A 56,304-nucleotide genomic window follows, 5' to 3' on the forward strand; every position below is an offset into this window, starting at 1 on the left:
CGCTCCCAGCACAAGAACCGCGCCAAGGCGTGGGACATGCTGCGCGCCCGTCTCTATGAGGTGGAACTGCAAAAGCGGGAAGAGGCGGCAAATGCGCAGGCCGCATCCAAGACCGATATCGGCTGGGGCCACCAGATCCGCTCCTACGTTCTGCAGCCTTATCAGCTGGTCAAGGATCTGCGCACCGGCGTGGAAAGCACTGCGCCAGGCAACGTGCTGGACGGTGACCTGAACGAGTTCATGGAAGCCGCACTCGCCCATCGCATCAGCGGCGGCGCGGATGTGGAAGTCTCGGATATCGATTAAGACGCCCCGGCGCGTCGATTTGAAAATTACCCCTCGCAAACCGATTGCGAGGGGTTTTTCGTTGGAGGACAAGCATGAAACAGGCGCTTTATATCGTTGATGTCCAGCCGAGCTTCAATCCGCCGGCCTCGCTGGTGGCGGAGATATCCGCGCTTGCCAGAACCATGCCCAGCATCGCCACCGTCGAACGCCATGATGAAAGCGTAACACCCTTTGAACGGCAACTGGGATGGAAACCGGGCAGGGATGATGTGTCGCTAGTGCCGGCAGACCGCGTATTCATCAAACACGGTTACGGACCACCCCGGGAGGTGATCGATCACCTCCTGTCCCTGAAACTCGACCGGGTGCTGGTCTGCGGCATTCAGGCCGATACCTGCGTGCTGGCGGCCGGTTTTGCCCTGTTCGATGCGGGGCTGCATCCCACGCTTCTGCCGTGGCTGACGGTGGGCTCCAGCCTCGACCGCAGCGGTGAACTCGGCGCGAGATTATGGAAGCATCATTTCGGAGCGGTTATCACCGGGCCGCATGGGCTGTACGACTAGAGTATTCCGGCACACCTGTTAGGGGTGTCCAGAGGCCGCTTTGGACTGGCATTTTCCTCTCCCGTCATACCGGCCTTGAGCCGGTATCCAGTCGACGCGCGTCGGCGCGGCGGGAAAAATTCCTTCAGCCCAAGGACTTGGGCTGGCTAGATTCCGGCTCAGGGCCGGAATGACGGAAGAGAATGAACCCGCAATACCGGGTTAGTTCGACGCTTTCTCGACCTTCATCTCACCCAGTTCGTCGATCAGGATCGTCCAGCTTTCCGCTTCCTTGGCCATCGGGTCCGTTTTCAGATAAACGGTCACGAACAGGCCGGGTGAGGCGGGGGCGCCATTTGAGCTTTCGGGACGGATATCCGTGACATAGGACTTCATCTGGCTGAATTCTTCCAGCTCAATATTTTCGAGAAGGTTCGGTCCGTCGGCGGTAAAGACGATACGCTGCAGGTAGATTTTCGCCGTACCGTCGTCCTGGCGGATTGCAATGACCTTGTAATAGCCCCGTGTGGGCGAGGCAGGCGGCGGCCGCAATTGTCCGTCAGTGCCTTTTACCGGCTCAAGGCTCCGGTCTTCCCACATGCCGCTGCTGACGACGAATATGGCGGAAACGGGCAGCGTGTCGATCGCCTGCGTCTGCGCCCGCGCGGGCAAGACGGCCGTGGCGAAAAGCAGAGCAGCGAGGAGCGATTTTTTGACGTGCATGGCAATCGTGGTGGTTGGTTTAATTGTTGAACTGTTCGGCCAGAACCCGGTCCGACCATGAACGATCCGGATCCGAGAGAATTTTCGCCGTCCTGTCCTGCGATTGTGCGATCCTGACGTGACGAACGGATTTCACCTCGGTGTGATCGGCCACCGCATTCACAGGACGCTTGTCGCGCTCCAGGACATGAATATCGACGGTTACCTTATTCGGCAAAAGCGCGCCGCGCCAGCGTCGTGGCCGGAAAGCGCTGACCGGGGTCAGCGCCAGAAGCGGTGATTCAAGCGGCAGGATCGGCCCATGGGCGGAGAAATTGTAAGCCGTCGATCCCGCAGGGGTCGCCACCATCATGCCATCGCAGATCAGCTCCTCCAGCCGCACCTTGCCATCCACCTCGACACGCAGCTTGGCTGCCTGATGCGACTGACGAAACAGGCTGACTTCGTTCATTGCGAGCGCGGTAAACTCGTCGCCGTCGGAATCCGTCGTCGTCATGCGCAAAGGATGGAAATCATTGCCACTCGCCACCGCGATGCGCTGGGTGAGGCCTTCCACCCGGTAGTCATTCATCAGGAAACCGACGGACCCCCGGTTCATGCCATAGACACGCTTGCCGGAATTCATCGTTTCGTTGAGGATTTGCAGCATGAAACCGTCGCCGCCGAGTGCAACGATCACATCAGCCTCTTCGAACGGCGTATCATCATAGACGGCTTTCAGCTCGTTCAGCGCCGTCTGAGCCTCCTCGGTTGGGGAGGCAACGAAGGACAGTGAATAGGTAGAATGCGACATTCGCTTCCCTCGACAGCGGCACAAACCGGAACCGGCCCGCGCAGGACGCTGTAAACCGTTGAAGCGGCTCGAAATCTTCAAACCTCGCCCAAGAGGTAGACGACAAACCGCCAGACGCATCCTTGGTACATGAAGACGGCGGCAGGCGACAAGGCCTTTCGCACCGCCAGGCGTTCCGTTGCGACGGGCCTTGCTGTTCCGGTCCACAGCTTCTTGATTTGCGCCCGCCGACAAGGGTTGCGATGCGGGGCGACGTGATGCAGTTTGCCAAAGCAGCCGGAATGACGAGTGGCAGGAGACGGATGTGGCGCTGAACTACGATATCTATGATGTCTTTACCGAGACGAAAATGGCGGGAAATCCGTTGGCGGTCATGTATGACGCCGATGATCTTTCCCAGGATACGATGCAGGCGATTGCGCGGGAAATGAACCTCTCCGAGACGGTTTTCATCAACCGCTCCAGCAATCCGTCACATGCGGCTTCGCTGCGCATCTTCACGCCGTCAGGCGAATTGCCCTTCGCCGGCCATCCGACCGTTGGTGCGGCAGTCGCCATTGCCGAGCGCAATCGCGGCGAGGGTGATGACGATATCGATATGGTCTGCGTGCTGGAAGAGAAGGTGGGTCCGGTGCGCTGCGCGGTGAAGATGCGCGCCGGCGCCGTCAGCTTCGCGGAATTCGACCTGCCGCGCAAATCCTCCCGTGTCGAGTTGCCGCTCAATCACGCCGCACTCGCCGATGCGCTTGGCGTCAGTGAGGGGCATCTAGGCTTCGAGAATCATGTGCCCTCGATCTGGACCGCCGGCGTGCCTTTCCTGCTGGTGCCGATGCACAATATCGCCGCCGTGCGCGACATGGATTTCGACGCCAATCTGTGGCTGCGCACCGCGCCGCTGGTCGAGGGGCGCCTGACGGCGGCCTATATCTACTGTCGCGGTGGCGTCAATCACGCGGCGAAGTTCCATGCCCGCATGTTCTCCCCGGAAATGGGGATTGCGGAAGACCCGGCCACCGGTTCCGCGGTCGCCGCCCTTTCCGGCGCCATCCACCATTTCGACGGGCTGCCGGACGGCCACCATCCGCTCCTGATAGAGCAGGGCGTGGAGATGGAAAGACCATCCCACATCCACTTGCGCATGGACATCAAGGACAACGAAATCGCCCGCGCCCGCATTGGCGGTCATGCGGTGCGGGTTGCGTCGGGCACGTTCGAGATTTGATTTAAACGTAACAGGATAAGTTCGCCTCGTTGAAGCGCGACGAAATTGCCAGCAAGCTCAAAGAAAAACCCCGGTCAAGACCGGGGTTTTGTCATTTCAGCACGATTTATTTCAATTAAACCGGCCCGCCGCATGGGCAAGCATCGTATAGACCTTGCCGGTATCCGAGGTGAGATAGGACTGGGTGACGCTCCGGTCGCGGTCGGTGCGGGCCACGTCGGCGAGCAGCTTCTCGAAATCGGTGATGTAGCGGTCCACGGCGGTGCGGAACTCGGCTTCCCGTTCATATTTGCGCTTGATCTCGTCAAACGTCGTCTGGCCCTTCAGCGTGTAGAGGCGGCGGGTGAAGACGTCTCGCTCGCCGCGCTGGTAGCGCCGCCACAGTTCCACGGAGGCATCGTGATCGATGGCGCGGGCGATATCCACCGAAAGTGAATTCAGCGATTCCACCATGTGGCGGGGATTGCGGGTGTCGGCCGCACGGGTGGGCTGCTGCTCGGTGCTGGCGCGCGGTGTGGATGCTGCTGGCGTCTCCTGGGATGCGCCGCGCAGGAGATCGCTGATCCAGCCGCCACCTTCTTCCCGGCGTCCGGCCGGGTTGGTTGCGACCGGCTGTGCCGGGGCGGGCGCCTGACGGTTTTCGACCTGGCGGTTCTCAAGCGGCAGTGTGCCACGCAATGCGGGGGCAGGCTGCGGCTGCGCCGGGCGCTGCTGCACCGGAGCTGTTGCCGCCGGCCGCGGACGCGGTTCGACGCGGCGTTCTGCGGCTGGCTGGGTTGCAGCGATGGCGCGGGCCACGGGTTCGGACACTTCCATCTGGTGGGTCGAACGACCGACGAGCTGCGAAATATCCTGCAGGGCCTTAATCTGTTCGGAAACGGCGCGGCGCATGGCGGCCGCACTTTCCTTGGCTTCTTCCGGCAGGTCAAATGCACCACGCTTCAGTTCGGCGCGGGTTGCATCCAGTTCGCGGCGGATATCGTGGCTGGAGCGGCGGATTTCGTCCGTCGCACCGGCAAAGCGGCTGACGGCCTCCTCAACGGCCTGACGCAGTGTCTCCTTGAGGTTGGCTGCGGCCGCATTGGACTTTTCGGAAGCACTGCCCAGAAGGTTGTCGACTTCAGAGAGCGAGGATTCGACACCGCCGCGCAGGCGGTTGACCAGTTCGTCGGAATATTTCTGGGCATCGGAGAGCGTGCTTTCGATCGAGCGGCTGGCATCCTGACCGGCGGAGAGCAGGGCGCCCCGCATTGTCTGTGCCGCCGAGCGGGCGCGCTGCTCCGTCTCGTCGAGCGAGCGGCCGATATCGGAGAAGGAGGCCTGCAGATTGTCACGCAGATTACCCGCGACATTCTGCGAACGCTCTTCGGCCTCGTTAAGGGTGTTCTCCACCACGCCAACGACGTTGCGCATGGCGCTTTCGATTTCTTCGGAGCGCTTGACGAGGCCGACCGACAGGCTGCGCAGCGCATCCTGACGCTCTTCCAGCGTGCCGACGAGGCTCGACTGCGCGGCGTTGAGCAGCTCGGACGCCTGGCTCAGCACCTTCGAATGTTCCTCGAAGCGGCCGACGATACCGGCGACCTGCGCCAGCGTCTGGCCGGAAATATTCGACAGGCGGTCGATCTTTCCTTCCAGCAGACGGCTGGAGCTGGAGACCATGTCCGCCGCCTGCGAGGCAGATTCGGAGAAGCGGGTCGCAGAGGCGTTCAGTGCTTCATCGGCCGCGCCGAAGCCCTGAGCGGCACGTTCCACGGCGGAGTTGAAGTTGGTTGCCGACTGCTCGACGATCTCGGCCATGCTGTTATGGGTCTGCGACAGCATATCCGTGCTCTGGCGGGTGGCGGCAACAAGCTTGTTGGCCGCATCGCTGCTCGAGCGGGCATATTTCTCGATACCCTCTTCGACGGCATCCGCCATGGCGGTATGGGTCTGCGATAACATGTCGGTGCTCTGGCGGGTGGCCGCAACGAGCTTGCTTGCCGCATCCGTGCCGGCGTTGGCGTAATCGCTGATCGCCTGTTCCACCATGCCGACCATGCCGCTGTTGCTCTGCGACAGAAGTTCTGCGCTCTGCTGGGCGGCGGAAACGATCTTTTCGGCGGCCTCGCGGCCGATGGTGGCATATTCGTCGACGACGGGCTTCGCCTTCTCCTCGATCAGGCGCGACAGTTCGGCAGAACGGCTGGCCAGCATTGAGTTGAGTTCGCGGGTCCGGTTGTCCAGTGCCGAGCGGATGGATTCGCCGCGTGCGTCGAGGGCGGATTCGACGCCCGTCAGCGTTTCGGAGATGACGCCGACCTGTGAGCGGACGACGGCTTCAGCTTCGGCCACCTTGTTGACGATGATGTTGCCCGCTTCGGAGAAGGTTTGGGCGACGGCGGCGGCTTGGCCGGAGAGGCGTGTCTGCGCATCGGAAATGCGATTGACGATCTCGCCGGAACGTTCCTCGATGGCCTTGGTGAAGGCTTCGTTCTGCGCCTGCACCTGTTCGGCGAATTCCGAACCGGATTTCGACAGCAGGGCAGAGGAGCGAGCCGCTTCATCGCCGATGTTCTGGGTGGCGGAGACAACGGCGCCGCGCAGGCTGACTGCGAGATCGCTCGCCTTGCCTTCAATGGTGCGGTTGACGTTTTCGAGGCCGATCGTCAGCGCCCGGTCCATGGTGCCGAGGCGTTCGTCGATACGGGCCGTGCCGGCATCGAAGGTTTCGGCCAGACGGCTGGTGCGGTTTTCGAACGTGTCTGCGACGCGTGTCGTCTGCTCGTCCAGAATGCCGGTGATGCGCTCGGCGGCCTCGTCGCTGGTACGGGCGAACACGGCCGTCTTGTCTTCCAGCGCGTCGGCGAAGCGGCGTCCGGCATCTTCGATCGAACTGTTGACGTTGGCCAGATCGCCGCCGACGCGGATCTGCAGGGCGTCGAGCGAGGTCTCGATGCGGGCGCCGGTCTCATCGAGGCGGGTGGTGACATTGCCGATCGAGGTTTCGATACGGGAGGAGAGGGCGTCGGTCGCCCCGCCGATTTCGCGGGCGGCTTCGCCGATCTTGACGGCGATATCGCCGGCGCTGTTGCGAAGACGCTCTTCCAGCGTTGCAGCGCTTCCGTCGATTGCCTTCTGCAGCGTGTCCTGCTGGGTTTCGAGCGATAGTTCCAGCATGCTGGCGCTGGAGGCGACAGTGGTGCCGATCATCATCGCCTGCTCGGAGAGCATGTCGCCCATCTGGGTGGTGGCGGAGCTAAGCGTCGCGGCAAGGTCTGCCTGGCGCTGGTCGAGCGCGGTGCGGATATCCTCGTGCGATTGCGACAGATTGCTTTCGAGGCGCGAGACGCCTTCTTCCACCGTCTGCGCAAAACGGCTGCTGCCGTCTTCCACGACGCTTTCGATGCGGTTGGCGGCACCCGAAACGCTCTGCTCGATCAGGCCGCTATTGCGCTCCAGCGAACCGGCAATGCGTTCCGCCTGCGAACCGAGCATGGTTTCCAGCCGCTCGTGGCCGCTGGCAAGGGCATTCTCAAGCGTGAAGGCCGTGGCTTCAAGTCGCTGGCCGACGCCGGCAGCGGCGAGCGAAAGCGACGAGGCTCTCGCATCCATTGCCTCGGCGATCCGCTCTTCGACACCCGAAATCGTCATGTCGAGCGCCAGAGTGCGGCTATCAAGCGCATCGGCGATGCGTTCTTCCGCGCCTGACACGATGCCGGAAAGGGCAGCGGTACGGCTGTCCAACGCACCGGCAATGCGGTCCTCGACACCGGCAACGGCGCTGTGCAGGGCGGCGGTGCGGCCGTCGAGAATATCGGTGATCTTTTCCTCGACACCGGAGAAGCTCATGTCGAGCGCCATGGTTCGGCTGTCGAGCACATCGGTGATCCGCTCTTCCGCGCCGGAAACAACGGTTTTCAGCGAATCCGTGCGACTGTCGAGCGCACCGGCAATGCGGGTCTCCGCGCTTGCCACCAGCTCGCCAAGGGCTGCGGTGCGTGTGTCGAGCGATTCTGCGATCTTTTCCTCGGCGCCGGAGAACGCCATGTCGAGTGCCATCGTGCGGCTGTCGAGAGCATCCGCTATGCGCTCTTCGGCACCGGAAACCACGGCATTGAGGGCTGCGGTGCGGCCATCAAGCGTTTCGGCGATACGGGTCTCAGCGCCGGCGACGACGTCGCCGAAGGTTGCCGTGCGGCTGTCTAGCGCGCCGGCGATTTTTTCTTCGGCGCTTGCAACAATGCCCGTCAGAGCGGAGGTGCGGTTGTCGAGGGTCTCGGAAAGCCGTTCTTCGACATTGGCGAAGGTCATGTCAAGAGACAGCGTGCGGCTGTCCATCGTGTCGGCAATGCGTTCCTCGACGCCGGAAATCGCGCTGGAGAGGGCGGCGGTGCGGCCGTCAAGCGTATCGGCGATACGGCTTTCCGCGCCGGAGACGACATCATGCAGGGCGGCCGTGCGGCTTTCCAGTGTGTCGGAGATGCGGTCCTCGATGCCGGAGACGGCGCCGGTGATGGCTGCGGCGCGGGTTTCGAGTGTTTCCGTCAGGCGGCGTTCGACATCGGCAACGACGCTGTTGATCGCGGCGGCGCGTTCGTCCAGCATCGCGGCAAGGTGTTCGGCCGTGCCGGAAACCGAGCCGGTAATGGCGAGAGAACGGCTGGCGAGTGCTTCGTCGAAACGGTCCTGGCTGGCCGAAAGCGCGCCGAACAGGGCGTTGCTGCGTTCCGCCAGAACGGTATCGATCTTCGCGTGCGAACTGGTGAAGGCATCGGTGATTTCGGCTGTGCGCTGGCCGATGGCGTCGCTGAAGGCCTGGGTCCGGCTTTCAAGCGCACTTTCCAGCATTTCCTGACCCGTGCCCAGCGCCGTTGCGAGCGCCAGCGACTGGTCGGTCATGGTGCTGCCGATCCGCTCCAGACCGGTATTCAGCATGGTATCAAGCGCTTCAGAGCCGCCGGCAACGGTTTCGTTGATGCGGGCGAGGCTTTCCATCAGCTTGCTGTCGAGGCTGCCGGCGCGCTGATCGAAGGCGCTGGCAAACTGCGCCACATGCTCGTCGAAGGCCGAATTGACCTGACCGACCGTCGCCTGCATGCGCTCTTCATAGAGGCCGGAGCGAAGATCGAGATCCATGATCGCATCGTCGGCCGTGCTCTGCAGGCTCTGGCGGAAGGAGAGCCCCTTTTCTTCAAGTGTCGTGGACAGCTTGTCGAGAACCGTATCCAGCGAACCGCCGATGACCTGCTGGCCGCGTTCGATATTGCGGTTGAGTTCCAGCGAGCGCGTTGACAGCGTCTCATTGAGTTGGCGGGTGCGTTCCTCAAGCGCGCTGTTGAGGCTTTCCACACCGCTATCCAGCGTCGAAGCATGGATCGCGAAACGCTCCAGCAGCACTTCACCGCGCTCGTCGAGCGTCGAGGTGAGATTGTGCAGGCGCATGTCGAATTCGTTGGAGATCGTCGAGCCGGAGGAGTTCAACGCCTGCAGCAGGTTTTCGGTCTTGGCGGCGATCAGGCTGCCCATCGCTTCGGTCGAGGCGCGCGATTTTTCGAGCAGCGCGGCCGAGCGCGTGTCGATCATCGATGCAAAAGCCTCGCCGGTCGTGGCGATCCGCATGGAAAGCTCTTCGCCGACGATGGACAGTTCTTCCTTGATCTGTTCCTGCGCGCCGACGATGGAGGAGCGGATGCGCTCGGCGTGGTTGACGATGGCGTCGCGCTCGGCGGTCAGTTCCTGCACGAGGCTGCGCACGCGCAGTTCGTTGTCGGCATAGCTGCGCTCAAGCGCGTTGACTTCGGAATGCACGAGGGTTTCGAGTTCCGTCGCACGGGCAATGGTGCGCTCGATGCCGTCATTCATGGCCGAAACTTCGCGGCGAACCGCCTGGCCGACGGACATGATGCGGTCGGACGCCACTGTTTCCGGCTCCGCGAGGCGAAGGGCGACTTCGGCCATGGAGCGGGCGGCATTCCGCAGATCGCGGGCGCGCGCCATCATGATGGCGAAGGCGAAGAACAGCATGACGGGAACGAGGATGCCGACGACGATCGCCATCAGGCCGGGGATTGCAGTGAGATCGGCCAGCGAGCCGATGTTCCACAGCGCATTGCCGTAAAGAAGATGTGCGATGCCGAGGCCGCCGAGCGCCCAGATCACCGACATGATCGTGGCGTTGCGCAATGCGCCGCCGATGGAGCCGCCTTCCAGCGATTTCAGGATCATCGCCGGGCTGCGCTTGGAGCCGTCATTGGCGGCTTCGAGATTGGGCGATCTGGGTGCCTGTTCGGCAGGCGCGCGGGCGGCCTCGGGAGCAGGGGTTTGTCTGCTTGCTTCCTTCACTCTGGCCTCCGGCTGCTTCGGCGCTGCAGTCTTCCGCGTCTCCGGCTTTTCTTCGAAAGCGCCAAGCTGCAAGGCATCTTCCAATGCCTGAAATGCAGTCTCGTCGACAGAGTCGCTGATCTTGTTATTCGCCATGCGGTTACGCCTCGTTACACTTACGCCCGGCTTCATGCCGTTGACCCACTTGCGATCAGCAAGCGGACTGCCGCCATCATGCCAGCGGAACTTATCCCTCAAGAGAGAACAGTTCCGCCATTTACCAAATCCCGAATTGCTGGTGGTCCAGCTTTCCGGCGAAATTACATCACTGTGCCGCAATAACAAAGCTTGAGCTTAAGCCCTGCGAGAACGGCAGTACCGTAGTGACACATTTAGGTGTTCGAAACAATTAATGCGGATTTGCGACGGCGGCGAAGTGTCGGCTTTTTAACAGTTTTTAAGCCTGAGTTTCGCGCTGAACGCCTTGTTTCGCATAAGTTTAACATAAATTAACCATAGCAGAAGATTTTCGCCCGCGTCACGCCGTAATTTAAGCCGATCGCATCTGCCAGCATGCGTGAATACGACACATATGTGACATGAAACAGGAAACGGTGAGACAGGATTCCAGCCATGGCAGCGGTCAGTATTGTTTTCGAAGCTCCCGATAACTACGGCGGCGCACCTGCTGCCAGCAAGAAGCCAATCGATTTCGATCATCTTGCGCAGCAGACTATGGGCGACAAGAATCTGGAAATCGAGGTGTTGCAGCTGTTCAGCCGCAGCGCCCGCGCAGCCCTGCATGAAATGGCGGGCGCAGACAGCAAGACCGTCGTGGCCACGGCCCACCGCCTGAAGGGATCGGCGCAGGCCGTCGGCGCCTCCGCCGTTTCCACGGCCGCAGCAGCGGTGGAGGAAAAGGGCAATGACAGCGCGCTGATCGCAAAACTCGCGGCGACCATTGTCGAAGCTGAAAATTTCATCCTCAAGCTCTGCCGCTGAGGCGCAAGCCATCAAATTTGCCATTTTGCAAGGCCGGTTCAGCCTGCGCACCCTGAAGCGGGTTGCCAAGGCGGGTCGGCCTTTCTATGTGTTTAGAACAATTCTCAGATCACATTTTGGATTTCCGGCATGACAAAACTGACCATCGTTGCCTTTGACGGCACCCCCCATGAACTCGATGTGAGCAACGGCTCCACCGTCATGGAGAATGCTGTGCGCAACTCCGTTCCCGGCATCGATGCGGAATGCGGCGGCGCCTGCGCCTGCGCCACCTGCCACGTCTATGTCGACGATGCCTGGACAGAGCGCGTCGGCGGACCGGAGCCGATGGAAGAGGACATGCTGGATTTCGCCTTCGACGTTCGCCCTACCTCGCGGCTTTCCTGTCAGATCAAGATGAACGAAGAACTTGACGGGCTCGTCGTTCATGTTCCCGAACGTCAGGGCTGAAAATTTTCGGCATTGCGCCACACAGAAAAAGCCCCGCTCACCTGATAGCGGGGAGCGGGGCGAGGCGGGTACGCAGCATGCAGGCGAGGGAGGAAACACCTGCGAGCCCTCAAGTGCGCACCGGGAGAACCGGAGAGGAATAGAACCTTCAAACCGTCTGGCTGAATGGTCCGATACCGTACGAAGAACCTATAATGAGTCTTGCCAACCGCACCATGACGAGAAGTCACGGGTGAGATAGGACATGACGTAACGTCATGTCCGCGCTTGATATTCGAACATTATGGATGGGGCATGAAGCCGCTCAGCGGCGGGTCTGACCCTGCTCCAGCCGGTTTTTCAACAGCCGGGTCATGCGGGCATCGAAGTTTTTCGATTCCACCACGTCAAAGCGCATCTGGTCGCGGTCGTGCTCGTCCATCACGGTCTGGGTGATTTTGCCAACCTTTCCCTGCAGCGCCTCGCAGCTTTTCTGCGGGTGGAGCGACGTCAGCTGTCTTTCCAGCGAACGGGCATGGGTGCGGGCGATTTCGGCGTGGCGTTCCTCGTGGCGCTTGATATCGGCAAGCAGCGTATCCCAGATGAAGGCCAGTTCCGCCGAGGTGCGGCGGCGGTTTTTCCACTGCGGCAGCAGAATGCGGGTGTTCAGGAGCACCTTCGCCGTTCCCACGCTGCACATGCCGTTCTTCTCGACATAGGTGAGCTCGCCGCCGAATTTGATTTCGGTCGCACCGGGATGGCGCGCGCCGGTATTGCGGGTGAGCGGGCCATGCTTGGAAAGCTGCTGGTCGAGATCGGCTGCGGTTTTGCCGCTGACCGAAAAATAGGAGTAGGTCTTGCGAACGATGGTTTCGGAAAAAGCCGGTCCGGACAGGGAAAGGGCCAATGCGCCTGCGAAAACGGCGCAGAGAGCGCTTGATGATTTGGTCATGACCCGGCCTTCCGGTTGAACTTGAAAAAGGTTTGCTGCATAGGCGGAGCGGAACTTATAAGAATTGACATAACACTCCGTTATTCCCGAAAGGCGCGTGTTACGTGATAACAGTCGGCAGCAACGCGTGGCAAGCGGCCCATGGCCGCTCCCTGAAACTTGATGGGCATGGCCGTATTATGGCCATCGTCAATGCAACGCCTGATTCCTTTTCCGATGGCGGCCGTTATCTTGCCGTCGATGCGGCTTTTTCCCATGCGCTGACCTGTGTGGAGGAGGGAGCCGACATCATCGATATCGGCGGCGAATCCACACGGCCGGGTGCTGCCGCGGTCACGGAGGCGGAGGAACAGGACCGGGTACTGCCGGTCATCGAAAAATTGCGCCGCGAGACCGATGTGCTGATTTCCGTCGACACCTATCGCGCCTCGACGGCAAAGCTGGCAATCGGCGCCGGCGCGCATATCGTCAATGACGTCTTCGGTCTGCAAAAGGACCCTGATATGGCGGGCGTGGTTGCTTCCACCCGCGCCGGCATCTGCATCATGCATACCGGCCGCGACCGGCAAAAGCTTGCCGATGTCATCGAGGACCAGTTTGAGTTTCTCAATCGCTCGCTGGAGATTGCCGAAGATGCCGGCATTGCCCGTGATGCCGTGGTTCTCGATCCCGGTTTCGGTTTTGCCAAGGATGAGATCGAAAATGTCGCGCTGATGGCGCGTTTCGGTGAACTTGCGGCTTTTGGCCTGCCGGTTCTTGCCGGCACGTCGCGCAAGCGTTTCATCGGGTCGCTGACGGGCAGGGATGTGGCGGAGGAACGCGATATCGGAACGGCTGCGACCACCGCGATCCTGAGGCTCGCGGGTGCTTCGATTTTTCGCGTGCATAATGTCGCCGCGACCCGCGACGCACTGGCTATTGCCGATGCGGTTCTTGCCAAAGCGTCGGCAAAGGCCGATGCGTAGATCAACGAGTGCTGGAGTGCCGTGTCCCGAAGATGGCGCGGCTCTCAGGCGAAACAATCCTGCCATGGAGGCGATGCGATGAGCCGCTATACCATCATCCTGAAAAACTGTTCCTTTTTCGCCCGTCATGGCCTTCTCGAGCAGGAGGAGGTGCTGGGCCAGCGCTTTTTCGTCGATGCCGAGATGGAAGTCGAGGCGGGTGATGCGCTGGAAACCGACGATATCGAAAATACCGTCGATTATGGGGTGGCCTTCGCCGTCATCGAAAAGATCGTTGTTGGGCAGCGCCGTTATCTCATCGAGGCGCTGGCGAACGACATCGCCAAGGCGCTGCGGGCGCGTTATCCCCAAATCGTCTGGCTGAGGATCACGGTGCGCAAACCCTCCGCGCCGGTTCCGGGCATTCTCGATTACGCACAGGTGAGTGTTGAACACCGTGCCTGAAAAGATGACCGTCGCCGCACTGGGCCTTGGTGGCAATATCGGCGATCCTGCCTCTGCTATGGCGCGGGCGCTGCGCGAACTCGACGCGCATGACGACTGCCGGGTGCAGGCCGTTTCCGGCCTTTACCGCACGCCGCCCTGGGGAAAGACGGATCAGGCGGATTTCTTCAATTGTTGCGCGCTCGTTGAGACTTCGCTGACCGCGCCCGCGCTGCTGCAACTCTGCCTCGATATCGAAAGGGGCATGAAGCGGGTGCGGACGGAACGCTGGGGTCCGCGCACCATCGATATCGATGTGCTGACCTATGGGAATGAGGGTATCGTAACGGAAAGCATCGAGGTGCCGCATCCGCGCATGACGGAGCGCGCTTTCGTGCTGATGCCGCTTGCCGACATCGCGCCCGATCTCGAGGTCAAGGGAAAGCCCGTCCAGGAATGGCTAAAGCAGGCGGACAGGAGCGGCATTGTCCGCGCAAACGAAAAGCGGGAGTGGTGGACACTCCCGCTCGGCAATGGCTGAGAAGATTACGGTTTTTACGGCTTGATCGAGCCGACAGCGATCTGGTCGATATCGCGCGCCAGGGTGACGCCGATGACCGGGATCATCTGGTCGGCGACCTTGACCGAAATGGTGATGTTCATCGAATTGTCGCTCGAGACGCGGGCGACCATCGCGCCGTTGAGCTTGGCGCGGTTAATGCCGACGACGACCTTGTCGCCGCTCACCTGTCCGGAAGTGATATCGAGACCCTTGCCGGCGGAGCCGTCGAGGAACTTGCCCTCGTAGCTGTTGCCCTTCTGGCTGATGACGGCCGACATGGGCTGGCTGAAGACGCCGACGCGGCAGGTGCCGCCGAGCTTGATGCCGGTCTGCTTGTCATCGAGCGGTTCGCCCGTCAGATCACAGGTGAATTTCGTGCCCTTGTATTTGCCAGCGACGATTTCACCGGGGCCTTTCCAGCTGCCGGCCACCGAGCGGAAGAATACGTCGTCGCGATCGCGTGATGCCGCATGGACGTCAGACATGCCGAAACCGCCGCTGACGGACAAAATGGCGGCAAGTCCGCCCATAAGCGAAAAGAAGCGCGAATACATGATACTTTCCCCGGCGAAGAAGCCTGTTCGATAGGCTGCAATCTACCGGCGGAATGGTTAATGCTTGGTTTATTTCGCTCTCATTTGCGGCTTTGTCCGTAACCTTTTGGACCGACAATGCCCGGCAGATCAGGCTTTTTCCGCGTTTTTTCCACCGCTTAAATCGGGCGTGAGGTCGGACATGAAATCGCCGATGCCCGGCCGCTTCACGGCCCTGAACGGCAGCGGACGGCAAAGATCCATGGCGGCAATGCCGATTCGCGCCGTCATCAGCCCGTTGATGACGCCTTCGCCGAGACGGGCGGAGAGTTTCGAGGCAAGGCCATGGCCGAGAACCTGCTGGGCAAGCCCGTCACCCACGGCAATCGAACCCGTGACGGCAAGATGCGCGACGACATCGCGCAGGAGCTTCAGCATGCCGAGCGTGCCGGGGCGGCCGCCATAAAGCTCCGCCATGGCACGCACCAGCCGCGTCACCTCGAACAGCACATAAGCGAGATCGACCACGGCGCGCGGGCTGACGGCAGTGACGACGGAGACACGCTTGGAGGAATTGAGAATGAGGGCGCGGGCCTGCCTGTCGAGCGGCACCAGCAGTTCGCGCTCGGCAAGCTCGATCAGATGCGGGCCGTCGATGACGTCATTTTCCGTTTCCTTCAGCGCCGCGCGCCCCTTGGCCGTTTCAGCCCGGTGGGAAAGGACGGCATTCAGGCGGGTGACGATGGCGCGCGCGGGTTTCGGGCTCTTGTCGAGGCTCGCCGTTTCAGCGTCGGCCTTGAGGGATTGTACGGCATTGAGCCGCATGATGCCGAAGACCTCGCGGCCGACGAGGGCGAGAACCGCGAAAAGCGCCACGATGAGCGCGATCGTTGCCGTATAGCCTAGCCAGTCCGAGCGGGAGAAGAGATCGCGGATAAGCTGATCCGCCCAGAGCCCGAAGGCGAGCGAGAACAGGACACCGAGCGCCCCGAGCGCGAGCTTGCCGAAGGAGAAGCGGCTTTTCTTCGGCGTCGCCACCGGCAATGCGGCGGCGTCGATGTCCACAGGCGCCAGAAACGGATCCTCCTCGTCTGGCGTCAGCGAAATCTCGGCGTCGAAGCTGCGCGGTGCGCGTTTTTGTGTGGCGGACGGCCGTGCCGTCTCCTCGGTCTCTAGCGTGAAAGCCGCGGGGCGGCGTGTCTGCGGATCGTTTTGTGTGGGAGCCTTCATGCGAGCTTGTCTCCGAACAGGAACTGCATGGCGCGGTCGAGCCTGATATGGGGAACGGAAAGCCGGATGCCGCCGCTTCCAGGCTCGTCGATATTGGGCGGGCGAAAACGCACGACATTGACGTCAGGCAGTGTCGCCTTGTCGCCATCCTGGTCTATGCTGCGGAACAGCGGTTCAGGGTCCTCCGGCAGGTCGCCCGGAAAGATCGCCGTTTTGCGGTTGCCGTCGAAGGTCTCGCCATTGATGGTTTCACCGGCCATGGGCGTGCCGACGATAACGGGTAGCTCATGGCCGTCCTGGCGCACACTTGCCTCTCTGGTGGCGCGCACGGAAGCGAGCGCCATCACTTCGATGCCGGCGCCATTCATGCCGATGGTGGTGATGGCGCGGTCGACTAAACGGCGGGTCAGTCGCTCCAGCCGGTCATGGCTTTCATGATGCAGATGATCGGCCTTGGTGGCGGCAATCAGCACCTTGTCGATGCGCCGGCGGATCAGCGACGACATTATGCTATTGGTGCCGGGGCGGAAACAGGCAAGCACGTCGCCTAAGGCCCGCTCCAGATCCTGCACGGCCTCCGGGCCGCGATTGACCGCCTGCAGCGTGTCGATCAGCACGATCTGCCGGTCGAGACGGGCGAAATGCTCGCGGAAGAAGGGTTTGACCACGATCGACTTATAGGCGTCGTAGCGCCGTTCCATCATCGCGCGCAGCGAACCCTTCGGCGCCTTTTCGTCGGTCAGGCCCGGCAGGGGTGCAAATGTCAGCGCTGGCGACCCTTCCAGATCGCCCGGCATCAGGAAACGGCCCGGCGGCAGGGTGGAAAGCGATCTCTCGTCGGACTTGCAGGCCTTCAGATAGGCCGCAAAACTTTCCGCCAGCCGCCGCGCCGTCATTTCCTCGGCGGGCGCATTGATATCGAGCGAGGAGGCGATCGACAGCCATTCCTGCGCGAGTTCTGCGCGGATGCCGCTCCCGGCAAGTGCGACGGTTGCATCGCTGAACTGCTTGTAGTCCTGCGAGAGCAGCGGCAGGTCGAGCAGCCATTCGCCGGGATAGTCGACGATATCGATGGAGAGCTTGCCGGCCGAAAACCACCGTCCCCAGCCGCTGGCGCTCTGATAATCGAGCGTGATCCGGAGTTCCGAGATCGCCCGTGTCGAATCCGGCCAGAACCTGTCACGCACCAGTGCCTGAATATGGTCTTCATATTGGAAGCGGGGAATGGCGTCGTCCGGCTGCGGTTCCAGGCGCACATTGGAGACGCGCCCGGATCGCATCGCCTCGAACAGCGGCAACCGGCCGCCATTCAGCAGGTTATGTACGAGGGAGGAAATGAAAACCGTCTTGCCCGCCCGCGAAAGGCCGGTGACGCCAAGCCGCAATGTCGGATGGGTGAGGTTGCTCGCGCGGTCGGCCAGATTATCGAAAGCGATCAGCGCGCTGTCTGTCAGGGACGTAAGAGAAGGCGGCAATGGCAGTTTCCTGGCTGTGTTTCACGGTCACGGCTGCATATAGGAAGTTGCGGCTGCCCAAAAAAGAAGCGCTCCAGCGGATTTTCGGCAGCACTGCTTTCCGGCGCCTTTGTTGCAAGCGGCGGCGGTTATTTGCCCGGAGCAAGGAAATCGATCAGCCGCCAGCGATTTTTACCGCTTGCCGCGCCGCCGTCCTGATCCAGAACCGCAAGACCCGAGGTGGGAAAACCCGAGGGCAGGGCGGCATGCAACAGGTCCTCGCCGATCATGGCCTCCAGCGTTGCTTCCATGGTGGGGTTGTGCCCCACCAGCATCACCGACTGCACCTCCGTTTGCGCGGCGATGAGCGACAGATAGGTTTCGCTGCGGGCATTATACATCTCATCGATGTAGACGATATCGATGCCTTCGTTGAAAGCCCGCTGCCAGGCCTGCGTGGTCTGCCGGCAGCGCGCGGCCGTGGATGACAGGATGAGATCGGGGCGGTAGCGCCGGTCGGCGGCAAGGTCGGCGATGATCTCCGCTTCGGCAAAACCGGCCTCGTTCAATCCCCGGTCGAAATCCCGTTCTCCCGGCGCCGCCCAGGCGGCCTTGGCGTGGCGCAGAAGATAAACTCGGCTCGGGAAAGATGCTGTCAAGGGCGGGGACCGGCGTTCGAATGTCAGGACACGAACTGAATGCTACAGGATAGGGTTGCAGGACCGCAAGTCCTCTTTCCTGTTGGTAAGTCGCGTTGACGTGATTGAAGAAGAGATCGCTTCAATACGAATAAAGGATAAAAATTAGTCATTTAGATGATTTTTGTGTCAGTTTTAAAAATGCCCGAAAACTGATCTGTAGACTTGAATCGGCCACTATCATTGGAGTATACACCGCCGCATTGAGATGTTCTTCGAGGAGAATCGCGTTGAGTGAGAAGATCGATCTTAGCAAATATGTGCTCTCGGAAGACGATGAGTTCATGAATGCCAGCCAGCGTGCCTACTTCCGCGCGAAGCTGGTCGCCTGGAAAAATGACATCCTGAGAGAAGCGCGCGAGACCCTCGGACATCTCGCCGAAGAAAGCGCCAACCATCCCGATCTGGCTGATCGGGCATCTTCCGAAACAGACCGGGCGATCGAGCTTCGCGCCCGCGACCGTCAGCGCAAGCTGATCTCGAAGATCGATGCAGCCCTTCAGCGGATCGATGACGGCACTTACGGTTATTGTGAGGAGACGGGCGAGCCTATCGGCCTCAAGCGTCTGGACGCCCGCCCGATCGCAACGCTGTCCATCGAGGCGCAGGAGCGTCACGAGCGCCGCGAAAAAGTCTATCGCGACGAATAAGGCGTTTCCGCCGACAGGCTGAAAACCGCATCAATTGAAAAAGGGCACGGAAGTCGTTTCCGTGCCCTTTTTGCTGTCGTGAATTTATTTCGGAAGACCCGCGCCCGTCAGCGGTCGCGGGTGACGGAAAGCTCTCCGAAGATACGCGCCATTTCCTTCTGCACGTCTCCATCCGGTGTAGCGCCGGTGACGGGCGGAGAGGCGGGCTGCGTTTTGACCTGCCTGTCGGCCGCAGGCGTGACAGAAGGTTCATTCTCCGATTCCTTGCTCTTGGCGATTTCCGCTTCCAGAAAGCTTTCGAAATCACTGGCGAGCTCGTCGGAAAATTTCGGTTCGGCGTCGGCTAAAGCCACAGCCGGGTTTTCGGGCCTCGGCGGAAAAGGGGCGGGCGGCGTATTCTGGCCCGGCTTCAGGTCGGGAAGAACCCGGTCGCGGGCAGCGTCGAGAAAATCGGCGGCGATGGATTGGTCGATCACCGGCTCACGCGCTGCAAAGACCGACGGGGCAAGCTCCACAGGTCGCTCTTCCGATACCTTTGCCTGTTCGGGCACCTGTGCGGGGATTGGCGGCGCGACGGGTGCAGGCGCCGGAGCCGGCACGAAAGGCTCGGCCCGCTTTGGCTCCGCTGGTGCCGCTGCCATGTCGAGCGATGCAGCGGCCACGGGCAGGATGGTTGCGGCCGGGGCAACTGCCACCGGGATAGGTGGCGGCGCGGGGCGAGCACGCTCGGGCGCTGCCTGTCTTGCCGGCGAAGCGGGCTCTCGCGAGATCGGGGCGGGCGGCACGGGTTGTGGCGGTGTCGATGCACGCGGCGGCACCGGGGCGGCGGTTGCCGCAACAGGTGCGGGACGCGAAACCGGCGCGGGTGCAGGCGGCTCTGGCCGCTGCGGTTGCTTCATGGGCTCTTCGGGGGCGGAAACGGGAGTTGCGGCCACAATGGGCTGCTGGGGCAGGGCGGCGCGGCGTTCCTGCGGGACCGACGGCTCGGCCCTCTTCTGTTCGCTCTCCTGGCGCGGCAGCGCCGTCAGTTCCGGCTCCTGTACGTCCCGGACAATCGGGATCGCGCCGATACCGCTCTCGATGACGATATCGGTTGGGCCTCCGATCATGACCAGATGTTCGACATTATCGCGACGCACGAGAACCAGACGGCGGCGCGCATCCACGGCCGTCGCGTCGAGAACCTGCAGGCGCGGCTGCCGGTTACGACCGCCACGGATAAAGGGCGCCGAACCGCCGCGCCTGCGCAGAAGCCACAAAGCGATCGCCAGAACGAGAAGCGCCACACCCACACCGACAACGGCGACGATGAGATTGTTGCCATAGGTGCCGATAAAATCTTCCATCATGGAGATCATCCCTTCAGATTTTCGGGCATTTTAATGTCTTGGACACTTAATATTGCCGTGGTTCTTATAGTGTGAACGCGAAACAGGAAAAGACGATTTTTTTAAGTGCGATACAAGGTTTATTCATTTCGCCCCACAGGATAGCCGCATCAATCGCAACGACGCCACCAAAACACCATATCCTCTCCTTCAATGCTGAGAGACAACGAAAGTTGCAATCCTTTCGCTTGAGGAGCGATCTAAATGGTCAAGGTATCGCGCGGTGAAGGGTTTCCTGCGCTGCGTCTCATTGCCGTTGTTTTCTGGGCGCTGGCGATTTTCGGTTCTCCGCACCTGGCAATGGCGGGGGAAGACAAAGCGGCGGAAAATTTCGCAACCATGACGGACTTCGTGCGGGACAATCCGTCCTGCATCGATTTCACGGACGGATGCTCGGTCTGTACCGTGACTAACGGCAAGATCGTCTGCTCCGCGCCACGCATTCAATGCCAGGTGAAAGAGCTGAGCTGTACGCGACGGTAGCCTTTGAGGCATTTATACAGCTTTCAGGCTGTTTTCGCTGTGCGTTTTTAAGCCTTTGTGTCGTAGCGGAGCTTTTTGACGGTCAAGCGAGTTGCTACAACAAATCCTGCTGCCCGATTCCGTTAAGGAAATAAGGCTGACCGAATGATGACCTGCACGACTGCGAGGCCAAGATGACACGGGTGCGCGAGACAAGCGACAACGACCTTCCGCTGGTGGACAGGCGTGCCCGTTCCGGCACGGTCTTGCGCATTCTGCTTCTGGCGCTGGTTCTGATCGCGGCGGCGGCCGCTTTCGTCTATTTCAAGGATTCGCTGGAAAACGAAATCGTGCTCGGCATTCTCGGCGTACTGGCCATGATGGGCATCTTCTTTCTGGTCTCGTCCATCATCGGTTTCATCGAGGTCATGCCGCAGTCGCAGTCGGATGGGCTCGCCCGCCGGTTTCTCTCGGCCCACCCCGAAGGCACGCTGATCACCGATGCCAAGGGGCATATGGTCTATGCCAACGCCACCTATTGCCGCATGAGCGGCACCACCAAGGCGAGCGATATCCAGAGCCTCGAGACGCTTTTATCGCGCAGCCGCGAATCGACAGAAGCGCTGTACCGGCTCATCAACGTGCTGCGCGAAGGCCGCGACGGTTATGAGGAATTCCGGCTGCTGAAACCGCTCGGCGAGGATTCTGGTGCGGGGCCACATTGGTACAGGTTGAAGGGCCGGGTGCTGAAGGATGCGAGCGGCGAGGGGCTGCACGTTTTCCAGATCGCCGATATCACGCCGGAGCGCGAGGACCAGGAGCGTTTCTTCCGCGAATTGCAGAACGCCATCGATTATCTCGATCATGCACCGGCCGGTTTTTTCTCCGCCAGCCGCAAGGGCGAGATCGTTTATCTGAACGCCACCCTGTCGGAATGGCTCGGCATCGATCTCGCGCAGTTTTCGCCGGGTTCGATGACCATCTCGGATATCGTCGCCGGTGAAGGCATGGCGCTGATCGAATCCGTCCATCCGCAGGGCACGGCCAAGCGCACCGAAATCCTCGATCTCGACATGCGCCGGGTGAACGGCCAGAGCATGCCGGCCCGCCTCGTGCATCAGGTCACCGCAAAGGATGGCGCGCCGGGTGAGAGCCGGACGATCGTCCTGATGCGTCCAAAGGGGCAGGAGGACACGGAATCCTCCTCGGCCATGCGCTTTACCCGTTTCTTCAATAATACGCCGATGGCGATCGCCTCGCTCGACGGCGAAGGCCGCATCCTGCGCATCAACGCGCCGTTCCTCAAGCTCTTTTCCGGCGTTGTCGGGCGTGACGATATCGACCGTGGAGTGGCGCTCGAAACAGTTCTTCACGACAATGAGAAGCCGCGGCTCGAACAGGCTTTGGCTGAAGCCAAGGATCGCCAGGGCGATATCGCGCCGTTCGATTCCCGCCATCCGAGTGACGAGGGCCGGCATTTCCGTTTCTACGTCAACGCTGTCATCGACCAGGACGACGAAGCACCGGAAGAAGTGGCGATCGTTTACGCCATCGAGGTGACCGAGCAGAAAGCGCTCGAAACCCAGATGGCGCAGACGCAGAAGATGAATGCGGTCGGCACGCTCGCAGGCGGCATCGCCCACGACTTCAACAACGTTCTCACCGCCATCCTGCTGTCATCAGACCATCTGCTGCTGCAGGCGCGGCCCGCTGATCCTAGCTTTGCCGATCTCATGGAGATCAAGCGCAATGCCAACCGTGCCGCTGTGCTGGTGCGCCAGCTTCTCGCCTTCTCCCGCAAGCAGACGATGCGTCCGGCCGTTCTCAACCTGACCGACGTGATCGGCGATCTGCGCATGCTGGTCGACCGGTTGATATCAGGCACCAACGTCAAGCTGGAGGTCGATTATGGCCGTGATCTCTGGCCGGTGAAGACCGATCTTTCGCAGTTCGAGCAGGTGCTCATCAATCTCTGCGTCAACGCGCGCGACGCCATGCCTGACGGTGGCAAGATCACCATCAGCACGCGCAACGTCGACGCCAAGGAAGTGGCAGCGCTCGGCCGCCCCGAATTCCCGGCCGAAGATATGGTCATGGTGGAGGTTGCCGATAATGGCACCGGCATTCCGCCTGAGATCATGGACAAGATTTTCGAACCCTTTTTCACCACTAAGGAAGTCGGCAAGGGCACGGGCCTTGGCCTTTCGATGGTCTATGGCATCGTCAAGCAGTCGGGCGGCTACATCTATCCCGAATCGGAAGTGGGCAAGGGAACCGCCTTCCGCATCTATCTGCCGCGCCATGTGGTCGAGGTCGTTCAGGTGATGGGGCAGGACGGTGAGCTGATTGCCGCGCCGGTCATCGCGGCGGAGCCGGTGAAAGAAGAACCGCTGGATCTCACCGGCAAATCCGCCGTCGTGCTGCTGGTCGAGGACGAGGAGGCGGTGCGGCGCGGTGGCAAGCGCATGCTGGAAACCCGCGGTTACACCGTGCACGAGGCCGGTTCCGGCACCGAGGCACTGGAAGTGATGGAGGAACTGGAAGGCAAGGTCGACATCGTCGTGTCCGACGTCGTGATGCCGGAAATGGACGGTCCGTCGCTGCTGAGAGAGTTGCGTAAATCCTATCCGGACCTGAAGTTCATCTTCGTTTCCGGTTATGCCGAGGACGCCTTTGCCAAGAACCTGCCGGCGGACGCCAAATTTGGTTTCCTGCCCAAACCCTTCTCGCTGAAGCAGCTCGCCATCGCCGTTCGCGAAATGCTCGACGACAAGGAGTGAATCGGGCGGCGGTAAACCGGATTCGCCTGCGTCATTGCTCTGCATAACGGGCTTGCGTGCGGCCTGAGTTGCGCTGTCCCCGCCGGCTTGTTCCACTCTTGCGTCATATGCTGCCGCCGCACCCTCACTTTTCCCGAGGTTTGCCTCTTCGCAAACGCAATAGTGATTGCACCGTTTCACAAGGGGCTTAAAATCTCATCTTAACGACCTAGATATGGAGAGGCGAAGTTCTCCCTCCTGGCAATCAGCTGTCGGTTTGAGAACAGTTTGGAGAATGATGAAAGATGATCGCTAAGCCGATCTACATGCAGGGCGAGGGCGACGGGGAAGACGGCGGCACCAACCGCGGAACGTCTGTTATCACCCGCGTTAAGCCGAAAACGAAAAGACCGAATTTGTACCGTGTTCTTTTACTGAATGACGATTACACTCCCATGGAATTCGTCATCCATATTCTGGAGCGTTTTTTCCAGAAGGATCGCGAGGCGGCAACCCGCATCATGCTGCACGTGCACCAGCACGGCGTGGGCGAATGCGGGGTGTTTACATATGAGGTCGCAGAGACGAAAGTAAGCCAGGTCATGGATTTCGCCCGACAGCACCAGCACCCGCTGCAGTGCGTCATGGAAAAGAAATGAGGATCGCAACGTGCCAACTTTTTCCCCGAGTCTCGAGAAGGCGCTGCACCAGGCACTGACCTTTGCGAATGAGCGTCATCACGAATATGCGACGCTTGAACACCTGCTTCTGGCGCTGATCGACGACGCGGATGCCGCCGCCGTCATGGCCGCCTGCAATGTCGATCTCGATGCGCTGCGCAAGACCGTCAGCGATTATGTCGATAACGAACTGACCAACCTCGTCACCGGTTACGACGAGGATTCCAAACCCACATCCGGCTTCCAGCGTGTCATCCAGCGCGCCGTTATCCATGTGCAGTCATCCGGCCGCGAAGAAGTGACCGGCGCTAACGTGCTTGTGGCCATTTTCGCCGAGCGCGAAAGCCATGCCGCCTATTTCCTGCAGGAACAGGAAATGACCCGGTATGACGCGGTCAACTACATCTCCCATGGCATCGGCAAACGTCCTGGCACGTCGCAGACGCGCGCGCCGCGCGGCGCCGATGAGCCGGAAAGCGAAAGCAAGCCGAGCCGCGGTAATCCCGAGGAAGACGGATCGTCCGCCAAGAAGCAGCAGGATGCGCTGAAGGCCTATTGCGTCAACCTCAACGACAAGGCGAGGAACGGCAAGATCGACCCGCTGATCGGCCGTCATGACGAGGTCAACCGCACCATCCAGATCCTCTGCCGCCGCTCCAAGAACAACCCGCTTTATGTGGGTGATCCGGGCGTGGGCAAGACGGCGATTGCCGAAGGTCTGGCCAAGCGTATTGTCGAAGGCAAGGTGCCGGAGGCGCTCGCCAACGACACCATCTTCTCGCTCGACATGGGCACGCTGCTCGCGGGAACCCGTTATCGCGGTGATTTCGAGGAGCGCCTGAAGCAGGTCGTCAAGGAACTCGAGGAGTTTCCAGGCGCGGTTCTGTTCATCGATGAAATCCACACCGTCATCGGTGCCGGCGCGACTTCCGGCGGCGCAATGGATGCATCGAACCTCTTGAAGCCGGCGTTGTCCTCGGGTGCGATCCGTTGCATTGGTTCGACCACCTATAAGGAATATCGCCAGTTCTTCGAAAAGGACCGCGCGCTTGTGCGTCGTTTCCAGAAGATCGACGTCAACGAGCCGTCGATCGATGACGCCATCGCGATCATGAAGGGCCTGAAGCCCTATTTCGAAGACTATCATCACCTCAGGTATTCCAACGAGGCGATCAAGGCTGCCGTCGAACTGTCGGCTCGTTACATCTCCGACCGCAAGCTGCCGGACAAGGCGATCGACGTGATCGACGAGACCGGCGCGGCGCAGATGCTGTTGCCCGCTTCCAAGCGCCGCAAGCTGATCACCGAACGGGAAATCGAGGCCACCATTGCGACGATGGCCCGTATTCCTCCGAAGACGGTTTCCAAGGATGACGAGATGGTTCTCGCCAATCTCGAAAAGGAACTGCGTTCGGTCGTTTACGGTCAGGACATCGCGATTGAGGCGCTGGCGACCGCCATCAAGCTGGCGCGTGCGGGCCTGCGCGAACCGAACAAGCCGATCGGCTCCTACGTCTTCTCCGGCCCGACGGGCGTGGGCAAGACGGAAGTGGCCAAGCAGCTTGCCGCTTCGCTCGGCGTCGAAATGCTGCGCTTCGACATGTCGGAATATATGGAACGGCATACCGTGTCGCGTCTGCTCGGCGCACCTCCCGGTTATGTCGGCTTCGATCAAGGCGGTCTCTTGACCGATGGCGTCGATCAGCACCCACATTCCGTGGTGCTGCTGGACGAAATCGAAAAGGCGCATCCCGACATCTACAACATCCTGTTGCAGGTGATGGACCATGGCTCGCTGACCGACCATAACGGCAAGAAGATCGACTTCCGTAACGTCATCCTGATCATGACGACCAATGCGGGTGCGTCCGAAATGGCGAAATCGGCGATCGGTTTCGGCTCTTCGCGACGCACGGGTGAAGACGAAGAGGCGATCAACCGGCTGTTCACGCCGGAGTTCCGCAACCGTCTGGATGCGATCATTCCGTTCTCGCCGCTGCCGACTGCCGTCATTCACAAGGTTGTGCAGAAGTTCGTCATGCAGCTGGAAACCCAGCTCTCCGAACGCAACGTCACCTTCGATCTGCATGAAGATGCGATCTCCTGGTTGGCGGAGAAGGGTTACGACGAGAAGATGGGCGCTCGCCCGCTGTCGCGCGTGATCCAGGAGAACATCAAGAAGCCGCTCGCCAATGAAATCCTCTTTGGCAAGCTCAAGAAGGGCGGCGTCGTCAGCGTCACCGTAGGCAAGAAGGATGATGGCTCCGACGGTCTGATCCTCGAGGTTCTGCCGGAGACCGCACCTGTGAAGCCGCAGCCGGAGGCTGAGCTCAAGGCGGCGAAATCGCCGGGCAAACCTAAGGCCAAGGCGAAAACAGCTTCCAAGGCGGCAAAGGCCGCTGACGAGGCTGAGGTTCTGGTGGCCGAGGCCGACAAGTCCGATGAGGACAAGCCGCGCCGTAAGGCCAATACGGTGCCAAAAGTACCGAAGAAGAAGTAATGCAGGTCTTTGACCGATAGACAATGCCGGGCGAGAGCCCGGCATTTTCGTGCTTGAAGCATTCCGAGGAAACTGGATTCCGGTTTTTCGTCCGGGAATGCGTAAAACAAAGAGACAAAGCGTTTCGCAATTCGAAGAAAAGCGGAAACGCTCTAATGGAATTCAAATGCAGACAGCCGAAAGCGAAGCCATCCCCCTCAGCGGCTGGTTTTTCCGGGGAATGCGGGGCATATTTTCGCTGCCCTCGCTCATCCTCATGACATCTTTCGTCGGTTTCAGCGCCTTTGCGCTGGAATCCGGGGTGGCGCGCGGTGAGGCGGTGTTCATGACGCTTGTCATCTGGGCTCTGCCGGCCAAGATGATCCTGATCGGCTCCATGGTCGGCGGCGCCAACCTTGCGGCCTGTTTTCTTGCCGTCACACTATCTTCGGTTCGGATGATGCCGATGGTCGCCTCCATTGTGCCAGAGATGCGCGGTGCGAAGACGCCGACATGGATTTTGCTGTTTCTCTCGCATTTCGTCGCCATCACGGCTTGGGTTTTCGCCACGCAAAATCTCTCCAAGGTGCCGCGTGAAGCACGCGCGGCCTGGTTCGCCGGTTTCGGCATCACGCTCACGGTCGTCAACGCCATCATCGTTGGTCTGTGTTACGGCGTAGTCGCCGCCTTTCCGCCGCTCGTTGCGGGTGTTCTCTTCTTTTTGACGCCTGTCTATTTCATCGCATCCATCTGGGCCTCGGCCCGCCATTCCGTCGTCAAGGTCGCCTTCGTCATCGGTGTGATTGCCGGACCCGCCTTTGCGGTGATCGCGCCGGAATTCGATATTCTCTATGCCGGTATCGGCGGCGGCACTCTGGCCTATGTGATCGACCGCTTCGTCTTTCGCCGCCGGATCAAACCTGTCTCACCGGAGGGCGAACCATGATGACCGACAACTGGTGGGCGCCCTATCTGTTCATCGCCATCGCCGGCTGGCTGGCGACCGATCTCTGGCGCTGGCTCGGCGTCCTCGCCGGTAACCGCTTGAAAGAGGATTCCGAAGCGCTTTATTGGGTGAGGGCGGTCGCCACCGCACTCGTCATGGCCGTCACCGCCAAGCTCATCGTCTTTCCAACCGGATCGCTGGAAGCCTCGCCCATGTGGCTGCGCATCGGCGCGGCCGTCCTTGGTTTCCTCGCATTTCTGGTAGCTGGGCAGCGCGTCATCGTCGGGGTGGTGGTTCCGATTTTGCTTTTGGCGGGTGGGCTTTTCGCGCTCGGTCCTTAATGCGAACCTTATCCCAATATTAAGTCCATCTCCCGTATCCTATCCCTGTTTGGGGACAGGAACGGGATTTGATGCAGCTATTTGCGGCAGAGCGATTTGTACTGTGTGCGGTGATAATATTATTTGTTTTTGATGTCGCGCTGATCACAATCAAGGGTATCAAGCTTGACTATGTCGGATATTTTTTATGCGGAATGGCGGGTATTGGCGTGTTTGCCCTTGGCCAATTCTATCGTAACAGCGGCCGTGATCTTCATATCGCCGCTGCCTTGATCTCGAGTGGATTGTTTATCCTGTTCTCGTTGGTCGGTGCTGTCTTTAACTACATGTTCCTGCCCGTGTCTTTTCCGGCAATCGACCCCGTGCTGATCCGCGTGGACAGGGCTTTGGGTTATAGCTGGCCCGATATGGTGACTTGGGCAGCGACATATCCCTGGCTCGGCAAAATGCTGTTCCTGGTTTATACGACCTCCTTGCCGCAGCTCCTGTTGATCATCGTCGCGCTCGGCTTCACAGGCAAGGACAGGATGTTGCATCATTTTATCGTCACTGGGGTGATGGGTGCGATGGCCAGCATCATCTTCTGGATATTTTTTCCCACCTATGGGGCAAAAGCCTATTACGAGTTGCCGGAATGGGTTACGCAGGCCATTCCTTTGATGGTGAATCCCGCCTACGGGCGCGAATTGATGCGACTTGGGCAGGAGGGAGTGACCTATCTCTCTCCCAAGGACGTGCTGGGCCTCATCGGCTTCCCTTCTTTTCACATCTTCATGGCGGCAATGTCCGTCTGGTTCGTGCCACGCCATCGGCTTGTGATAGCGGTGATCCTACCGCTGAACCTTCTGATGCTGCCGGCCGTTCTCGTGCAAGGCGGACATCATCTTTCGGATGTTTTCGGCGGTCTGATCGCGTTTGCCGTCGTCTGCGCAGCCTCCGGCCGGCTGCTTGATTGGCTGTCGGCGAGGGAGCGCATGGGCAGAGCGGTAACGGTTCCGGCTTAAGTCGCCGAACTGGAATAACCGCTCTGGCTTGCATGGGCTTCCGCCACCAGCCAGTCGGCTAGAAGGCGGGCCGATGCGGTCATCTCTTCCGCCTCCATCAGCCAGTAATATTTATCCGTGTCGGCGGCCCGGTCGAAAAGTACGGTCAGCTGGCCGTCGGCGATCTCTTCGCGAAGAAGCGCCGTCGGGCAGAGGCCGATACCTTGTCCTGCCTTCAAGGCCGTAACGAGCAGATTGAAATCCGCGAAAATCGGACCTGCGCCATAGGGCAGCGACATATCGCCAACCGCAAACCAGTCACGCCAGGCCGTCTCGGTATCGTCATGCAGCAATTCCGCCCGCAATAGGCTGGACTCATCATCGAAAGGGCCGGAATTGGCGATATAGCCGGGAGCGCAGGTTGGGCGTGTTTCGGCGCTGAAAAGGGCAACGGAATTTTCGCCGAAGGATATCCCGTGCCCGATGGTGAGATCGGTCGAGCCTGCATGTTGAGCCCCGGAATAGCTGATCGACACCTGTATGTCGGGATGCAAGGCCCGGAAGCGGGGCAGCCGGGGTGTCAGAAAATGCGCCACCACCGAAGGCAGGCTGGCAAGGCGCACGGTCATGCCATCGTGACCCCGGCGCAGGCGTTCCGCGCCGGAAGCGATCTGCCGCAGGCTGGTGGAGATCGTGTGGCCAAATTCCTTTCCGGCAGGGGTGAGCCTGACGCCGCGCGCGTGGCGCTCGAAAAGCGCGATCCCAAGCCATGCTTCCAGATTGCGCACATGCTGGCTCACCGCAGTCGCCGTCATGCCGAGCTCCTGCGCGGCCAGGGCAAAACTTGCCTTTCTGGCGGCGGATTCAAAAGCACGAAGGGTGGCGAGTGGCGGCAGTGTCATGATCGACAAGGGTAAGTGGAACTTGGTCTGAGCGCAAGAAAAACCCGTCTTGTCAGCGGGGTAGCCATGGCGCATTTATCACCGCAATAATGTCTTTCTCCGAGGATTTCATGACCCCCATACCTGCTGCCGAACCCGTGGATGCCGCCGAGCGCCGTGCCATCCGTCCCGTCGTCGTTTATCCGAATGGCACACTTGAGACACCGGACCTTGCGCGCCTGGAGCAGGCAAAGAACGGCATGGAGAAGATCGACGAAGTCATCGTACCCGCGCGTGACGGCCGCACCTTCAATGTCCCCAAGGGGCATTTTTTCCGCATCGTCAGCATCGAAGGCCCGCAGGTGGGGGATTTGAACCTCTGGAACGCCCATGATCTGAACGAGCGCTTTTTCAGCGGCAAGACGCGCGCGCTGCATGCCACCCATGTTTCCGTCGGCAACCGGCTGTGGAGCAACCTGCCGTCGCTTCGGCCGATGGCGACCATCACCCATGATACGCTGTCCTGGTGCGGCTTCGACGAGGACGGGGGCGGCGTGCATGATGTGATCGGCACCCGCTGCGATCCCTATACCAACAAGCTGCTGAGTGGTGGCGATTATCACCATTGCTGCCATTCGAACCTGACGAATGCGCTTGCTTCGGCCAAAGGCCTATCGTTCTGCGAGGCCGAACCGCATGTACATGACGTGCTGAATGTCTTTATGTGCACCGGTTTCACCCGTAATACACACCAGTATTTCATGAAGGCTAGCCCGGTGCGGCCGGGTGACTATCTGGAATTTTTCGCGGAAATCGACCTCATCGGCGCGCTTTCCGCGTGTCCCGGCGGCGACTGCAGCGCCACGCATTCAAGCGACACGGCGGCCTGTTATCCGCTGAAGGTGGAAATATTCCGGCCTGATATGTCGGTGCTGGAAGGTTGGCCATGGCCGGAGCGGAATGCGTACCGCAATCCTGTGGAATGATGAGAAACGCCACAGCCGTCATGCCGGACTTGTGTGGACGTAATATGGTTTACTGGAGCATTGGCCGGGATGCGCATCCCGGCCAATGCAGGCAGGAGGCCGTATTTCCGGACTGGTTGAAACAGCCGAGATCAAGCAAGGCCCTGCCTGCTCCCTTTGACCCCGAACGGTTGCTCGGGCTTTCGCCCGCACCACAAGCCTGGGAGCAAGGCCATGATACAGGAACTTCTCTTCGTCGGCATCGATGTTTCCAAAGCCCGCTTCGATATCGTTGTGCATCCTTCCGGCAAGTGCTGGAGTATAGGCAGTTCACCTGCACAGATCGCGGCTCTCATTGAGCGCCTTCAGGCGCTTGGACAGGTCATCGTTGGGCTGGAGGCATCTGGCGGTTACGAGCGCAGGCTGGCTGACAGTCTGCATGCGGCAGGCCTGAAGGTTTATATCCTGCCGCCCGCAAGGGTTCGCAACTTTGCCAGGGCCATGGGCCAGCTGGCAAAGACCGATAGGATCGACGCCGCCGTGATCGCCCGCTATCTGGCGACGGTACACAATAGTCTCACGCCCTATGAGCCAGACGCTGCCCGCAGCAGCCTCAGCGCTCTGGCGGCTCATAGACGCAGGCTGGTCGCCGAAAAGAGCGGCCTGACGAGCCAGCTCGATACCATCGAAGAGCCGCTGGTGCGTGAGATGCTGGAGGTGCGTCTGCGTACCATCGCCACTGATATCGCCACCCTCGACCGCGCCATGCGCGACCTGCTGAAGGCGACACCCGCCCTGCGAAAACGTCACGACAGGATGTGTGAGGTCACCGGTGTCGGCCCGATGCTAGCCACCGCGCTCCTTGCCGATCTGCCCGAACTTGGCACCGTTTCGTCAAAGGTCATCGCTGCCCTGGTCGGCGTCGCACCGCATGCGCGCCAATCCGGATCCTCCAACCGCCAGGGCAAATGCTCCGGCGGCCGCAAGCATCTGCGCGACATCGCCTACATGGCCGCCCTCAGTGCCATCAAGATAAAAGACCCGGTCCTCGGCGCTTTCTACCAGCGCCTGCGCAGCAAAGGAAAACCCTTCAAGCTGGCCATAGTCGCAACAATCCGAAAACTCGTCACGATCCTCAACGCCATCGCCAGAACAGACCCCGCGTTTAACTGAGCATCCACGGTTGCTTGATCCGGCATCCAGCCACGGCGCGTCTGCGCCGTGAAAAGAATCTTTCGCGATCAAGGACTTGATCGCACTGGACCCCGGACCAAGTCCGGGGTGACGGCGTGGGATATGTTACGGCTTTGTCAGATAAGCATGTGCGAGGCCGACATCAGGAAGCGAGCGCCGCCTTTATCTTCTCCGCATGAGCCTTCAGCACCTCGCCATCGGCCATCACGCCGGAATGCGGCTTCAGCGGCTCGCCTTCCTTGCGCGGAATGACGTGGAAATGCAGATGGAACACGGTCTGGCCAGCCGCCGGCTCGTTGAACTGGGCGATGAAGACGCCATCCGCATCGAAGGCTTCCTTGGCGGCCACAGCCAGTTTCTGCACCACGGGAATGGTTCTTGCCAGCACTTCAGGGTCGGCATCGAGCAGATTGCGAGAGCCGGTCTTGGGAACGACGAGCAGATGGCCGGGGGCCTGCGGCATCACATCCATGAAGGCCAGCGTGTGCTCATCTTCGTAAAGCTTGTGGCTCGGAATTTCGCCGCGCAAGATTTTTGCGAAGATATTGTTATCGTCATAGGCGCTGGTCATCGGTGATCTCCTCATCGCGGACTATGCGTCCGGTTCGTGTTCCTGTCTCTCGCCCTTGCGGAAGGGCGTGTGTTCGTCAAGATAATCGCCGATATGCTCGACCTCTTCGCGCTCGCGCTGAAGATAATCGGCAATGGCGCGGCGCAGGCCCGGATGGGCGATGAAATGCGCCGAATGGGTGGTGACCGGCACGTAACCGCGCGCCAGCTTGTGTTCACCCTGGGCGCCGGCTTCGACCCGTTTCAATCCTTTCGCCAGCGCGAAATCGATCGCCTGATGGTAACAGACCTCGAAATGCAGGAAGGGGTGATCCTCGATGCAGCCCCAGTGGCGGCCATAAAGCGCATCCGAACCGATGAAGTTGATCGCCCCGGCAATATAGCGCCCCTCGCGTTTCGCCATCACCAGCAGCACATCGTCAGCCATGCGCTCGCCGATCAGCGAGTAGAATTTCCGCGTCAGATAGGGCCGGCCCCATTTGCGGCTACCGGTATCCATGTAGAAGGCGAAGAACTGGTCCCAAATATTCTCGGTCAGATCGCTGCCGGTCAGCCAGTCGATTTCGATGCCGCGTTCCAGCGCCGCGCGGCGCTCCTTTTTCAGCCCTTTGCGCTTGCGCGAGGAAAGGGCGTCGAGAAAATCATCGTGGTCACGATAACCGTCATTGATGAAGTGGAACTGCTGGTCTTTCCTGTGCAGGAAATCGCGCGGCAGCAGGGCGGACAGATCGTCCTCTTCCAGAAACGTGACATGCGCGGAGGAAACGCCGATCTTTTCCGTCACCTGCGCGAGACCGGAAGCGAGGAGCGGTTTGAAACGCGTGGCGTCCACGGTTTCGGAGACGAGCAGCCTCGGCCCCGTCGCCGGCGTGAAGGGAACCGAACATTGCAGTTTCGGATAATAATGGCCGCCGGCCCGCTCGAAAGCGTCTGCCCAGCCGTGGTCGAATACATATTCGCCCTGGCTGTGGTTCTTCAGATAGGCCGGCACGGCGCCGACGAGCGTGCCCGCGGCATTCTGGAGCAGCAGGTGATGTCCAAGCCAGCCGGTCTTTGCCGTCGCCGAGCCGGAATCCTCCATGGAGGATAAAAACGCATGTGAAACAAACGGGTTGTAGTATTTTCCTGATGTATCGCGTGATGTTCCGGAAAGCCGTTTCCAGCTTTCCGGATCGATATCCCCAAGGGATTGCGCAATGCTTATGGAATAGTCTTCTGTCATGCCGTGGCGGACGGGTTCTCTCTCGGGTCGAAACCTTCGAATGTCATCTGATCCGCATATTTATAGGTAGTCGCGCGCGCATTTTCATCCCTTACCGTCCAGGTAATCACCGGAAGTCCGAGTTTTCTTTGGGCTTCGATGAAGCTGTTGGGCAGATGACCCCAGTGATAGGAGATGAAATCAAGCCCCTGCTGCATCGCTTCGTCATGTTTAAAGAAGTCTTCCGGCTTGTCGCCTTCGGCCGTCAGACCCAGCGGCCAGGGGGAACCCGCAGTCTTCAGGTCCTTCAGCAGATGATGATCGAAGCTCATCAGCGCCACATGGCCCTTGTAGCCCTCGAGGTCTTCCAGCACCGCCTCGGCAAAACCATCGTCGACGCCTTCGCCTTCGCGGCCTTTCAGCTCTATCACGAGCGGCACCTTGCCGGCGCAGAGCGTCAGAAGCTGCTTGAGGGTGGGAACGCGGTCCTTGGTCTGTCCAACGGAGAGCATGGCCAACTCAGCTGATGTGCGTTCGCGCACGTCGCCCTTGATGCCGGTCAACCTTTCCAGATCGTGGTCATGGAAAACCACCGGCACGCTGTCGGCGGCCAGCTGCACGTCGCATTCGATGGCGAAACCGGCCTCGATGGCGCGGGAAAAGGCGGAAATCGTGTTTTCCCAGACCGCCTTGTTGAGATCATGATAACCGCGATGGGCGACGGGTTGCGCCGTCAGCCAGGAAAGCTTGAGCGTCATACGTCAATTTCCACGATGGCGTCGATTTCGACTGACGCATTGAAAGGCAGGGAAGCCATGCCGACGGCGGCACGGGCATGTCTGCCGGGCTCACCCAGAACGGTGGCAATGAGATTGGAAGCACCGTTGATGACGAGATGCTGCTCCACGAACTCCGGAACGGAGGCAACGAAGCCATTCAGCTTGATGACGCGGCGGATTTTCGAGAGGTCGCCATTCAATGCGGCCTTGACCTGTGCGAGAATGTTGACGGCGCATAATTCGGCCGCGCGCTGGGCGCTCGCAACGTCGACATCGCGGCCAACAAGGCCCGTCACCGCAATCTTGCCCGATTCCATCGGCAGTTGACCTGATACATAAAGAAGATTGCCGCTGATGGTGAACGGAACGTAGTTTGCAGCTGGTGCTGCGGCGACAGGAAGCGTAAAGCCAAGTTCCTTGAGGCGGCCTTCGATGACGTCAGACATTTTCGTCTCCGGTTTTGTTGTAAATCCTTCAAGAATCCGGCATTCAGAAGATGTTGATCCAAAAGCCGGGCGGTTGCTTGTACAATATGAGCAGCGAGTCCAACAGGAGATATTGCATGTTTGTCAGGACGCTTGGTTTCGTTGCCGCAACAGGGCTTATGACCGGCCTGTCAAACGCTGCCAGTGCCTTGCCCATCAGCGTTCCGGATCTCGTCGCCCATCGCGCCGTCTACGATCTCGAGCTCAAGGATGCGTCCGACCGCTCCGGCATCGAGGGCATGACCGGCCGTATGGTCTATGAATTCACCGGCTCGGCTTGTCAGGGTTACAAGACGGATTTCCGGTTCGTGACCCAGATCAACACCGGCGATGCGGTTCGCATGACCGACCAGCAGACCAGGACCTTCGAGGACCTGGCTTCCAAGAAATTCACCTTCGAAACCAAGTCCTATACCGACGACAAGCTGGACAAGGAAGTGCAGGGGGCGGCAATCGACGGCACCGACGGCGTGAAGGTCGATCTGACCCGCCCGGATGCCCGCCAGGTCAGCCTCGTCGCCAGCGAATTTCCGACGCAGCACATGTTTCAGGTCATCGAGCATGCAAAGCAGGGAAAACGCATCTTCGAATCGCGCATTTTCGACGGTTCGGACGACGGTGACGAAAGCCTGATCACGTCCACGCTCGTCGGCAAGTCGCAGATGCCGAAGGATGGCGATGCCGACGCAGGCAAGGCTGGCGAATTCGCCAAGGCCGCATTCTGGCCGGTGACCATCGCTTATTACAACGACAAGACCGGCACCGACGCCCTGCCGATCTACCGCATGTCGTTCAAGCTTTACGAAAACGGAATCACCCGCGATCTGACGATGGATTACGGCGATTTCGTCCTGACGGGAAAGCTTGCGAAGCTTGATATTCTCAAGCCCGAAACCTGCGAAAACAAGCCGGTTCGCTGAAACGCGGGCCGTTCTCGCGGTTTTTTCGCATAAATGCTTGCATTTTCATGTGGGCGACTGTATGCGGCTCACCATTCCACACGCGAAGCTTGGGATGTTCCGGGAGAAATCCGGTTCGTTCCGCCCGGTGGTGTCGATGAAAATCGGCGCTGTTCGCTTCGCGGGGGTTAAACCGGAAAAGGAGTAACAAGGCATGGCATTGCCCGATTTTTCTATGCGTCAGCTTCTCGAAGCTGGTGTTCACTTCGGCCACCAGACGCACCGCTGGAACCCGAAGATGAAGCCGTACATCTTCGGCGACCGTAACAACATCCACATCATCGACCTGGCTCAGACCGTTCCGATGCTGTCGCGCGCCCTTCAGGTCGTGTCCGACACCGTCGCCCGTGGCGGCCGCGTTCTGTTCGTCGGCACCAAGCGCCAGGCGTCGGAAATCATCGCCGACAGCGCAAAGCGTTCGGCCCAGTACTACGTCAACTCCCGCTGGCTCGGCGGCATGATGACCAACTGGAAGACCATTTCGAACTCGATCCAGCGTCTGCGCAAGGTTGACGAAATCCTGAACTCGGAAGGCTCCGGCTATTCCAAGAAGGAACGCCTGAACCTTGAGCGCGAGCGCGAAAAGCTTGAAAAGGCTCTCGGCGGTATCCGCGATATGGGCGGCGTTCCGGACCTGATGTTCATCATCGACACCAACAAGGAAAAGATCGCGATCGAAGAAGCCAAGCGTCTTGGCATTCCGGTCGTTGCGATCATCGACAGCAACTGCGACCCGGATCACATTGACTACCCGATCCCCGGTAACGACGATGCCTCGCGCGCCATCTCGCTTTATTGCGACCTGATCGCCCGCGCTGCCATCGACGGTATCGCACGTCAGCAGGGCGCTTCCGGCCGCGACATCGGCGCTTCTGAAGAAGCTCCGATCGAGCCCGCTCTCGAAGACGAGGCTGGCGCCTGATATAGGCCCTGTCTGGCGGCGATTTCTCAATCGCCGTCTCCTCGACCAGGATATGACAAGGCCGTCAAAGACCTTCAATGGGTTGACGGCCTTGTTCGTTTCTAACCGCTCCGCCACGTTGTTGAAGAAACCGCTGGCGTCTGATGTGGTTGGAACGGCAGGCAGTCTTCATAACGCTGTCACACTAGAGCGGCACCCATCATTTCGATGTATGGAGACGCCGCAGCACTTGGGAATGCGCATGCCCCTTTCCTGAAACCTCTGAGGTTTCAAAGGGTGTGCGGCCGGGTACAGTCATCACCCAGAACTTCGGCACGGCAAATTCCGCCGGCTGACCGATCGAACCGATAAGAGGCAAACAATGACCGAAATCACAGCCGCAATGGTGAAGGAACTGCGCGAGAAGTCTGGCGCAGGCATGATGGACTGCAAAAAGGCTCTTGCTGAAACCAATGGCGACATGGAAGCGGCGATCGACTGGCTGCGCGCCAAGGGCATCGCAAAGGCCGACAAGAAGTCCGGCCGCACGGCTGCCGAAGGTCTGATCGGCGTTGCCACCATGGGTCACAAGGCTGTCGTCGTTGAGCTCAACTCCGAAACCGACTTCGTTGCCCGTAACGATGCGTTCCAGGACCTCATCCGCGGGATCGCCCAGGTTGCCCTCACCACCGATGGCACGGTTGACGCTGTTTCCGCTGCCACCTATCCGGCAACCGGCAAGTCTGTTGCCGACAGCATCAAGGACGCGATTGCAACGATCGGCGAAAACATGACGCTGCGCCGCTCGGCTGCACTCGAAGTGCCGCACGGTGTTGTCGCGACCTACGTTCACAACGCTGCCGGTGATGGCATCGGCAAGCTCGGTGTTCTCGTTGCCCTGAAGTCGGAAGGCGACAAGGCTGTTCTGAACTCCATCGGCCGTCAGGTTGCCATGCACATTGCTGCAACCAACCCGCTCGCTATCCGCGCTGAAGAAGTCGATGCCGCGGTTGCTGAGCGCGAGCGCAACGTCTTCATCGAACAGGCCCGCGAATCCGGCAAGCCGGAAGCCATCATCGAAAAGATGGTTGATGGCCGCATGCGCAAGTTCTTCGAAGAAGTCGCCCTTCTGTCGCAGGCTTTCGTCATCAACCCCGACCTGACCGTCGGCGACGCCGTCAAGGCAGCCGAAAAGGAAGCCGGTGCTGCCATCGAAGTGACGGGCATGGTTCGCCTGCTGCTCGGCGAAGGCGTCGAGAAGGAAGAAAGCGATTTTGCAGCAGAAGTCGCCGCAGTCGCCAAGGGCTGATTATATTTACCCAATCTTGGGAAAACGGGAGGGCATCGCGTGACAACGCGGTGCCCTTCGTGTATCCGCGTTTCGGTTACATTTCCCGAGGAGTCATGATGTCTTCCAAGCCGATCTACAAACGTGTTCTTCTCAAGGCTTCCGGTGAAGCCCTCATGGGCGATCAGGGTTTCGGTATCGATGTGGCGGTGGCCGACCGTATCGCCTCCGATATTGCCGAAGCGAGGGCGATGGGCGTTGAAGTCGGCGTCGTCGTCGGCGGCGGCAATATTTTCCGCGGTGTCGCCGTGGCATCCAAGGGTGGCGATCGCGTCACCGGCGACCACATGGGCATGCTGGCAACCGTGATCAACGCGCTGGCGCTCGCAACCTCCCTGCGCAAGCTCAGCATCGACACCGTCGTTCTCTCGGCAATTGCAATGCCCGAAATCTGTGAAAGCTTCTCGCAGCGCGCTGCCCTTCACCATCTGGCCCAGGGTCGCGTGGTGATTTTTGCCGGCGGCACGGGCAACCCGTTCTTCACCACCGATTCTGCTGCAGCCTTGCGCGCCGCGGAAATGGGCGCCGAGGCGATCTTCAAGGGTACGCAGGTGGACGGCATTTATTCCGCCGACCCGAAGAAGGATCCGACGGCCACCCGTTTCGACGAACTGACCCATAGCGAAGTGCTCGGCAAGGGGCTGGCGGTCATGGATATCGCGGCTGTTGCGCTCGCCCGCGAAAACCACATCCCGATCATTGTTTTCTCGATCCACGAGAAGGGTGGCTTCGCGCAGATATTGACCGGCGGTGGTCGCAAGACCATCGTGCACGACAAATAATCAAAAAACGACGTCGCCTCCGAGGCGGATTCCGGCCGCCTTGGCCGATAGAGATGGAGTATCAAGATGAGTGGTATTGACCTCAACGATATCAAGCGCCGCATGGATGGCGCCATCAATGCATTCAAGAGCGATATCGCATCGCTGCGCACCGGCCGTGCTTCGGCCAATATTCTCGACCCGGTGACCATTGAGGCCTATGGCTCGCGCGTTCCGCTCAACCAGGTGGCTAACATCACCGTCCCCGAGCCGCGCATGCTCGGCGTCAACATCTGGGACAAGTCGATGGTCAATGCCGTCGACCGTGCGATCCGCGAATCCAATCTCGGCCTCAACCCGATCGTCGACGGTCAGAACCTGCGTATTCCACTGCCTGAACTCAACGAAGAGCGCCGCAAATCGCTCGTCAAGGTCGCCCACGAATATTCCGAAAAAGCAAAAGTGGCGATTCGCCATGTGCGCCGCGACGGCATGGATGGCCTGAAAAAAGCCGAAAAGGACGGTGACATCGGTCAGGACGAAAGCCGTGCACAGTCCGAAAAGGTTCAGAAAATGACCGACGACACGATTTCGGAAATTGAACGCTTGCTTGGCGAGAAGGAAAGAGAAATCATGCAGGTCTGATATCGCTTGCGATAGACCTGTATTTTATTCGTTTTAATTCCGCGCTGCCTGTTACTGGATCGATATGCCGACGACGACACGTTCCTCCATACCCGAGCACGTCGCCATCATCATGGATGGCAATGGCCGCTGGGCAAAGCAGCGCGGACTTCCGCGCGTGATGGGGCATCGCCGTGGGGTTGAGGCCGTGCGCGAGACTGTGCGTGCGGCCGGCGAATGCGGCATCAGCTATCTGACACTGTTCGCCTTCTCTTCGGAAAACTGGCGCAGACCCGAATCCGAGGTGAGCGATCTGATGGGCCTTTTGAAGGCTTTCATCCGTCGCGACCTTGCGGAACTGCATCGCGAAAATGTCCGCGTGCGAATTATCGGCGACCGGCAGGGGCTGAAGACTGATATACGCTCTCTCCTCGAAGAGGCGGAGCAGATGACGGCTGATAATACCAAGCTGACACTGGTGATCGCCTTCAATTACGGCAGCCGTGACGAGATTGCCCGCGCGACAGCCTCAATCGCCCGTGATGTCGCCGAAGGCCGGCTCAGTGCTGACGCCATTACGCCTGACATGATTTCGACAAGGCTCGATACATCAGGAATGCCGGATCCGGATCTCATCATCCGCACCAGCGGCGAGGAGCGCCTGTCGAACTTCCTGCTCTGGCAGGCGGCCTATTCCGAATTCCTGTTCGTGCCCGAATATTGGCCCGACTTCGACCGCCAGCGATTCTTCTCCGCAATTGAGCAATATGCAACGCGTGACCGCCGCTTCGGTGCTCTGGCCGAGCAGGTTGCCGTGGCAGGCGCCTGATGAGCCGTGAACTCAGACTGCGGATAGTCTCCGCAATCGTCATGGCCGCGGTCATTCTGGCCGCGACCTGGTATGGCGGCATTCTCTTTCGTATCGTCGCGGGTCTTCTGGCGATCCTCATCTATTATGAGTGGTCGACGATTACCCGGATGTCTGAGACCAATCCGACTGGCAATGCCTGGGGCTGGTTCTCGGTCGCCGTCATCGCCGGCAATACGATCTTTGGCGAATCCTCACTCGATCTACCGCTTCTCTCCGGCTTCACGCTGACTGCGGCGCTGTTTCCGGTTTTACGCGGCAAGAACTGGTGGCTGGTGGGCGGCATTCTCTATGCGGGTCTGAGCGGCATATCGCTGGCGGCCATTCGCGGTGACGAACTTGCCGGCTTCGCTTCCATCCTGTTCATTTTCGCCGTCGTCTGGTCGACGGATATCCTGGCCTATTTCGTTGGACGCGCCATTGGCGGGCCGAAACTTGCGCCTTCCATTTCGCCCGGCAAGACCTGGTCCGGCGCCATAGGCGGTGCTGTGGCGGCCGTGATCGGCGGCGCTGCGGTCTCCATGGCCTATCACGGCAGGATCAGCCTGCTGGTGCTGGGGCTCGCGCTTGTCCTTTCGGTGTTCAGCCAGATCGGCGATCTTTTCGAATCCTTCGTGAAACGCCGTTTCCAGGTCAAGGATTCCAGCCATCTCATCCCGGGCCATGGCGGCTTCATGGACCGTGTTGACGGTCTTGTTTTCGCCTGCTTTACGGTATTCCTCATAGCTTTCGTGCATGCGGCGGCAACCGGAGACGTGCCCGGATCGGGCGGCGGTCTGTTGCCCGGTTTCTAGGCGGCGCGAAAACTCACGATATAAAGGGCAGATTGTCATGAACACAGTAATGGCGGCGACGGGTTTTCTGACCGGCTATATCGTGCCCTTCATCCTGGTCCTTTCCCTGCTCGTTTTCGTCCACGAGATGGGGCATTACCTTGTCGGCCGCTGGTGCGGCATCCGTTCCACCGCATTCTCCATCGGCTTTGGTCCGGAGCTGATCGGTGTCACCGACAAGCGCGGCACGCGATGGAAGATTTCGGCGATTCCGCTCGGCGGCTACGTCAAGTTCTTCGGCGACGAAGATGCGGCGAGCAAGCCTGATAGTTCCGGCCTGTCGCACATGTCGCTGGAGGAGAGGGCGCAGACGCTCTCCGGCGCAAAGCTGTGGAAAAGGGCGGCGACGGTTGCCGCCGGCCCGATCGCCAATTTCATTCTCGCAATTCTCATTTTTGCGGTGCTTTTCGGCATCTACGGCCGGATGATCGCTGATCCGGTCGTGGCGGAGGTGCGTGAAAACAGCGCTGCCGCCGCCGCCGGCGTAAAGCCCGGTGACCGGCTGGTGGCTATCGATGGTGAAAAAGTGATGACCTTCGAGGATGTCCGCCGTTATGTCGGCATCCGGCCGGGCACGCCGATTACGGTAACCGTCGAAAGGGCAGGCGAGGAGCTTAAGCTGCCGATGGTTCCGACCCGTACCGAAACTACGGATCAGTTCGGCAACAAGCTGGAAATGGGTATCATCGGCATTGTCACCGACCAGACCAGCGGCAATTTCCGTCACATTGAATATTCGCCGTCCGCGGCGGTGGTTGAGGGCGTGCGCGAAACGGGCCACGTCATCACCGGCACCTTCAACTATATAGGCAATCTCGTGACCGGCCGCATGAATGCCGATCAGCTGGGTGGCCCGGTACGTGTGGCGCAGGCATCCGGGCAGATGGCGACGCTCGGTATTTCCGCCGTTATCCAGCTCGCCGCCGTTCTTTCCGTCTCGATCGGTCTGTTGAACCTCATGCCTGTCCCGGTGCTGGACGGTGGCCATCTGGTGTTCTACGCCATCGAGGCCATCCGTGGCAGGCCGCTCGGTGCGGGCGCGCAGGAAGTGGCGTTCCGCATCGGCATGATGATGATTCTGGGACTTATGGTTTTTGCAACATGGAATGATATCAGCAGCTTGATCGGCTGAGGATTGTGTTTTAACGGTTTTGTTAGTTGTTTGTTTACCGTGTTTTTATGCCGAAGTGGCGAATGAGCCACTCTGGAGCACGAAGTAAACAGAATTTAACGTTCACGCTTGCTTGTAGGGGAAAAGCAGGTAAAACGACGCACATGGCCGGAGTCGGGTTCCGCCCGCTGAGGGACAACGTAAAAAGGTAAGAATTGAAATGAAGGCTGGTTCAAGATTTTTGAACGCTGTGTCGGCGGTTGCTCTGTCTGCCGGTGTTTCTTCGGTTGCGGGCCTTGGCGTGCTTGCCTCTGCTGGCGTTGCAAATGCAGCCGTCATCAGCAGGATTGATGTTCGCGGGGCCGAAAGGTCCGGCGCGGACTCCGTGCGTTCCAACATCACCATTGCGCCGGGTAAGAACTTTTCCAATTCCGACATCGATGAATCGGTGAAGCGTCTTTACGCCACTGGTTACTTCTCGAATGTCGCTATGCGCGTTTCCGGTAGCACGCTGGTCGTGACGGTCAATGAGAACCAGCTTGTCAACCAGGTGGTCTTCAACGGTAACCGCAAGATCAAGGACGACAAGCTCGCCGGCATCGTGCAGACCCAGCCGATGGGCCCTTTCAATCAGGCAATCGTGACTGCGGATATTGCCCGTCTCAAGGAAGCCTATTCCGCCATCGGCCGTAGCGATGTGGAAATCACCACGCAGACCGTTTCCGTCGGCCAGGGCCGTGTGAACATTGCTTTCGTCATCAACGAAGGCGAGCGCACGAAGATCGGCCGCATCGATTTCGTCGGCAACAATTCCTACAGTGACGGTCGTCTGGCTGCTGTTCTCAATACCAAAAAGTCCAACATGCTGTCGTTCCTGACGCGTAAGGACGTTTATAATGAGGACAAGCTGCGCGCCGACGAAGAGTCGCTGCGCCAGTTCTACTACAACCGCGGTTACGCCGACTTCCGGGTCGTGGGTTCCGAGGCCGTGCTTGACGAGTCCAAGAACGAATACAACATCACCATTACGGTTGATGAAGGTCAGCGTTACAACTTCGGTGGCGTCGCAGTCGAATCGACCGTTCCGGGTGTCGATGGCTCGGAATTGCAGGGTCTCGTCGAAACCCGCCAGGGTGCAAGCTACAGCGCCAAGGAAGTTCAGCAGAGCATGGAAGCGATTTCCAAGCGCGTAGCCGGTGAAGGTTATCCCTTCGCCCGTGTTACGCCGCGCGGCGACCGCGACATGGCTGGCAACACCATTGGCGTGACCTACATCGTCGATCAGGGCGAGCGCGCTTATGTCGAGCGTATCGAAATCCGGGGCAACACCCGTACGCGTGACTATGTCATCCGCCGCGAATTCGATATTTCCGAAGGCGATGCGTTCAACCAGACGATCATCACCGCGGCAAAGCGTCGCCTCGAAGCGCTCGGTTATTTCTCCAAGGTCAATATCTCGACCGCCGGCGGCAGCGCGCCTGACCGCGTCGTGATCGTGGTCGACGTTGAAGATCAGTCGACGGGTTCGTTCGGTATCGGTGCCGGTTACTCGCAGAACGACGGCGTGCTGCTCGAAGCATCTGTCGAAGAAAAGAACTTCCTCGGTCGCGGTCAGTACATCCGTGTCGCCGCCGGTGCGGGTGAAGACGATGCGCGTACCTACTCGCTGTCCTTCACCGAGCCTTATTTCCTCGGCTACCGTCTGGCTGCAGGTTTCGACCTGTTCAAGAGCCAGAGCCGCAGCGAAGACTATTACGACTACGACGAACAGGGCTTCTCGCTGCGCGTGACCGCGCCGATCACGGAGAACCTCTCGACGACGTTCAAGTATACCTACAAGCAGCTCAACTATGACGGCGAGGGCGACTGGGAAACCGGCAGCAACCTTGCTGAGCCGTACAAGGATCTGATCCGCGGCGGTGATTGGACCCAGTCCATCATTTCTAACACGTTGAACTACAATACGCTCGATGACCGCAACATGCCGCGTGAAGGCTGGCAGGCTGCTCTGACGAACGAATTTGCAGGCCTCGGCGGCGATTCCGAATATTACAAGATTTACGCCAAGGCGCGTTATTTCTATACACTGTCGGATGAGTACGATGTCATCGGCTCGATCACCGGTCAGGCGGGTCACGTCGTTCCGACGGGCGACAATCTGCTGGTCTTCGATCAGTTCAAGTTCGGCGGCCGTCAGGTTCGCGGCTTCAAGAACGATGGTATCGGTCCGCGCATTGGTTCGGACGCCATCGGCGGCACGACCTATTTCGCCGCGTCTGCTGAAGTTACGGCTCCGATGCCCGGCGTTCCCGAAGATTTCGGCCTGCGTCTCGCTGGCTTCGTGGATGCCGGTACGCTTTACGGCAACAAGGTCGCTAACAGTGCAGGCGTGAAGGATGACAACTCCATCCGCGCTTCTGCGGGTGTCGGCGTGATGTGGGCATCGCCCTTCGGTCCGATCCGTGTTGACTACGCAGTGCCGATTGCCAAGGAAGACTACGACGAGGAACAGCGTTTCCGGTTTGGCATGTCCAACACTTTCTGATATCGGCAGTCCAGAACTGCAACTTTGAACGTTCTGGAGTTTCCGGCTGATGGAATACAACGCATTTTTTCCGCCCCACGAGGGACTGCGATTGAAAGACATCGCAGACCGTTTTGGGGCGGAACTGTCTGATGACACGGCGGGCGAGCGGATTATCAGGTCCGTTGCACCGGTCTACCGGGCAAAACCGGATCAGCTCTGTTATATTCTTTCTCGCAAGAGCAGCGAAGAGTTGCTGACCTGTGAGGCGGGTGCAGTCATTTGTGACGCGGCCCTGAAGAATCTGATTCCTCCCCATATTCCCGCATTGATATCGAAGACCCCGCATACGCTGTTTGCGCAGGTCGGTGCTCTGCTTCACCCCTCTGCCATGCGGCCCTCGATCGTTGCGCCGATGGAAGCGGAAATTTCCCCGGCTGCGTATGTCGATCCGTCGGCGAAGCTTGAGCCGGGCGTCATCGTGGAACCGCTGGCCGTGATCGGCGCCGGTGTCCACATCGGCGCGGGTACACGCATTGGACCGGGCGTCGTTATTGGCCCCGATGTACAGATCGGCCGCGATTGCACGATTGCCGGTGGAGCAAGCATTCTGGTGGCGCTGCTCGGCAATAATGTCATTATCCACAACGGTGCACGCATCGGCCAGGATGGTTTCGGTTATGCGCCGGGTCCGCGTGGCATGTTGAAGATCGTACAGATCGGCCGGGTCATCATTCAGGACAATGTCGAGGTTGGCGCCAATACGACGATCGATCGCGGCACGATGGATGACACCGTTATTGGTGAAGGCACCAAGGTCGACAATCAGGTGCAGATCGGTCACAACGTTCGCATTGGCCGCCATTGCGGCATCGTCAGTGGGGTTGGTATTGCGGGCAGTACCCGCATAGGCGACGGTGTGATGATTGGCGGCGCAACCGGCATCAACGGCCATATCACTATTGGCGACGGTGTGCAGATCGCCGCGATGAGCGGTGTGGTTTCTGATGTTCCGGCTGGCGCCCGTTATGGTGGAATACCGGCGCGTCCGATGAAACATTTCCTGCGCGATATGGCCGATATTCTGGCGCGCGCCGAAGAGCGTGATAAAAAAACAGGAGAAAAAAACAATGGCTGACGAAACGAAGGCGACGCTTGGCGCGGCTGACATTCTGGAAGTCATGAAGCTTTTGCCGCATCGTTACCCGTTCCTGCTGATCGACAAGATCATCGAGATCGATGGTAATAATTCGGCGATCGGTATCAAGAATGTGACGGTTAACGAGCCACATTTCACCGGCCATTTCCCGGACCGGCCGATTATGCCGGGCGTTCTGATCGTCGAAGCCATGGCTCAGACGGCAGGTGCGATATGCGCTCGCAGCCAGGGCGAGGGTGGTCACCTGGTCTACTTCATGACGATCGACAATGCGCGTTTCCGCAAGCCGGTGATCCCCGGTGATCGTCTGGAAATCCATGTCACCAAGCAGCGTCAGCGCGGCAATGTCTTTAAGTTCCACTGCGAAGCGAAGGTGGATGGCGCGCTTGTGGCGGAGGCTGATGTCGGTGCTATGATGATCCCCGAGGATCAGCAATGAGCACGATCGCGGCCTCGGCCAGAATTCACCCGACGGCCGTCATTGAAGACGGTGCGGTGGTCGGTGAAAACGTCGTCATCGGTGCGCTCAGCTATGTCGGTGCGAAAGTCACCTTGCATGATGATGTCCGGCTGCATAATCACGCCGTGGTGTCCGGCCTGACGGTGATCGGCCGCGGATCGGTCGTTCATTCCATGGCGGTCATCGGCGGCACGCCCCAGGCGGTTCGCCACGATGGTTCGGAAACGACGCTCGAAATCGGTGAACGCTGCGTCATGCGCGAAGGCGTGACTATGAATGCCGGCAGCTCCGATGGCAGCGGCAAGACCATTGTCGGCGACGACAATCTCTTCCTCGCCAATTCGCATGTGGCGCATGATTGCCGCCTCGGCAGCCATATCATCCTGTCCAACAATGTGATGCTGGCTGGCCATGTTACCATCGAGGACCGCGCTATTTTGGGTGGCGGTTGTGCCGTGCATCAGTTCACCCGCATCGGCCGGCAGGCTTTCATCGGCGGGCTGTCGGCGGTCAATTATGACGTCATTCCCTATGGCATGCTGAACGGCAACCCCGGCATTCTCGGTGGCCTGAACGTCGTCGGCATGACACGCGCCGGCATCGAGCGCGCGGACATCCACAAGGTCAGGCGCGTCTACAAGGCGATTTTCGAGGCCGAAGGTACTATCCGCGGCAATGCGGCGGCTATCGATCGTAACGACTATCTGGATTGCCCGCAGGCGCTTGAAGTCATCGATTTCATCGGTGCGGGCAGCGACCGCGCAATCTCTTCGCCCAACCGGGGCAAGTGAGCCGTGACAGGCGGCGGGCGTCTCGCCATCGTGGCCGGCAGCGGCCAGTTGCCGCTTTATGTGGCCGCCGCTGCCCGTGAGATGGGCGAGAACCCCTTCATCGTGCGCTTGCGCGATGATTCCCGTTTCGACTGGAGCGGTTTCGACAATGCCGTCATCAGCGTCGGCGATGTCGCGGGTCTTGGCCGTCTGCTGCGCGAAAACCAGGTAGACCGTGTCGTGTTGTCCGGAGCCGTGGCACGGCGGCCGGAATGGCGGGAAATCCGCCCCACCGCCGGCATCCTGCTAAAACTGCCATCCATCGTCAAAACGCTGCTGTCCGGTGGCGATGATGCGGTTCTGCAGATGGTGATCAAGATCATCAGCACGCTCGGCGCAAAAGTCATCGGCGCTCACGAAATTGCGCCCGGCCTGCTGTCAACGACCGGCCCTTTCGGCGGGCAGAAGCCTGCTGAAGAGGATCTGAAGGATATTCGCAAGGCGGCTGAGGCGGCACTTGCGCTCGGCAAACTCGATGTCGGGCAGGGGGCCGTCTCTGTCGGTGGCCGCATCGTGGCGCTGGAGGGTGTCGAGGGCACGGATGCCATGCTGGCGCGCGTCGCGGCGCTACGTGCCGAAGGGCGTATATCGCCGCGCCGTAAAGGCGTGCTGGTCAAGCTCTGCAAGCCGCAGCAGGATGTACGCGCCGATCTGCCGACCATCGGCATCGAAACAGTGGAAAATGCGAAAAAAGCAGGACTGGCGGGCATTGCCGTCGAAGCCGGGCGCGCGCTGGTGCTCGATCGTGAGGCGATGTTGAAAGCAGCCGACGAGGCGGGCATATTCGTCTGCGGCATCGACACGTCACTCGGCGGAGATATGGTGGGCGGAGATATGATCGGATGACGGTGGCATTAAAAGTGGCGGTGATTGCCGGCGAAGTATCCGGCGATCTTTTGGGCGCGGATCTGATCCGCTCGCTCAAAGCCCGATTTGCGGGCTCCGTCGAACTGGTGGGCGTTGGCGGCGAAGCGCTGGAGGCGCAGGGGCTCACCTCGCTGTTCGACTATTCCGAACTCTCCATCATGGGCTTCACGCAGGTTCTCAAGAAGCTGCCGAAACTCATTGCACGGATCAACCAGACCGCCGCGGCCATCGTGGCCGCGAAGCCGGATATTCTGCTGATCATCGACAGCCCGGATTTCACCCATCGCGTCGCGAAAAAAGTCCGCAAACAATTGCCGCAGCTGCCGGTCGTCAATTATGTCTGCCCGAGCGTATGGGCGTGGAAGGAATATCGCGCCACCGCGATGTTGTCCTATGTCGACCACGTTCTGGCTCTGCTGCCCTTCGAGCCCGAGGCCATGCGGCGTCTTGGCGGCCCACCGACGACATTCGTCGGCCACCGGCTCAGCGTCGATCCCGAAGTGCTGGCGGTGCGGCAGAAGCGGGCGGAGCGGCTTCTTCCGGAACCGGGCCAGCTGAAGACCATCCTTCTCCTGCCGGGATCGCGCTCCACTGAGACGACGCGGCTGATGGAGCCGTTTCAGGAAGCGGCAAAAGCCTTCGTGGAGCGCAACGGCCCCACGCGATTTCTGCTGCCCACCGTGCCACGTCAGGAAAACCGTATCCGGGAACTGGCTGCAACATGGCCGGAAGAAATCAGGCCTCAGATCGGCGCCGACCCCGCATTTAAATGGAATGCCTTCGCGGCGGCCGATGCGGCAATCGCCGCTTCCGGCACCGTCATTCTCGAACTGGCGCTCGCCGGCGTGCCGACGATCTCTGTCTACAAGACCGACTGGATTTTCACCATGCTGAGCAAACGGGTGAAGACCTGGACGGGCGCGCTGCCGAACCTGATTGCCGACTACGCCATCATCCCGGAATATTTCAACGAGGTGGTACGATCAGGCTCGATGCTGCGCTGGGCCGAGCGCCTGTCTTCCGATACCACCGAACGGCGGGCGATGCTGGAAGGTTATGCGCTGGTGCAGCAGCGCCTGCATACGGACGTGCCTCCCGGCGAAACCGGCGCAGCCATTCTTCTCGATGTCCTGAAGACCAAAAATAGCCGCTTAGCCTGATCATATTTCTCCTGTCCGAGCGCCGGAATTTCGGTTCGTGGGCAGGTACATCTGCCGCCGATCGAGGCAGGCGAGGGCTCTGTTTTAGCGCAACTGATCGTTAGGGCGGCACGCAGCTGATCATTAGACGCCCGCGAGCTGCCAATTTTTCGTCTGGCACGGCTCTTGCTTTCAATCTTGTATGCAAGATAGCCATACATCCGAAAGCGCCCAGAGCGCGGTAGAAGACGCCATCATCTCAGGCATTCTTTCCGCCCGCATTCGTCCGGGAACCCGCCTCAGCGAGAACCAGCTCGCCAGCCTTTTCGGCGTGTCGCGCACGCGCATCCGCGAGGCGATGATGCGACTTGAGACACGCGGCATCGTCACTGTCAGCCCACGCCGCGGCTGGTTTGTGGTGGAGCCTTCCGCTGAAGAATCCATCAAGGTCTATGAGGCGCGCCGCATCATCGAATATGGACTTCTGCGCAATCTTTCCACTGTGAGCGCGGAAGGCATTGCCCTGCTTGCCGATCATCTCGACGAGGAGAAGGTGGCGATTGCCAAAGGTGATCGCCAGCGCCTGACCTGCCTGATGGGTGATTTTCACATTCGCATCGCCGAAATCGCCGGAAACGACATCATCGTCGAAGCACTCCGAGACCTCACGGCCAGAACCATCCTTATCTCCATGCTCTACCAGTCCGATTTCCATGCGCAGCAATCGCATGACGGGCACTGCCGCATCTTCGAGGCGATCAAAGCAACCGATTTCCATGCCGCCGCCGAACTCGCTATCCGCCATCTCGACGAAGTCGAAACCGGTCTCGATCTCACCCGCAGGCCGGACCCGCTTTATGAGCTTCGTAACTCACTTTCATTGCAGCCCCTTTCCTCAAGCCCCAAGGAGTAGTTTCCCATGTTGTCCAGACGTTCATTGCTCGCCATCGCTGCCATTTCCGCAACGCTTGGTTTTTCGCCCGCAGCTTTTGCCGATGCGCTCGGGGATATTTCCTCGCGCGGCACGATCCGCGTTGCGGTCCCGCAGGATTTCCCGCCCTTCGGCAGCGTCGGCACGGATATGGCCCCGCAGGGTTATGATATCGACGTTGCCAATCTGATCGGCGAGAAGCTTGGCGTGAAGGTCGAACTGGTACCGGTCACCAGCGCCAACCGCGTTCCCTATCTGCAGACCAACAAGGTCGATCTTGTCATATCGAGCCTAGGCAAGAATCCGGACCGTGAAAAAGTCATCGACTTCTCCACGGCCTATGCGCCTTTCTTCAACGGCGTGTTTGCACCTGACTCGGTTACTGTGGCCAAGGCGGAAGATCTTTCGGGCAAGACCATCGGCGTTACCCGTGGCGCTGTCGAGGATCTGGAACTGACCAAGGTTGCTCCGGCCGACACGACCATCAAGCGTTACGAGGACAACAACGGCACGATCTCCGCCTTCCTCGCCGGTCAGGTGGAAGCCGTGGCCACGGGCAATGTCGTGGCCGCCGCCATTCTTGCCAAGAACCCGCCGAAGCGTCCCGAGCTGAAATTCCTGATCAAGAATTCCCCCTGCTATATCGGCCTCAACAAGGAACAGCCGGCGCTGCTGGAAAAGGTCAACGCCATCATCGCGACTGCAAAGACTGATGGTTCGCTGAACACGATCGCGCAGAAGTGGCTGAAAACCGATCTTCCGAAGGATCTCTGACCAACCCGGCAAATCCATGCGCCGGTCCTGTCTGATCCCGGTCCGGCGCATGGTTTGTCCTCCCCGAAAGGATATATCGGGTGAAATACACATTCGATTTTGGATGGCTTCTCGATTATTACCCGCAGATCGCCAAGGGCATTGCCATCACGCTGGAATTGATTGCCATCGGCGGCGTTCTTGGCATCGCGCTCGGTATATTCTGCGCCTGGGTGCGCGCGCTCGGGCCCAAATGGTTGCGGCCGCCGGTTGCGACCTATGTGGAGCTCATTCGCAATACGCCATTTCTCATACAATTGTTTTTTATCTTTTTCGGCCTGCCATCGCTTGGCCTGCAGCTGTCGGAACTGAGCGCGGCCAACATCGCCATGGTGGTCAATCTCGGAGCCTATAGCTGCGAGATCATTCGCGCCGGTATTCAGGCGACGCCCAAGGGGCAGTTCGAGGCCGGGGCAAGCCTTGCCATGACCCGTTTCGAAACTTTCCGCCATGTGGTGTTGGTGCCCTCCTTGCAACGCATCTGGCCTGCGCTTTCCTCGCAGGTGGTGATCGTCATGCTCGGCTCGTCGGTCGTGTCGCAGATCGCCGCCGAGGACCTGACTTTCGCCGCCAACTTCATCCAGTCGCGCACTTTCCGCGCTTTCGAAGCCTACATGGTCTCCACCATCATCTATCTCGTGCTGGCCATTCTGTTGAGGCAGGTGCTGGTCATGGGCGGCAACCTCATCTTTCCGCGCAGGAGTGTCCGATGATCGAATTCTCCACCTGGGATATTCTCAGAAACCTGCTGCTCGCCACGCGCTGGACCGTGCTGCTCTCGCTCGTTTCCTTTGCCGGCGGCGGTCTTGTGGCGCTGCTTCTGCTGTTCATGCGCATTTCCCGCAAAAAATCGATGCGGGTTTTTGCGCGCTATTATGTCGAGCTTTTTCAGGGAACGCCGCTTTTGATGCAGCTTTTCATCGCCTTTTTCGGCCTCGGCCTGGTCGGCATCGATGTGCCGGCCTGGCTGGCGGCGGGCCTGACGCTGATCCTGTGGGCGGCCGCCTTTCTCACTGAAATATGGCGCGGCTGTGTCGAATCTGTCGCGAAAGGCCAATGGGAGGCATCGGCAAGCCTTGCCATGGGCCGCCTGCAGCAGATGCGCTACGTCATCCTGCCGCAGGCCATGCGGGTGGCCATTCCGCCGACCGTCGGTTTCTTCGTACAGGTCATCAAGGGAACGGCCGTGACCTCGATCATCGGCTTCGTGGAATTGTCCAAGGCCGGCACGGTCGTCACCAACGCCACCTTCCAGCCCTTCACCGTTTATGGCCTCGTCGCCCTCATCTATTTCGCGCTGTGCTGGCCTCTGTCGAAGAGCAGCCAGATCCTCGAAAGGAAGCTCAATGTCGCTCATCGAAATCACTGAAGTCCGCAAAAGCTATGGCAGCAACGAGGTTCTGAAAGGCATCAACCTCGATGTGGAGCCCGGCGAGGTCATCGCCATCATCGGCAAGAGCGGATCGGGCAAGTCGACCCTGCTTCGCTGCATCAACGGGCTGGAGACGATTTCGGCCGGCTCCATATCGGTCGCCGGCGCGCAACTTCTCGAGGATGATCTGCATCTGAAAGCTCTGCGGCTGAAGGTCGGCATGATCTTCCAGCAGTTCAACCTCTTTCCGCACCAGACGGTCGGCGGCAACGTCATGCTGTCGCAGACCGTTGTGAAGAAGACACCGAAACCGGAAGCGGAAGCCGTTGCCCGCAACATGCTGGAACGCGTTGGGCTGGCGCATAAGTTCGATGCCTATCCCGACGAATTGTCCGGCGGTCAGCAGCAACGTGTCGCCATTGCCCGTGCGCTCGCCATGCAGCCCATCGCGCTCCTCTGCGACGAAATCACATCGGCGCTCGATCCCGAGCTGGTCTCGGAGGTGCTGGCGGTGGTGCGTGAACTGGCCGGCGAAGGCATGACGCTGCTGATGGTGACGCATGAAATGAAATTTGCGCGCGACGTCTGCTCCCGCGTCGTTTTCATGCATGAGGGCAGGGTGCATGAAATCGGACCGCCGGAAGAGGTGTTCTCCAATCCCGCAACGCCCGAGCTCAAGCAGTTTCTGGGCGTTGCTGCGCGCCACTGAGAACCCATTCGGACGGCGCTCAACAAAAAGGCCGGCGGGTGAAAACCTGCCGGCCTTTGATCTTACAGGGTTTCGCGGCTTAACGCTTGGAAACCGGAACGTAATCGCGCTTGCCGGCGCCCGTGTAGAGCTGGCGCGGACGGCCGATGCGCTGCTGCGGATCTTCGATCATTTCGTTCCACTGGGCGATCCAGCCGACGGTGCGGGCAAGAGCGAAGAGAACGGTGAACATGGTCGTGGGGAAGCCGAGCGCCTTCAGCGTGATGCCCGAATAGAAGTCGACATTCGGGTACAGCTTCTTTTCGACGAAGTAGGGGTCGGAAAGGGCGATCTTTTCCAGTTCCAGCGCGACCTGCATGATCGGATCGTCGGAATTGCCGGTGGCTTCCAGCACTTCGTACATCGTCTTCTGCATGATCTTGGCGCGGGGGTCGTAGTTCTTGTAGACGCGGTGGCCAAAGCCCATCAGGCGGAACGGGTCGTTCTTGTCCTTGGCGCGGGCGATATATTCCGGAATACGGTCAACCGTGCCGATTTCGTTCAGCATGTTGAGCGCTGCTTCGTTGGCGCCGCCGTGAGCCGGGCCCCAGAGGCAGGCGATGCCAGCCGCGATACAGGCGAACGGATTTGCACCAGACGAACCGGCAAGACGCACCGTGGAGGTGGAGGCGTTCTGCTCGTGATCGGCATGCAGGATGAAGATGCGGTCCATGGCGCGGGCCAGAACCGGATCCACCTTGTAGTCCTCGCAGGGCACCGCAAAGCACATGTGCAGGAAGTTGGAGGCGTAATCCAGATCGTTCTTCGGGTAAACGAAGGGCTGGCCGATATGGTACTTGTAGGCCATGGCTGCGATCGTCGGCATCTTCGCGATCATGCGCAGCGAAGCGACCATGCGCTGGTGCGGATCGGTGATGTCGGTCGAGTCGTGGTAGAAGGCCGAGAGCGCGCCGACCGTGCCGCACATGACGGCCATCGGGTGTGCGTCGCGGCGATAGCCGGTGAAGAAGCGGCTCATCTGCTCATGCACCATGGTGTGGCGCGTGACGCGGGTGTCGAAATCCTTCTTCTGCGCAGCCGTCGGCAATTCGCCGTAAAGCAGCAGATAGCAGGTTTCCAGGAAGTCGCCCTGTTCAGCCAGCTGCTCGATGGGGAAGCCACGGTGCAGGAGAACGCCCTCGTCACCGTCGATATAGGTGATCTTGGATTCGCAGGAGGCCGTCGACGTGAAACCCGGGTCGTAGGTGAAGGAGCCCGTGTGCTTGTAGAGCGTGGCGATATCGACGACGCTTGGTCCAATCGTGCCTTCCCTGACCGGGAGTTCCACCTGCTTTTCGCCAAGTGTCACTGTAGCGCTTTTTTCCGTCATACTGATCCTCCGAGAACATGCGGGTGGAGGCGTTGAGACACGCCTCGCGGTTAAGCGTCTACCGATTAGCTATATGATCCTGGCGCCGATGCCAAGCTATCCAAAGGTCAAATTGTGCATTGCGGCAAACGCAATTGTGTTCCTTTTCCCTTTCTCCATCATAGCAATTCAATCTCGGTCAACACAGGGTTAAAGGAAAGCATTGCAATCCCGCGCGTCCACCTGCAAACCTGTTTCCAGTGCGGCAGGGGCGCGGCGCAGATTGCTTGGTCAAGGGGAAAAACAGCATTTCGGATATGCCGAAACGATGCAGGGCGGCTTGCCCCGCACGGCGGATATCCTGTCACCGCTGCGCCGGACCGGCGAGGTCGCGACATATGATCTGCCGGCCCTTGTCAGCAGGCCGAAACCGCAAACTGCCATTGTCCAGAAAATCACCGCCTGCCTCGCCGAGGAACGCGCATTCGGCCATGATTTTCTTTTCGTGCCTGTTTTCATCGGCTGCGGAGCGATCCTCTGGTTTTCACTGGATGCAGCACCTTCATTGCCGCTTCTCGTCGTTCTTTTTTTGCTCGCTGCCGGCCTGGCAGTCGCCACCCGATATCGCGTGACCCTGGCAGCCACGGCCTGCAGCATCGCCGCGCTGTTGTTGCTGGGCATGCTTTTTGCCGAATTCGAAACGCGGCGGGCAGGGACAGTGGTGCTGGATACGCCCGTCACCACCACCATATCAGGCACGGTGATACGCCGGGAGGTCGATGCCCGCGGCGACTGGCGGTATGTGGTGCAACTGGCCGTGACGGAAACGCCGACAGTGTCACGCCCGCCGGGAAAGGTTTCTTTGCTGGCCCGTGGCGGCGGCGAGCCTGCGGCACTCGGTGCGACCATCCGCGGCAAGGCGTGGCTTTCGCCGCCATCCGGTCCGGCTTTGCCCGGTCTCAACGATTTTGCCTTCTCCTCCTATTTCAAGGGCATCGGCGCGACCGGCTTTTTTTACAAGCCGCCGCAGACGGTCACTGCCCCTGATATCGGCGCGAAAAAGGACTGGCTGGAATGGGCCGATATGCGGCTCTACGGCCTGCGCACCGCCATTGCCGAGCGCATCCGCAACACTATCGGCGGTGACGCCGGCGCTTTTGCCGCCTCCATCGTCACCGATGAGAGACAGGCCATATCGGCCGGGACGATGGAAGCCCTGCGGCTTTCCGGCCTTGCCCATATCGTCGCCATATCCGGGCTCAACATGGCGCTGGCATCAGGTATATTCTTCGTTGGACTGAGGCTCGCCTTCAGCCTGTTCCCGGCCTTTGCCCAGCGCTGGCCGGTGAAGAAGATGTCGGCCTTTGCGGCGCTGCTGATGACGCTCGCCTATTATCTGATTTCCGGTTTTGCCGTCTCTGCCGAACGTGCCTGGCTGATGATGTCGGTGATGCTGATCGCCGTTCTTTTCGACCAGCCCTCGCTCAGCCTCAGGAATGTTGCGCTGTCTGCCCTGGTCATCCTTGCTCTGTCTCCTTCGGAAATCATGGGGCCGAGCTTCCAGATGTCCTTTGCCGCGACGATCGCGCTTGTTGCCGCCTATGCCGCCTGGAGCCGCTGGCGCACCGACCGGGAGCGTCTGTTCATCGGGCGCAAATCGGTGTGGATGACGGTGGCGGGAACGGCAGGCGCCGTCATCGGCGGCGTCGTCACCACATCGCTGATCGGCGGGCTTTCGACGGCGATCTATTCCGTCGAGCATTTCCAGCGTGTCACCACCTATGGACTTTTCGCCAATCTGGCAGCTATGCCGCTGATGTCGCTGATCGTCATGCCCTTCGGCCTCATCGCGATGCTGTTGATGC

At 59.9% G+C, this 56,304-nt stretch carries 54 protein-coding genes (2 of these 54 only partly in view); 39 read left to right on the forward strand and 15 right to left on the reverse strand.

What is annotated here, in order from left to right; all coding sequences use genetic code 11:
* Together prfB and CFBP5499_RS05885 are read left to right on the forward strand one after the other, a co-directional pair.
* Window positions 1-306 (forward strand): peptide chain release factor 2 gene (gene prfB / locus CFBP5499_RS05880; protein WP_113519808.1) (it extends 826 nt beyond the left edge of the window). Within the gene, window positions 1-306 belong to an annotated coding region that runs on past the window's edge; the region does not span the whole gene.
* Window positions 307-380: 74 nt separating this feature from the next.
* On the forward strand, window positions 381-851 hold the full coding sequence (locus tag CFBP5499_RS05885) for a cysteine hydrolase family protein (RefSeq protein ID WP_080825222.1): 471 nt from the start codon (window positions 381-383) through the stop codon (window positions 849-851).
* 201 nt (window positions 852-1,052) lie between these two features.
* On the opposite strand, the gene CFBP5499_RS05890 is transcribed toward CFBP5499_RS05885, so the two are convergent.
* Together CFBP5499_RS05890 and CFBP5499_RS05895 are read right to left on the reverse strand one after the other, a co-directional pair.
* Window positions 1,053-1,553, reverse strand: coding sequence for a hypothetical protein (locus CFBP5499_RS05890; protein WP_080825221.1), 501 nt, complete (start codon window positions 1,551-1,553; stop codon window positions 1,053-1,055).
* A gap of 19 nt (window positions 1,554-1,572) precedes the next feature.
* Window positions 1,573-2,346, reverse strand: coding sequence for an NAD kinase (locus CFBP5499_RS05895; protein ID WP_080825220.1), 774 nt, complete (start codon window positions 2,344-2,346; stop codon window positions 1,573-1,575).
* A gap of 304 nt (window positions 2,347-2,650) precedes the next feature.
* On the opposite strand from CFBP5499_RS05895, the gene CFBP5499_RS05900 reads away from it, so the two are divergent.
* Window positions 2,651-3,568, forward strand: coding sequence for a PhzF family phenazine biosynthesis protein (locus tag CFBP5499_RS05900; RefSeq protein WP_080825219.1), 918 nt, complete (start codon window positions 2,651-2,653; stop codon window positions 3,566-3,568).
* Window positions 3,569-3,679: 111 nt separating this feature from the next.
* Here CFBP5499_RS05900 and CFBP5499_RS05905 read toward each other — a convergent pair whose 3' ends face one another.
* Window positions 3,680-10,027, reverse strand: coding sequence for a hypothetical protein (locus CFBP5499_RS05905; RefSeq protein ID WP_137066301.1), 6,348 nt, complete (start codon window positions 10,025-10,027; stop codon window positions 3,680-3,682).
* A 477-nt stretch (window positions 10,028-10,504) separates the two neighbouring features.
* Between CFBP5499_RS05905 and CFBP5499_RS05910 the strand changes: the two genes are divergently transcribed.
* Both CFBP5499_RS05910 and CFBP5499_RS05915 read left to right on the forward strand, forming a co-directional pair.
* On the forward strand, window positions 10,505-10,873 hold the full coding sequence (locus CFBP5499_RS05910) for an Hpt domain-containing protein (RefSeq protein WP_080825218.1): 369 nt from the start codon (window positions 10,505-10,507) through the stop codon (window positions 10,871-10,873).
* Window positions 10,874-11,002: 129 nt separating this feature from the next.
* Entirely contained in the window at window positions 11,003-11,323 is a 321-nt protein-coding gene (locus CFBP5499_RS05915; protein WP_080825217.1) for a 2Fe-2S iron-sulfur cluster-binding protein, read from the forward strand.
* A 304-nt stretch (window positions 11,324-11,627) separates the two neighbouring features.
* Here the strand turns inward: CFBP5499_RS05915 and CFBP5499_RS05920 are convergent, their stop codons facing one another.
* On the reverse strand, window positions 11,628-12,254 hold the full coding sequence (locus CFBP5499_RS05920) for a DUF922 domain-containing Zn-dependent protease (protein WP_080825216.1): 627 nt from the start codon (window positions 12,252-12,254) through the stop codon (window positions 11,628-11,630).
* 179 nt (window positions 12,255-12,433) lie between these two features.
* On the opposite strand from CFBP5499_RS05920, the gene folP reads away from it, so the two are divergent.
* The 3 genes from folP to folK all read left to right on the forward strand — a co-directional run bounded on the left by folP (window position 12,434) and on the right by folK (window position 14,183).
* Window positions 12,434-13,219, forward strand: coding sequence for a dihydropteroate synthase (gene folP / locus CFBP5499_RS05925; RefSeq protein ID WP_080825215.1), 786 nt, complete (start codon window positions 12,434-12,436; stop codon window positions 13,217-13,219).
* Between the two features lie 78 nt (window positions 13,220-13,297).
* Window positions 13,298-13,663: a dihydroneopterin aldolase gene (gene folB, locus CFBP5499_RS05930; protein ID WP_003502532.1), complete on the forward strand. Its 366-nt coding sequence runs from the start codon at window positions 13,298-13,300 to the stop codon at window positions 13,661-13,663.
* 4 nt (window positions 13,664-13,667) lie between these two features.
* Entirely contained in the window at window positions 13,668-14,183 is a 516-nt protein-coding gene (gene folK / locus CFBP5499_RS05935) for a 2-amino-4-hydroxy-6-hydroxymethyldihydropteridine diphosphokinase (RefSeq protein ID WP_175416766.1), read from the forward strand.
* Between the two features lie 14 nt (window positions 14,184-14,197).
* Here the strand turns inward: folK and CFBP5499_RS05940 are convergent, their stop codons facing one another.
* The 4 genes from CFBP5499_RS05940 to CFBP5499_RS05955 form a co-directional block, all read right to left on the reverse strand.
* On the reverse strand, window positions 14,198-14,758 hold the full coding sequence (locus CFBP5499_RS05940) for a hypothetical protein (protein WP_080825214.1): 561 nt from the start codon (window positions 14,756-14,758) through the stop codon (window positions 14,198-14,200).
* 129 nt (window positions 14,759-14,887) lie between these two features.
* Entirely contained in the window at window positions 14,888-15,967 is a 1,080-nt protein-coding gene (locus tag CFBP5499_RS05945; protein ID WP_080825213.1) for a YcjF family protein, read from the reverse strand.
* Complete coding sequence (locus tag CFBP5499_RS05950) at window positions 15,964-17,442, reverse strand: YcjX family protein (RefSeq protein WP_080825212.1); 1,479 nt, start codon at window positions 17,440-17,442, stop codon at window positions 15,964-15,966. The genes CFBP5499_RS05945 and CFBP5499_RS05950 overlap by 4 nt, the downstream gene beginning before the upstream one ends.
* Window positions 17,443-17,570: 128 nt before the next feature.
* Window positions 17,571-18,047 (reverse strand): SixA phosphatase family protein, encoded by a 477-nt coding sequence (locus CFBP5499_RS05955; RefSeq protein ID WP_233284190.1) that lies wholly within the window; start codon window positions 18,045-18,047, stop codon window positions 17,571-17,573.
* A gap of 302 nt (window positions 18,048-18,349) precedes the next feature.
* Between CFBP5499_RS05955 and dksA the strand changes: the two genes are divergently transcribed.
* Entirely contained in the window at window positions 18,350-18,769 is a 420-nt protein-coding gene (dksA, locus tag CFBP5499_RS05960) for an RNA polymerase-binding protein DksA (protein ID WP_045018569.1), read from the forward strand.
* Between the two features lie 107 nt (window positions 18,770-18,876).
* Here the strand turns inward: dksA and CFBP5499_RS05965 are convergent, their stop codons facing one another.
* The gene (locus CFBP5499_RS05965) at window positions 18,877-20,127 is read right to left on the reverse strand and encodes a flagellar biosynthetic protein FliO (RefSeq protein ID WP_175416633.1); all 1,251 of its coding nucleotides are present in this window, start codon (window positions 20,125-20,127) and stop codon (window positions 18,877-18,879) included.
* A 234-nt stretch (window positions 20,128-20,361) separates the two neighbouring features.
* Between CFBP5499_RS05965 and CFBP5499_RS29940 the strand changes: the two genes are divergently transcribed.
* The 7 genes from CFBP5499_RS29940 to CFBP5499_RS06000 all read left to right on the forward strand — a co-directional run bounded on the left by CFBP5499_RS29940 (window position 20,362) and on the right by CFBP5499_RS06000 (window position 28,828).
* The gene (locus CFBP5499_RS29940) at window positions 20,362-20,640 is read left to right on the forward strand and encodes a hypothetical protein (protein ID WP_175416634.1); all 279 of its coding nucleotides are present in this window, start codon (window positions 20,362-20,364) and stop codon (window positions 20,638-20,640) included.
* A 173-nt stretch (window positions 20,641-20,813) separates the two neighbouring features.
* Window positions 20,814-23,399, forward strand: a complete 2,586-nt coding sequence (gene cckA / locus CFBP5499_RS05975; RefSeq protein ID WP_080825210.1) for a cell cycle histidine kinase CckA — start codon at window positions 20,814-20,816, stop codon at window positions 23,397-23,399.
* 284 nt (window positions 23,400-23,683) lie between these two features.
* Complete coding sequence (gene clpS, locus CFBP5499_RS05980; protein WP_006312564.1) at window positions 23,684-24,037, forward strand: ATP-dependent Clp protease adapter ClpS; 354 nt, start codon at window positions 23,684-23,686, stop codon at window positions 24,035-24,037.
* Between the two features lie 10 nt (window positions 24,038-24,047).
* Entirely contained in the window at window positions 24,048-26,558 is a 2,511-nt protein-coding gene (clpA, locus tag CFBP5499_RS05985; protein WP_080825209.1) for an ATP-dependent Clp protease ATP-binding subunit ClpA, read from the forward strand.
* Between the two features lie 166 nt (window positions 26,559-26,724).
* Window positions 26,725-27,483, forward strand: a complete 759-nt coding sequence (locus CFBP5499_RS05990) for an AzlC family ABC transporter permease (protein WP_080825208.1) — start codon at window positions 26,725-26,727, stop codon at window positions 27,481-27,483.
* Window positions 27,480-27,824, forward strand: a complete 345-nt coding sequence (locus tag CFBP5499_RS05995; protein WP_175416635.1) for an AzlD domain-containing protein — start codon at window positions 27,480-27,482, stop codon at window positions 27,822-27,824. The genes CFBP5499_RS05990 and CFBP5499_RS05995 overlap by 4 nt, the downstream gene beginning before the upstream one ends.
* 71 nt (window positions 27,825-27,895) lie before the next feature.
* The gene (locus tag CFBP5499_RS06000; RefSeq protein ID WP_080825207.1) at window positions 27,896-28,828 is read left to right on the forward strand and encodes a phosphatase PAP2 family protein; all 933 of its coding nucleotides are present in this window, start codon (window positions 27,896-27,898) and stop codon (window positions 28,826-28,828) included.
* Here CFBP5499_RS06000 and CFBP5499_RS06005 read toward each other — a convergent pair.
* Window positions 28,825-29,709: a LysR family transcriptional regulator gene (locus CFBP5499_RS06005; RefSeq protein ID WP_080827355.1), complete on the reverse strand. Its 885-nt coding sequence runs from the start codon at window positions 29,707-29,709 to the stop codon at window positions 28,825-28,827. The genes CFBP5499_RS06000 and CFBP5499_RS06005 overlap by 4 nt on opposite strands.
* Window positions 29,710-29,819: 110 nt before the next feature.
* On the opposite strand from CFBP5499_RS06005, the gene CFBP5499_RS06010 reads away from it, so the two are divergent.
* Window positions 29,820-30,674, forward strand: coding sequence for an urea carboxylase-associated family protein (locus CFBP5499_RS06010; protein ID WP_080827354.1), 855 nt, complete (start codon window positions 29,820-29,822; stop codon window positions 30,672-30,674).
* Between the two features lie 213 nt (window positions 30,675-30,887).
* Window positions 30,888-31,826, forward strand: a complete 939-nt coding sequence (locus CFBP5499_RS06015; protein ID WP_080825206.1) for an IS110 family transposase — start codon at window positions 30,888-30,890, stop codon at window positions 31,824-31,826.
* A 163-nt stretch (window positions 31,827-31,989) separates the two neighbouring features.
* On the opposite strand, the gene CFBP5499_RS06020 is transcribed toward CFBP5499_RS06015, so the two are convergent.
* The 4 genes from CFBP5499_RS06020 to CFBP5499_RS06035 are packed head-to-tail and all read right to left on the reverse strand — an operon-like array spanning window position 31,990 to window position 34,843.
* Window positions 31,990-32,418 (reverse strand): HIT family protein, encoded by a 429-nt coding sequence (locus CFBP5499_RS06020; RefSeq protein WP_080825205.1) that lies wholly within the window; start codon window positions 32,416-32,418, stop codon window positions 31,990-31,992.
* Between the two features lie 21 nt (window positions 32,419-32,439).
* Entirely contained in the window at window positions 32,440-33,639 is a 1,200-nt protein-coding gene (locus CFBP5499_RS06025; protein ID WP_080825204.1) for a GNAT family N-acetyltransferase, read from the reverse strand.
* Window positions 33,636-34,376 (reverse strand): glycerophosphodiester phosphodiesterase, encoded by a 741-nt coding sequence (locus CFBP5499_RS06030; protein WP_173986817.1) that lies wholly within the window; start codon window positions 34,374-34,376, stop codon window positions 33,636-33,638. Before CFBP5499_RS06030 ends, CFBP5499_RS06025 begins: the two co-directional genes overlap by 4 nt.
* Window positions 34,373-34,843, reverse strand: coding sequence for a RidA family protein (locus tag CFBP5499_RS06035; RefSeq protein WP_010971572.1), 471 nt, complete (start codon window positions 34,841-34,843; stop codon window positions 34,373-34,375). The genes CFBP5499_RS06030 and CFBP5499_RS06035 overlap by 4 nt, the downstream gene beginning before the upstream one ends.
* Window positions 34,844-34,959: 116 nt before the next feature.
* On the opposite strand from CFBP5499_RS06035, the gene CFBP5499_RS06040 reads away from it, so the two are divergent.
* From CFBP5499_RS06040 to CFBP5499_RS06130, 20 genes are all read left to right on the forward strand, one after another.
* The gene (locus CFBP5499_RS06040; RefSeq protein WP_080825203.1) at window positions 34,960-35,802 is read left to right on the forward strand and encodes a cell envelope integrity EipB family protein; all 843 of its coding nucleotides are present in this window, start codon (window positions 34,960-34,962) and stop codon (window positions 35,800-35,802) included.
* Between the two features lie 61 nt (window positions 35,803-35,863).
* Entirely contained in the window at window positions 35,864-35,989 is a 126-nt protein-coding gene (locus CFBP5499_RS30775; RefSeq protein WP_256387175.1) for a hypothetical protein, read from the forward strand.
* Between the two features lie 6 nt (window positions 35,990-35,995).
* Window positions 35,996-36,763: a 30S ribosomal protein S2 gene (gene rpsB / locus CFBP5499_RS06045; RefSeq protein ID WP_003502558.1), complete on the forward strand. Its 768-nt coding sequence runs from the start codon at window positions 35,996-35,998 to the stop codon at window positions 36,761-36,763.
* Between the two features lie 361 nt (window positions 36,764-37,124).
* Window positions 37,125-38,051: a translation elongation factor Ts gene (gene tsf, locus CFBP5499_RS06050; RefSeq protein ID WP_080825202.1), complete on the forward strand. Its 927-nt coding sequence runs from the start codon at window positions 37,125-37,127 to the stop codon at window positions 38,049-38,051.
* Window positions 38,052-38,149: 98 nt separating this feature from the next.
* Complete coding sequence (gene pyrH, locus CFBP5499_RS06055; protein WP_003502561.1) at window positions 38,150-38,872, forward strand: UMP kinase; 723 nt, start codon at window positions 38,150-38,152, stop codon at window positions 38,870-38,872.
* A gap of 66 nt (window positions 38,873-38,938) precedes the next feature.
* A complete protein-coding gene (gene frr, locus CFBP5499_RS06060) occupies window positions 38,939-39,496 on the forward strand; it encodes a ribosome recycling factor (protein ID WP_080825201.1) in 558 nt (185 codons plus the stop codon).
* 64 nt (window positions 39,497-39,560) lie between these two features.
* Window positions 39,561-40,304 carry an isoprenyl transferase gene (locus CFBP5499_RS06065; RefSeq protein WP_080825200.1) on the forward strand — a complete coding sequence of 248 codons (744 nt, stop codon included), beginning with the start codon at window positions 39,561-39,563 and terminating at the stop codon, window positions 40,302-40,304.
* Window positions 40,304-41,137: a phosphatidate cytidylyltransferase gene (locus CFBP5499_RS06070; protein WP_080825199.1), complete on the forward strand. Its 834-nt coding sequence runs from the start codon at window positions 40,304-40,306 to the stop codon at window positions 41,135-41,137. Before CFBP5499_RS06065 ends, CFBP5499_RS06070 begins: the two co-directional genes overlap by 1 nt.
* Before the next feature lie 49 nt (window positions 41,138-41,186).
* Window positions 41,187-42,308 carry an RIP metalloprotease RseP gene (rseP, locus tag CFBP5499_RS06075; RefSeq protein ID WP_173986860.1) on the forward strand — a complete coding sequence of 374 codons (1,122 nt, stop codon included), beginning with the start codon at window positions 41,187-41,189 and terminating at the stop codon, window positions 42,306-42,308.
* Window positions 42,309-42,507: 199 nt separating this feature from the next.
* On the forward strand, window positions 42,508-44,832 hold the full coding sequence (bamA, locus tag CFBP5499_RS06080; protein ID WP_080825197.1) for an outer membrane protein assembly factor BamA: 2,325 nt from the start codon (window positions 42,508-42,510) through the stop codon (window positions 44,830-44,832).
* Window positions 44,833-44,881: 49 nt separating this feature from the next.
* On the forward strand, window positions 44,882-45,949 hold the full coding sequence (gene lpxD / locus CFBP5499_RS06085) for a UDP-3-O-(3-hydroxymyristoyl)glucosamine N-acyltransferase (RefSeq protein ID WP_137066253.1): 1,068 nt from the start codon (window positions 44,882-44,884) through the stop codon (window positions 45,947-45,949).
* Window positions 45,942-46,409, forward strand: a complete 468-nt coding sequence (fabZ, locus tag CFBP5499_RS06090) for a 3-hydroxyacyl-ACP dehydratase FabZ (protein WP_080827352.1) — start codon at window positions 45,942-45,944, stop codon at window positions 46,407-46,409. The genes lpxD and fabZ overlap by 8 nt, the downstream gene beginning before the upstream one ends.
* On the forward strand, window positions 46,406-47,221 hold the full coding sequence (gene lpxA, locus CFBP5499_RS06095) for an acyl-ACP--UDP-N-acetylglucosamine O-acyltransferase (RefSeq protein WP_080825196.1): 816 nt from the start codon (window positions 46,406-46,408) through the stop codon (window positions 47,219-47,221). Before fabZ ends, lpxA begins: the two co-directional genes overlap by 4 nt.
* Before the next feature lie 3 nt (window positions 47,222-47,224).
* On the forward strand, window positions 47,225-48,106 hold the full coding sequence (locus CFBP5499_RS06100; RefSeq protein ID WP_158523268.1) for an LpxI family protein: 882 nt from the start codon (window positions 47,225-47,227) through the stop codon (window positions 48,104-48,106).
* Window positions 48,103-49,287 (forward strand): lipid-A-disaccharide synthase, encoded by a 1,185-nt coding sequence (gene lpxB / locus CFBP5499_RS06105; RefSeq protein WP_080825195.1) that lies wholly within the window; start codon window positions 48,103-48,105, stop codon window positions 49,285-49,287. The genes CFBP5499_RS06100 and lpxB overlap by 4 nt, the downstream gene beginning before the upstream one ends.
* Before the next feature lie 181 nt (window positions 49,288-49,468).
* Window positions 49,469-50,179, forward strand: coding sequence for a GntR family transcriptional regulator (locus CFBP5499_RS06110; protein WP_080825194.1), 711 nt, complete (start codon window positions 49,469-49,471; stop codon window positions 50,177-50,179).
* A 6-nt stretch (window positions 50,180-50,185) separates the two neighbouring features.
* Window positions 50,186-50,971, forward strand: a complete 786-nt coding sequence (locus tag CFBP5499_RS06115) for a transporter substrate-binding domain-containing protein (RefSeq protein ID WP_080825193.1) — start codon at window positions 50,186-50,188, stop codon at window positions 50,969-50,971.
* Between the two features lie 80 nt (window positions 50,972-51,051).
* A complete protein-coding gene (locus tag CFBP5499_RS06120) occupies window positions 51,052-51,723 on the forward strand; it encodes an amino acid ABC transporter permease (protein WP_080825192.1) in 672 nt (223 codons plus the stop codon).
* The gene (locus CFBP5499_RS06125) at window positions 51,720-52,379 is read left to right on the forward strand and encodes an amino acid ABC transporter permease (RefSeq protein WP_010971583.1); all 660 of its coding nucleotides are present in this window, start codon (window positions 51,720-51,722) and stop codon (window positions 52,377-52,379) included. Before CFBP5499_RS06120 ends, CFBP5499_RS06125 begins: the two co-directional genes overlap by 4 nt.
* Entirely contained in the window at window positions 52,357-53,091 is a 735-nt protein-coding gene (locus CFBP5499_RS06130; protein ID WP_080825191.1) for an amino acid ABC transporter ATP-binding protein, read from the forward strand. Before CFBP5499_RS06125 ends, CFBP5499_RS06130 begins: the two co-directional genes overlap by 23 nt.
* A 79-nt stretch (window positions 53,092-53,170) precedes the next feature.
* On the opposite strand, the gene gltA is transcribed toward CFBP5499_RS06130, so the two are convergent.
* The gene (gltA, locus tag CFBP5499_RS06135; RefSeq protein ID WP_003502585.1) at window positions 53,171-54,460 is read right to left on the reverse strand and encodes a citrate synthase; all 1,290 of its coding nucleotides are present in this window, start codon (window positions 54,458-54,460) and stop codon (window positions 53,171-53,173) included.
* Window positions 54,461-54,767: 307 nt separating this feature from the next.
* Here gltA and CFBP5499_RS06140 point away from each other — a divergent pair, with 307 nt between their 5' ends.
* On the forward strand, window positions 54,768-56,304 hold the 5' portion of the coding sequence (locus tag CFBP5499_RS06140) for a ComEC/Rec2 family competence protein (RefSeq protein ID WP_137066255.1). Its footprint extends 893 nt past the window's final position; only the first 1,537 of its 2,430 coding nucleotides appear in the window; its start codon is at window positions 54,768-54,770; its stop codon lies beyond the right edge, outside the window.

Source organism: Agrobacterium tumefaciens (assembly GCF_005221325.1).
Classification (GTDB): Bacteria; Pseudomonadota; Alphaproteobacteria; order Rhizobiales; family Rhizobiaceae; genus Agrobacterium.

Excerpts from the sequence above, each read along its gene's own strand:
- CFBP5499_RS05885 (WP_080825222.1), top strand. The coding sequence starts at position 381 with ATGAAACAGGCGCTTTATATCGTTGATGTCCAGCCGAGCTTCAATCCG.
- CFBP5499_RS05890 (WP_080825221.1), bottom strand. The coding sequence starts at position 1,553 with ATGCACGTCAAAAAATCGCTCCTCGCTGCTCTGCTTTTCGCCACGGCC.
- CFBP5499_RS05895 (WP_080825220.1), bottom strand. The coding sequence starts at position 2,346 with ATGTCGCATTCTACCTATTCACTGTCCTTCGTTGCCTCCCCAACCGAG.
- CFBP5499_RS05905 (WP_137066301.1), bottom strand. The coding sequence starts at position 10,027 with ATGGCGAATAACAAGATCAGCGACTCTGTCGACGAGACTGCATTTCAG.
- CFBP5499_RS05910 (WP_080825218.1), top strand. The coding sequence starts at position 10,505 with ATGGCAGCGGTCAGTATTGTTTTCGAAGCTCCCGATAACTACGGCGGC.
- CFBP5499_RS05915 (WP_080825217.1), top strand. The coding sequence starts at position 11,003 with ATGACAAAACTGACCATCGTTGCCTTTGACGGCACCCCCCATGAACTC.
- CFBP5499_RS05920 (WP_080825216.1), bottom strand. The coding sequence starts at position 12,254 with ATGACCAAATCATCAAGCGCTCTCTGCGCCGTTTTCGCAGGCGCATTG.
- folP (WP_080825215.1), top strand. The coding sequence starts at position 12,434 with ATGGCCATCGTCAATGCAACGCCTGATTCCTTTTCCGATGGCGGCCGT.
- folB (WP_003502532.1), top strand. The coding sequence starts at position 13,298 with ATGAGCCGCTATACCATCATCCTGAAAAACTGTTCCTTTTTCGCCCGT.
- folK (WP_175416766.1), top strand. The coding sequence starts at position 13,668 with ATGACCGTCGCCGCACTGGGCCTTGGTGGCAATATCGGCGATCCTGCC.
- CFBP5499_RS05940 (WP_080825214.1), bottom strand. The coding sequence starts at position 14,758 with ATGTATTCGCGCTTCTTTTCGCTTATGGGCGGACTTGCCGCCATTTTG.
- CFBP5499_RS05945 (WP_080825213.1), bottom strand. The coding sequence starts at position 15,967 with ATGAAGGCTCCCACACAAAACGATCCGCAGACACGCCGCCCCGCGGCT.
- CFBP5499_RS05965 (WP_175416633.1), bottom strand. The coding sequence starts at position 20,127 with ATGATCTCCATGATGGAAGATTTTATCGGCACCTATGGCAACAATCTC.
- CFBP5499_RS29940 (WP_175416634.1), top strand. The coding sequence starts at position 20,362 with ATGGTCAAGGTATCGCGCGGTGAAGGGTTTCCTGCGCTGCGTCTCATT.
- cckA (WP_080825210.1), top strand. The coding sequence starts at position 20,814 with ATGACACGGGTGCGCGAGACAAGCGACAACGACCTTCCGCTGGTGGAC.
- clpS (WP_006312564.1), top strand. The coding sequence starts at position 23,684 with ATGATCGCTAAGCCGATCTACATGCAGGGCGAGGGCGACGGGGAAGAC.
- CFBP5499_RS05990 (WP_080825208.1), top strand. The coding sequence starts at position 26,725 with ATGCAGACAGCCGAAAGCGAAGCCATCCCCCTCAGCGGCTGGTTTTTC.
- CFBP5499_RS05995 (WP_175416635.1), top strand. The coding sequence starts at position 27,480 with ATGATGACCGACAACTGGTGGGCGCCCTATCTGTTCATCGCCATCGCC.
- CFBP5499_RS06000 (WP_080825207.1), top strand. The coding sequence starts at position 27,896 with ATGCAGCTATTTGCGGCAGAGCGATTTGTACTGTGTGCGGTGATAATA.
- CFBP5499_RS06005 (WP_080827355.1), bottom strand. The coding sequence starts at position 29,709 with ATGACACTGCCGCCACTCGCCACCCTTCGTGCTTTTGAATCCGCCGCC.
- CFBP5499_RS06010 (WP_080827354.1), top strand. The coding sequence starts at position 29,820 with ATGACCCCCATACCTGCTGCCGAACCCGTGGATGCCGCCGAGCGCCGT.
- CFBP5499_RS06015 (WP_080825206.1), top strand. The coding sequence starts at position 30,888 with ATGATACAGGAACTTCTCTTCGTCGGCATCGATGTTTCCAAAGCCCGC.
- CFBP5499_RS06020 (WP_080825205.1), bottom strand. The coding sequence starts at position 32,418 with ATGACCAGCGCCTATGACGATAACAATATCTTCGCAAAAATCTTGCGC.
- CFBP5499_RS06025 (WP_080825204.1), bottom strand. The coding sequence starts at position 33,639 with ATGACAGAAGACTATTCCATAAGCATTGCGCAATCCCTTGGGGATATC.
- CFBP5499_RS06030 (WP_173986817.1), bottom strand. The coding sequence starts at position 34,376 with ATGACGCTCAAGCTTTCCTGGCTGACGGCGCAACCCGTCGCCCATCGC.
- CFBP5499_RS06035 (WP_010971572.1), bottom strand. The coding sequence starts at position 34,843 with ATGTCTGACGTCATCGAAGGCCGCCTCAAGGAACTTGGCTTTACGCTT.
- CFBP5499_RS06040 (WP_080825203.1), top strand. The coding sequence starts at position 34,960 with ATGTTTGTCAGGACGCTTGGTTTCGTTGCCGCAACAGGGCTTATGACC.
- CFBP5499_RS30775 (WP_256387175.1), top strand. The coding sequence starts at position 35,864 with ATGCGGCTCACCATTCCACACGCGAAGCTTGGGATGTTCCGGGAGAAA.
- rpsB (WP_003502558.1), top strand. The coding sequence starts at position 35,996 with ATGGCATTGCCCGATTTTTCTATGCGTCAGCTTCTCGAAGCTGGTGTT.
- tsf (WP_080825202.1), top strand. The coding sequence starts at position 37,125 with ATGACCGAAATCACAGCCGCAATGGTGAAGGAACTGCGCGAGAAGTCT.
- pyrH (WP_003502561.1), top strand. The coding sequence starts at position 38,150 with ATGTCTTCCAAGCCGATCTACAAACGTGTTCTTCTCAAGGCTTCCGGT.
- frr (WP_080825201.1), top strand. The coding sequence starts at position 38,939 with ATGAGTGGTATTGACCTCAACGATATCAAGCGCCGCATGGATGGCGCC.
- CFBP5499_RS06065 (WP_080825200.1), top strand. The coding sequence starts at position 39,561 with ATGCCGACGACGACACGTTCCTCCATACCCGAGCACGTCGCCATCATC.
- CFBP5499_RS06070 (WP_080825199.1), top strand. The coding sequence starts at position 40,304 with ATGAGCCGTGAACTCAGACTGCGGATAGTCTCCGCAATCGTCATGGCC.
- rseP (WP_173986860.1), top strand. The coding sequence starts at position 41,187 with ATGGCGGCGACGGGTTTTCTGACCGGCTATATCGTGCCCTTCATCCTG.
- bamA (WP_080825197.1), top strand. The coding sequence starts at position 42,508 with ATGAAGGCTGGTTCAAGATTTTTGAACGCTGTGTCGGCGGTTGCTCTG.
- lpxD (WP_137066253.1), top strand. The coding sequence starts at position 44,882 with ATGGAATACAACGCATTTTTTCCGCCCCACGAGGGACTGCGATTGAAA.
- fabZ (WP_080827352.1), top strand. The coding sequence starts at position 45,942 with ATGGCTGACGAAACGAAGGCGACGCTTGGCGCGGCTGACATTCTGGAA.
- lpxA (WP_080825196.1), top strand. The coding sequence starts at position 46,406 with ATGAGCACGATCGCGGCCTCGGCCAGAATTCACCCGACGGCCGTCATT.
- lpxB (WP_080825195.1), top strand. The coding sequence starts at position 48,103 with ATGACGGTGGCATTAAAAGTGGCGGTGATTGCCGGCGAAGTATCCGGC.
- CFBP5499_RS06110 (WP_080825194.1), top strand. The coding sequence starts at position 49,469 with ATGCAAGATAGCCATACATCCGAAAGCGCCCAGAGCGCGGTAGAAGAC.
- CFBP5499_RS06115 (WP_080825193.1), top strand. The coding sequence starts at position 50,186 with ATGTTGTCCAGACGTTCATTGCTCGCCATCGCTGCCATTTCCGCAACG.
- CFBP5499_RS06125 (WP_010971583.1), top strand. The coding sequence starts at position 51,720 with ATGATCGAATTCTCCACCTGGGATATTCTCAGAAACCTGCTGCTCGCC.
- CFBP5499_RS06130 (WP_080825191.1), top strand. The coding sequence starts at position 52,357 with ATGTCGCTCATCGAAATCACTGAAGTCCGCAAAAGCTATGGCAGCAAC.
- gltA (WP_003502585.1), bottom strand. The coding sequence starts at position 54,460 with ATGACGGAAAAAAGCGCTACAGTGACACTTGGCGAAAAGCAGGTGGAA.